This is a genomic window from Paenibacillus humicola, assembly GCF_028826105.1.
Lineage (GTDB): Bacteria > Bacillota > Bacilli > Paenibacillales > Paenibacillaceae > Paenibacillus_Z > Paenibacillus_Z humicola.
In genome coordinates this window covers 3307262-3364932 of the sequence record NZ_JAQGPL010000001.1, presented here as the reverse complement: position 1 = coordinate 3364932, position 57671 = coordinate 3307262, and the positions used below count along the sequence as shown (strand labels likewise).

The following is a 57671-nucleotide window of genomic DNA, read 5'->3' as shown; positions in this document are numbered from 1 at the left end:
GTCATCATGTGCTCGGCCATGGGCCAGCAGGCGATGGTTATCGATGCCATTCAGGCGGGGGCGAAAGATTTTATCGTCAAGCCGTTCCAGGCCGACCGCGTCATCGAAGCCATCAAGAAGACGCTTGGATAAACGGCCGCAAATGAGAACGTCGCGATTGGGGCTTGCGGGGCTCGCGGCTGCCGGATGGCTGCAGGCGGGAAAGGCTGCCGCCGCCGCCCCGGATAGCAGCGCGCCGTCCGAGCTTGGACCGGGTACGCTGGACGGCGGAATTACGGCGGGCTATCTGATCTGGGTCGTCGTCGCGCTGATGCTCGTGCTCGGTCTGATCGTCCTACTGCTGAAATTTCTGTCCTCCCGAAACCGGGGATGGAGCGTGAGCCGCTCGCTCCGTTTGCTGGGCGGCGTTCCGCTCGGTCCTAACAAATCGATGCAGGTCGTGGAGCTGGCCGGGCGCGTTTACGTTGTCGGCGTCGGAGACAGTATTGCGCTGCTGGACAAAATCGACGACGCGGAGGAAGCCGGGACGATTATCCGTCTGATGGACCAGCAGCTGGGCCGGACGTGGAATCCGCAGTCGATGGCCGCTTTTCTCGGCCGCTTCCGCAAACGGCAGGCGGACGCGGGCGCGGAGCGGGACGGAGAGCGGTGGCCGGAAGCCGCAAGCTTTCAGGAGCTGCTGAGCAGCAAGCTGAAAAGCCGGGCGGACCGCAAAGCTAAGCTCGAAGAGCTGCTGAACGAGCAAAATCAAAACGATCGGTTGTTGGATGAATGAATAAAAAAATCGCCATTGCGCTTTTCGCGCTTCAGCTGTTCGCTCTATCGATACATACCCGGACGTTCGCGGCCGACCCGCTGCCGAACGTCAGCGTTTCGATCGGCGGCGAAAGCGGCTCCCAGCCGGGAACGAGTGCTCTGTCCTTGCTGCTGCTCATCACCGTGCTGAGCGTTGCGCCGGCCATTCTGGTGCTGATGACCAGCTTTACCCGGATCGTCATCGTGCTCGGCTTCGTCCGGACGTCGCTCGGGACGCAGCAGTCCCCGCCGAACCAGGTGCTGATCGGACTTGCGATGTTCCTGACCTTTTTCATCATGGCTCCGACGTTCGGGCAGGTGAACGAGACGGCGCTGCAGCCTTATTTGAAAGGCGAAATCACGCAGTCCGAGGCGCTCAGCAAGGCCGCCGTGCCGATGAAAAAATTTATGTTCAACCAGACGCGTGAGAAGGATCTGCTACTCTTTATGAATTATACGAAGACGCCGAAGCCCAAAACGTATGAAGACATTCCGATTACGGTGATGGTTCCGGCTTACGCGCTGAGCGAAATCCGGACGGCGTTCCAGATGGGCTTCATGATTTTTATCCCGTTCCTGATCATCGATATGGTCGTCTCGAGCACGCTGATGGCAATGGGGATGATGATGCTGCCTCCGGTCATGATCTCGCTGCCGTTCAAAATCCTGCTCTTCGTTCTGGTCGACGGCTGGTATTTGATCGTCAAATCGCTGCTGCAAAGCTTCCATACGTGACGCCGCTTGGGGGAATAAACGGATGAATTCGGATTTTATTATCGCTTTGGCAGGGCAGGCGGTTTATACGGTATTGAAGGCAAGCGCACCGATGCTTGTGTTCGGTCTTGTCATCGGACTGATCGTCAGCATTTTTCAGGCGACGACGCACATTCAGGAGCAGACGCTCGCGTTCATTCCGAAAATCGTAGGCGTGCTGGTTGCGATCCTTCTGTTTGGCCCGTGGATCTTAAACACGCTGGTCGATTTCACGTACAATCTGCTGAATAACATGTACAAATACATCGGATAGGCTGTGTAAGTCGATGGAGCTGTTTGCAAAAGGATTCCCTATTTTTTTGTTGATTTTTTGTCGAATTACTTCGTTTTTCGTCGTCGCACCCGTCTTTTCGTCCCGGAATATTCCGGCAACGTTCAAAATCGGATTTTCGTTTATGGTCTCGCTGCTCGTTTTTATGACTTACGGCCTAAAACAAACGATCGTGCCGGACGCCGAATATGTGCTCGCCATCATCCGGGAAATTTTGGCCGGTCTGCTGCTCGGGTATACGGCTTACCTGTTTTTCTATGCCGTCCAGACCGCCGGTGCGTTTATGGATCTGCAGATGGGCTTCGGCATCGCCAATGTGCTTGACCCGATGACAGGCGCGTCGGCTCCGCTGCTCGGCAATTTAAAATTTATGGTTGCGACGCTGATCTTCCTGTCGATCGGCGGCCATCATTATTTGATGACTGCGCTGCTGCGCAGCTACGAATGGATCCCGATCGACAATTCCTTGTTCGGACGGATTTACGAAGGCAGCGTCTCGGGTTTCCTGACGAAAACGTTCGCCGACACATTTATGCTCGCCCTGCAAATGTCCGCACCGGTCGTCGCCGCCATGTTCCTGACGGACACGGCGCTCGGATTTCTTGCTCGCACCGCGCCGCAGTACAACGTGTTCGTGATCGGGATTCCGCTTAAAATCATCGTCGGTTTTCTGGTCCTGATGGTGATGATGCCCGGGCTGATCGCTTTATACGAGCATTTATTCGCCAAAATGTTCGACGCCCTGGAAACGTTGTTCGGCCTCGTGCAGGGGACCGTCAAATCCGGTTAGGAGGCTTCACGGATGAACCGTATGCGATTGCCGCTCGATCTGCAGCTGTTCGCCCAGGAGAAAACCGAACGCGCGACGCCGAAGAAGCGCCAGGAAGCGAGAAAGAAAGGGCAGGTGGCGTCCAGCCAGGAGCTGCCGGGCGCGGTCATCATGGTGCTCGTTTTTCTCAGCTTTATGATGCTCGGCGGGTATTACAAAACCCGGATCGTCCGGTTATTCGGCCTGATTTTCGAGCAGCGGCTGACGATGGAGGTGACGGCGGGCAATGTGATGGCGCTTTTTTCAAACCTGATGATTCAGTGCTTGCTGCTGCTCGCTCCGATTTTCGTAATTGCCGTCGCTTCCGCCGTCATCGCGAATTACATCCAGGTCGGTCTGCTGTTTACGGGCGAAGGGTTCAAGATCAATCTGAACAAAATAAATCCGCTGAACGGCTTCAAGCAAATCTTTTCGCTGCGCTCGCTGTTCGATTTGGCCAAAAGCATCGCCAAGCTGATCGTGATCGGAGCCGTCGTTTATTTTACCCTTTGGCGCGATCGGGCTACCATCATGAAGCTGGCGGAAGTGCCGGTGGACGGGATGCTGGCTTTCATTGCGAATCTCACGATCAGGATCGGTCTGGAAATCGGCGTCCTGCTCGTCGTGCTGGCGGTCGTCGACTATTTCTACCAGCGCTTTCAACACGAGAAGAGCCTCAGGATGTCCAAGCAGGATATTAAGGACGAATATAAGAAAACCGAAGGGGACCCGCTCATCAAAGGAAAAATCCGCGAGCGGCAAAGACGAATGGCGCTGCAGCGGATGATGCAGGAGGTGCCGAAGGCGGACGTCGTCATCACCAACCCGACCCATTTCGCCGTCGCCCTGCAGTACGACGGCTCGAGGATGGAGGCGCCGGTCGTCATTGCGAAAGGGATGGACTACGTCGCCCTCCGAATCAAGGAAATTGCCGGGGAGCACGGCGTTACGACGATGGAAAACAGGCCGCTCGCCAGAGCGCTGTACGACCGGACGGAAATCGGGGATGCGATCCCCTCCGATCTGTTTCAGGCGGTGGCGGAAGTACTGGCTTACGTATACAAGCTGAAACGTAAAACGAATTGACCGGCGCTGCGCCGGATGCGGCGGACAAAGGAGGGAACGTCATGAAGGCAAGGGATTTGACAATCTTGATCGGCATTATTTGCATCGTGCTGATGCTGGTCATCCCCGTTCCGGTCGGCTTAATGGACGTGCTCATCGTGCTCAATATTTCCGCAGCGCTCATGATCCTGCTGATCTCGATGAATACGCAGGACGCCCTTCAGTTTTCGATTTTTCCTTCGCTGCTGCTTATTACGACGCTGTTCAGGCTGGCGCTGAACGTATCGACGACCCGCAACATTTTATCGAAGGCGGAAGCGGGGGAAGTGGTCCAAACCTTCGGCAGCTGGGTGGCCGGAGGGGAGATCGCGATCGGCTTCGTCGTCTTTCTCATCCTGGTCGTCGTCCAGTTTATCGTCATTACGAAAGGCTCCGAACGGGTCGCGGAGGTAGCGGCAAGGTTTACGCTCGATGCGATGCCCGGCAAGCAAATGAGCATCGACGCCGACCTGAATGCGGGGCTGATCAACGAACAGCAGGCGCGCGAGCGGCGCAAAAAAATCGAACGGGAAGCCGATTTCTACGGCTCGATGGACGGCGCAAGCAAGTTCGTCAAGGGCGACGCGATCGCTTCGATCATCATTCTGATCATCAATTTGCTGGGCGGCTTTGTCATTGGCATGACCGTTCATCATTTTTCGTTTCAAGAATCGCTGTCGACCTTCTCCGTCCTGACGATCGGCGACGGGCTGGTCAGCCAAATTCCGGCGCTGCTCATTTCGACCGCGACGGGCCTGATCGTGACGCGCGCCGCTTCGGAAGGCAATTTGGCGCATGACGTCACTTCGCAAATTTTCCGGTATCCGAAGCTGCTCTATATCGTTGCGGGAACCGTTGCGCTGCTTGGCATCCTGACGCCGATCGGCCCGCTGGCCACGCTTCCGCTCGCCGGCCTGCTCGCTTTTGCCGGATACCGGATGCATCATGTGCAGCAGCAGCGCCAGCAGGAGGAAGAGCTGCTGGAGGAAGAGCAGCAGATCGAGGAAGTCCGAAGCCCGGAAAGCGTCATCAGCCTGCTGCAGGTCGATCCGATCGAATTCGAATTCGGCTACGGGCTCATCCCGCTTGCGGACACGCAGCAGGGCGGGGACCTGCTGGACCGGATTATCATGATCCGCCGCCAATGCGCCCTGGAGCTCGGTCTGGTCGTTCCGGTCATCCGAATCCGCGACAACATTCAGCTGAAACCGAACGAATACGTCATCAAAATCAAAGGCAGCGCCGTCGCGCGGGGCGAGCTGCTGCTGGGTCATTATTTGGCGATGAGCCCCGGCTTAGACGACGATTCGGTCGTCGGCATCGAGACGACGGAGCCGGCCTTTGGCCTTCCGGCGCTGTGGATCGACGAAGCGATGAAGGAACGCGCGGAGCTGGCCGGCTATACGGTCGTCGATCCTCCTTCGGTCGTCGCGACGCATTTGACGGAGCTGATCAAGCGCCACGCCCACGAGCTGATCGGCCGGCAGGAGACGAAGGCGCTTGTCGACAACCTGAAGGAATCGTATCCGGCGCTGGTCGAGGAGCTCATTCCGTCCATCCTTGCGGTCGGCGATGTGCAGAAGGTGCTTTCCAAGCTGCTGCGCGAGAAAATCTCGATCCGCGATATGGTGACCATTTTCGAAACGCTTGCGGATCATGGAAATTACACAAAGGACCCGGATATTTTAACGGAGTATGTGCGGCAGGCGCTTTCCCGGCAAATCACGCAGCAGTATACGCACCAGGGCGACACGCTTCGCGTCATTACGGTCGGCCCGTCGCTGGAAAAGAAAATCGCCGAGTCGGTGCAGAGCACCGAGCAGGGCAGCTACCTGGCGCTCGATCCGGTCGCGACGCAAACGATCTATCAGAAGCTGTCCGAACAGGTTCATAAACAAATTCAGTCGGGCCAGCAGCCGATCGTGCTCGCATCCCCGACCATCCGCATGTATCTGAGGCAAATTGTCGAGCGGACGATGCAGGATATTCCGGTACTGTCCTACAGCGAATTGGAGCCGAGCATTGAAGTGCAGAGCATTGGAGTGGTCAATTTATGAAGGTGAAGCGATTTGTCGTCACGGCGCTGCCCGAAGCGCTTCCGATGATCCGCGGCGAACTGGGTGCGGACGCCGTCATCCTGAATACGAAGGAAATACGCGTCGGCGGCTTTCTCGGCATGTTCGGCAAGCGAAAAATGGAAGTGATCGCCGCGGTCGAGACCGGGCCGGCGGCCAAGCCGCAGGCCATCCATCCGCAAGCGGCGCCTCGAGCTTCCGCTGCCGCAGGCGCCGCCGCCGGAACCGGATCGGCGGCGGGAGCGGCTTTGGCGATCGCCGCTCACGCCGCAGCCGTTCGGCAGCCGGAACAGGTGCGTGCCGGTGAGAAACGTGAGCATCCGCTTAGCGGCGTTGCAGCTGTCCCAGCCGGCGAAACGCCTCCGCCGTCCGGGCCGAAAACCGCGCCGGAGGAGGAGCTGCTGAGCGAAATCCGCGACATGAAGCTGTGGATCAGGCAGCTGTCCAGGCAGCGGCTGGCGGAAACGCGGCCCAAGGCCGTTCAGGCGCTGGCCGAGCGGCTTAGCGGGCAGGATGTCGCCGAGGATTGGATCGACAAGCTGCTTGCCGCCGTCACGGAGCAGGTGAACGAGGACGACCCGGACGGCGATACCGTCTGGCGTGCCGCCGGCCGGACGCTGCACGAATGGCTGTCCGGCACCCAGGGGGAAGGGATACGGCCGGATACCCGCATCGTCCATTTCGTCGGGCCGACCGGCGTCGGGAAGACGACGACGATCGCCAAGCTGGCGGCGGAGCAGACGCTGAAGGCGGGGCGCAGGGTCGGTTTGATTACCTCCGATACTTACCGGATCGCCGCCGTCGATCAGCTGCGGACTTACGCGACCATTTTGAACGTGCCGCTCGAGGTCGTATTTTCGCCTTCCGAAGTGGCCAGAGCCTATAAGCAGCTGAGCGACCGCGAGCTTATTTTTATGGATACGGCGGGGCGGAATTACCGTAACGAGCTGTTCGTGTCGGAGGTGAACAGCCTGCTGCAGTCGGGCGTCGCTGCGGAAACGTTTCTCGTGCTCAGCCTGACCGGCAAATACGCGGACATGGCGACGGTGGCCGGGCATTTTGCCAAATACGGCGTGCGGCGCGTCGTGTTCACGAAGCAGGACGAGACGAGCGCGGTCGGCGCCGTCCTGAATCTGGCGCTCGAATTCGGCTTTAGGACGGAATATATCGCCTGCGGCCAAACGGTTCCCGACGATATCGCCCCGTTCCGGGCCGATGCTTATATCCGGCAGCTGCTGGGGGGCGTGCCGTCATGAACGACCAAGCGGAGGCGCTGCGGCGCATGGTTCGGAGCCGCGACAGCGGAGCCGCCGGGAAAAATACGCGCATCGTGACGGTGACGAGCGGCAAGGGCGGGGTCGGCAAGTCGAATTTCACGCTCAACTTCTCGCTTGCTTTGCAGCAGCTGGGGCTCAGGACGCTGATCTTCGACGCCGATATCGGCATGGCGAACATCGACGTGCTGATGGGGATCCGGGCGCCGTACAGCCTGTACCACCTGGTGAAGCGGCAGAAAACGATCCGGGATATTATCCACGAAGGGCCGCAGGGCATTCATTTTATCGCGGGCGGTTCGGGATTGCTGGATTTGCTGGACTTGACGCCGGCTCAGCTGGACGATTTCGAGGAGCAGATCGGCATGCTGCAAGGAGAATACGACGTCATTTTATTCGATACGGGAGCCGGCTTGTCCAAGGAAACGGTCAAGTTTATCGCCGCCGCCGAGGAAACGCTTGTCGTGACGACGCCGGAGCCCACTTCGATTACGGATGCTTATGCCCTGATTAAAATGGTGCGTGCGGCGGAACGCGATATCCGGTTCAGGCTTGTCGTGAACCGTGCGGCCGACGACCGCGAAGGGAAGGCGGCGGCGGACAAAATCGGGCTGGTCGCGCAGCGGTTTCTGAATCTCGAGCTGCCGGTGCTCGGCATGCTGCCCGACGACCCGTGCGTGCCGAAGGCCGTCAAAAAGCAGGTGCCGTTCACGCTCGCTTTTCCCGGATCGAACGCTTCCCGGTCGATGATGGCGATTGCCCGAAGCTTTGCGGAGGTACCGGCTCAAGCGGTTTCCGGCACAGGCGGCGTCAAAGGATTTTTACATCACATGTTCAGGCGGTTGAAGTAATCCTGTGAGAGGAGGCGAATGCGAGCGCATGCAAGCTTACCGCGTACTTGTCGTAGACGATTCCGCGTTTATGCGCAAAGTATTTTGCGATCTGATTGCCAGGGATTCGGAATTCGTGGTTGCGGCGACCGCTGCGAACGGCAGCGAGGCCGTCGAAGCTGTCCGGCTCCACAAGCCGGACGTCATCACCATGGATCTCGAAATGCCGGAAATGAACGGCTTGGAAGCGATGAAGCAAATTATGCGCAGCTGCCCGACGCCCGTCATCATGGTTTCGGCCGTCAGCGACGACGGAGCCAGAGATACGATCAACGCGCTGCAAAGCGGAGCGTTCGATTTTATTCGCAAACCGGCGGGGGCGTCTTCGCCCGATATCGAAACCGTCGGCGAGCAGCTGCTGGAAAAGATGCGGATCGCCGTCCTGACGAGACGTACGGTCGTCCTGCGGCAGACGGACCCGGCAAAGACGGACGACTCACGTTCGGTGCTGGAACGGCCGGGAAAAGCCGCCGGCGGCAGAAGGCCGAAGCCGTCAGGCAAAGGAGGCAGGCGCGCGGGCGGCACGGACAACCTGCCGGACGGCCGGATCGGCGCCGCAGGGGACGGACCTTCGGCCATGCGCGGTTCGATTGCGCGACCGGCCGGCATTATAGCGCATAATCCGGCAGGCGAACAAGACCGCGAATCGTCGGCGCCGGTTGGATTGGCGCCGGCCGGAGACGCCGCAGCCGATCCGCCGAGGCGGTCCGGCAAAGCGAAGCCGTCCGGGACGTTCCGGGATCTGATTTTGATCGGCACGTCAACGGGCGGGCCGAGAGCGCTGCTCGAGGTCATGAGCTCGCTGCCCGGCCATTTGCCCGCTCCCGTGCTGATCGTCCAGCACATGCCCCCGAAATTTACCCGCTCGCTTGCGCAGCGGCTCGACGCATTCAGCGAGCTGACCGTCGTGGAAGCGGCCGACGGTCAGCGGGTTCACGCCGGCGTCGCCTATCTCGCGCCCGGAGGGTATCATATGAAGCTCGCCAAGGACGAGCGGGGCTACTTCATCCAATTGACTTTGGATCCGCCCGTAGGCGGCCACCGTCCGTCGGTCGACGTCCTGTTCGAGTCGTGTGTCCCTTATGCGGAGCTGCGCAGGCATTCGGTCATCATGACGGGAATGGGAAGCGACGGGGTAAAGGGGATGAAGGCGCTGAACGACAGCGGCGGGGCAAGCGCCATCGCCGAAGCGGAAGAAACGTGCGTCGTTTACGGGATGCCCCGTGCGGCCGTCGAAGCCGGCGCCGCGTTTCGAATCGTACCGCTTCCCCGCATCGCTTCGGCGCTTGCCGGAGCCATCACTTCGTAACGCAAGCCGTGCCGTTTGACCGGCCCGCGATTCATTCAACAGGAGGTGCATGTACTTGGATATGAACGCGTATTTGTCGATGTTTATCGACGAATCGAACGATCATCTGCAATCGCTGAACGAGAATCTGCTCCGGCTGGAAAGCAGCCCGGAGGATGTCGGCATCGTTCAGGTCATTTTTCGATCGGCGCATACCTTGAAGGGGATGTCGGCGACCATGGGGTTCGAGGATCTGGCTTCGCTGACGCATGAAATGGAAAACGTGCTCGATCTCGTTCGCAACCAGAAGCTCGCGATGGACGGTTTTATATTCGATACGCTGTTCAAAAGTCTGGACGCGCTCGAGTCGATGGTGCAGGACATCGTGAACGGCGGCTCGGGAAAGGCCGATGTTACGGCGATCGTAGCGAATTTGAAGGCTATCGTCAAAGGCGACTATGGCGCCTCCGGACAGGCTTCCCAGTCCGCCGGGGCCTCCGGCGTCCAAGGCGAATCCCGTACCGCGCTCGACGAATTCCAAACCTCGGTGCTGCTGCAATCCATCGAAGCCGGGCTTTCCGTATTCCATGCGGTCGTCACGATCCGGGAGGATTGCCTGCTGAAGGCGGCGCGGGCATACATGGTATTCGATTTTCTGGAGCGAAGCGGCGAAGTGGTGAAATCGCATCCGAGCGTGCAGGACATCGAGCAGGAAAAATTCGACCGCTCATTTACCGTTTTTACCATCTCGAGCATGGGAGAGGACGAGCTGCGAAAGGGTATCGAAACGGTTTCGGAAATCGAAAGCGCCGAGGTTTCGGTGCTGGACCGCGAGACGCTGCTGCAGGTAGGAGCGGCGCCGGCCGCCTCGCCGCCTCCCGCCGTCGCTGCCGTGCCGGCTGCGCCGGCTCCCGAAGTCCCGCAGGAGGCTTCTTCGGCGGCCGGCGCTTCCCGCGCGCAAACGGCGGCGGCGTCCGCGGCGCCGGCTGCAGCTGCGGGCAGCGTGCCGCGCACGATCCGCGTCGATATCGAGCGCCTGGACGCGCTCATGAACCTGTTCAGCGAGCTGCTGATCGACCGCGTCAGGCTGGAGCAGCTGGCGAGCGAAGTGCGCCGCAGCGATTTGACCGAAACCGTCGAGCATATGACCCGCGTGAGCGGCGATCTGCAAAATATCGTCCTGAAGCTCCGCATGGTGCCGGTCGAGTCGGTATTCAACCGGTTTCCGCGGATGGTGCGCGACCTGGCAAAATCGCTAAACAAGAAAGTGGAGCTCGTCATCACCGGAGCGGAAACCGAGCTGGACCGCACCGTCATCGACGAAATCGGCGATCCGCTCGTTCATCTGCTCCGCAATTCGCTCGACCACGGAGTCGAGCCGGCCCAGGACCGGGCGGCGGCGGGTAAACCGGAAACCGGCGTCGTGCATTTGCGGGCTTTTCACAGCGGGAATCACGTCTTTATCGAAATCGAAGACGACGGCCGCGGAATCAATCGCGAGAAGGTCAAACAGATTGCGGTCAAGAACGGTGTCGTCACCGAAAGCGAAGCCGCCAAATTGACCGTAGATGAAATCAATATGCTGCTGTTTGCACCGGGATTCAGCACGGCGGACAAAATATCCGACATTTCCGGGCGGGGCGTCGGGCTCGACGTCGTCAAGTCCAAAATTTCTTCGCTCGGGGGCCATATTAGCGTCGACTCGGTACCCGGCCAGGGCACGAAATTTTCCATTCAGCTGCCGCTGACATTGTCGATCATATCGGCGATGCTCATTAAACTGGGATCGGAAAAATACACCATTCCGCTGTCCTCGATCGTCGAGACCGGCATCCTGCAGCGAAGCCATATCCGCAAAATTCACGGCAACCGGATGATCGATTTCCGCGGATCCCTGATCCCGCTCCTGTCGCTCAAGCAGGTGCTGGACAACGATTCGTTTCAGGAAGAGCTCGAAACCGAAACCGAGATCGTCGTCATCCGCAAAGGGGACAAGCTCGGCGCTGTGACGGTGGACGAATTTATCGGCCAAAGCGATATCGTCCTCAAGACGCTCGGCGGCTATTTGACCAACATCCAGGCGATATCGGGCGCCGCGATTTTAGGCGACGGGCAGGTCGCCCTGATCGTCGATCCGAATGCGCTCATCAAATAAGGAGGGATAACGATGGGGGAAGAATTGAAAGTGATCGTGTTTGGACTGGCCGACGAAGAGTACGGGATCGAAGTGGACAAGGTTCGGACGATCGAGCGGATGTCGCCGATCACGCGCGTGCCGAAAACGCTCCCTTTCATTAAAGGAGTCATCAATTTGCGCGGCGTCGTCCTGCCGGTCATCGATTTGCGCGGACGCTTCGGTCTGCCCGAAAGCGAGCCGACGGACCATTCGCGGATTATCGTCGTGGCGGCAGGCGGCCTGGAGGTCGGCTTTATCGTCGACACCGCGAACGACGTCATCGATCTCGACAGCGACGCCATCGAGACGCCGCCCGAGGTCGTCGGAGGCGTGAAAGCCAAATATTTGCACGGCGTGGCCAGGCTTGCCGGCGACCGTCTTCTGATCATGCTCAATTTGTCCGAGGTGCTGAACAAGAACGAAATCATCCAGCTTGAACAGCAAGAGGTATAATCGTGAATCCGTTATCGAAGCTGGAAGCATTCAAGCTGGATGTACTGAAGGAAGTCGGCAATATCGGAGCGGGCAATGCCGCAACCGCCCTGTCGCTGCTGCTGGACAGACCGGTCGACATGAACGTGCCGACCGTCAGCCTCATTCCGTTCGAGCGGATCGCCGACCGGGTCGGCGGCCTCGAACAGGTCGTCACCGCCGTCTATCTCCGAGTGGAAGGCGAAGCGCCGGGTCACATGTTTTTTCTCATGGAAGGGGAAGCGACGAAAAAGCTGCTGAACCGCCTGCTGGCGATTGAAGGCAAGGGGGAGGACGGCTTTTCCGAGATGGAATATTCGGCGCTGGCCGAAATCGGGAATATCCTTGCCGGCTCGTATCTCTCGTCGCTGGCCGATTTTACGCAGCTGGCGATGTCGCCGACCGTGCCGGCGATCGCCGTCGATATGGCAGGCGCCATTTTGACTCATGGAATCGTGCAGTACGGCGAAATGGGCGATTCCGCATTACTGATCGAAACGGCGTTTCTGGAAGGGAAGGAAGAGCTCGCAGGCCATTTTTTTCTCATTCCCGATCCGGAATCGTTTGACCAAATATTCACCGCCCTGGGAGTGTCTTCGGAATGATCCGGCAGCATGTCGTAAAGGTCGGCATGGCCGATTTGAATATCGCGGCGGATGGCGCCGTGCTCCGGACGACCGGGCTCGGTTCCTGTGTCGGACTGACGCTTTACGACGGCCAGGCGAAAATTGCCGGGATGGTTCATGTGATGCTGCCAACCTCGCAGATTGCCAGAGAGGCCGAAGTCAAAAAAGCGAAATACGCCGATACCGCGATCCCGGCGCTCGTCGAGCTCATGCTGGTATCCGGCGCGGCGGCAGGAAGAATGACCGCCAAAATGGCCGGAGGCGCGCAGATGTTCGCGTTTGCCGCGCAGAACGATTCCATGCGGATCGGTCCGCGCAACGTGGAGTCGTGCCGGACGGTGCTGTCCAAATTTGCGATCCCGCTGCTGGCGGAGGATACGGGCGGCAGCAGCGGCCGCACGATTGAAATTGACAGCGCAAGCGGCGTTTTGACGATTCGAAGCGTTCAGCTGGGTATAAAGGAGATTTGACCGATGATCGGAACATGGCGCTGGAATGTAGTGCTCGGGCTGTGCGGAGCTCTGCTGACGCTGCCGTTCTCGCTTGGCGGCAACGGGCTCCACATTACAGGTTTTCGATGCTTGTACGCGTTTTTGGCTTTTTATGGTCTTGCCTATTTCATACGAGCGGCGTTATCGGCCATCCTGCGTCCTCGTCCGTTCGTACCGAGGCAGTCAAAGGAACCGTTTGACCAGGCGGGCGCTCATATCGATCTGGCAACGCCGGACGAAAGCGAGCAGCTTCGCGCGCTGCTGAAGGAACAGCCGCATGGCGGCCCGGATGTGGGCCCGGATGGGGGCACCGGGGACCCGGTCTTCACGCCGCTATCGCCGCCCAAGCTGGTATCCACGCAAAATAAAGACCCCGAGCAGTTAGCTCAAGCCATACGTCACCTGACAGGAGGGTGAAATCATGATCGAGCCGAAGGCGCCGCATTTGTCGAATATCGACACCTGGCGGAAATGGAAAGAAGACGGCGATTTGGAAGCAAAGAAACGGCTGATCGAGCATTACATCACGCTGGTGGATTACGTCAGCAGCCGGATGGCGATCGGCCTGCCGAAAAACGTATCCAAGGACGATTTGGCCAGCAACGGGGTCATGGGCCTCATCGACGCGATCGAAAAATTCGATTACAGGCGCGGCCTGCAGTTCGAAACGTACGCGTCCTGGCGGATCCGGGGAGCGATCATCGACGGGCTGCGGCAGGGCGACTGGGTGCCGCGGTCGGTCAGAGAGAAAGCGAAGCGCATCGAGGAGGCCTACCAGGTGCTCGAGCAGAAATATTTGCGCTCCGTTACCGACGCCGAAATGAGCGACTATTTGCAGGTGAGCCTGAAAGATTTTCAGCATATGATGCAGGATATCGCCGTTACGACCGTTTGCTCCCTGGAGGATCCGATCCGCGAAGAGGAAAGCGAAACGAGGCTTTCGCTGCTCATCGACGAGAAAGCGAAAAATCCGGATCACAAGGTGCACGAGTTTTTTTTGAAGGAATCGCTCGTTCGGGGGATCGAGCGGCTCACCGAGAAGGAGCGCATCGTCATCTCGCTGTTTTATTACGAAGAGCTGTCGCTGAGCGAAATTGCCGAGGTAATGGGGCTGTCGCCATCGCGCATCTCGCAGCTTCATTCCAAGGCAATCCTGCGGCTGCGGGGGGCGCTGGACAAGCAGAAGGAACAGCTTATGCGCCGCTAATTCGAAACAGAAAAAGAGGAGGGGACGGGCATTGTCAACTTCCGAAACGCTGCAGTCATTTATCGACATCCAGCTGTCCGCGGACAAGCTGTCGGCAAGTCTGCTGTTTCACGCGTCGGACCCGCAGTTTACCTGTACGAGCGCGCAGCTGGAGGAGCTCGCCAGAAGTCATGGCGTTTTGTTTGGGTTGAAAAAGGATGTGCTGGAAAAGATCGCAGATGAGCCCCGGGCGTTTTTTAGCGGGCAGACGGTCATTGCGCAGGGCGTCCCGGCCGTAAACGGGGAAGACGGCTTCATCCGCTTTGTCTGCGATATGGACGAAGACCGGCAGCGGCCGGCCGAGCTTGAAGACGGCAAGGTCGATTTCAAACAGATTTCCCGGCTCAAAAACATGAAGCGCGGTCAGCTGATCGCCGAGAAAATCGCCGCAACCGAAGGAAGACCGGGGAGAACGGTGACCGCAGAGACCATTCCGTGCAGAAGCGGCAAGGAAGCTTTTTTCAAAGTTGGAAAAAACGTCGTGCTCGGTCCGGGACAGAACGCGCTCTATGCCGCGATCGACGGACTTGTCACCTTAACGGATAAACACAAAATCAACGTCTTCCCCGTGTACGAAGTGAACGGGGACGTCGATTACAATACCGGCAACATCGACTTCGTCGGCACCGTCGTCATTCGCGGCAACGTGCTGACGGGCTTTCGCGTCAAGGCCGCGGGAGACATTCGCGTTATCGGCGGCGTCGAAGGCGCCGAGCTGGAATCGGAAGGCTCCGTCGAAATTACCGGGGGCATTTTAGCCGGCAATAAAGGCTGCGTCCGAGCAGGCCGAAACGTCAAAAGCTCGTTCATTCAGGACGGCAACGTGACGGCGGGCGAGGATGTCATCGTCTCGCAAAGCATCATGCATTCCCATGTCCGGGCCGGCCGAAACGTGCTGTGCGGCGGATCGAAAGGCTTGGTCGTCGGAGGCACGATTATGGCCGGCGAACGGGTAACGGCGCGGACGATCGGCAATACGATGTCGACCGCTACGGTGATTGAGGTCGGCGTGCGGCCGGAGCTGCGCGCGGAGCTGCAGGAGCTGCGGCAGCAGGTGAAGAGGCTCGGCGACAGCCTGGACAAAACCGAGAAGGCGCTTGGACTGCTCGATCAGCTCGCGGCGGTCGGACAGCTGCAGGGAGACAAGCTTGCCATGCGGATCAAGCTTGGCGCAACCAAACGGCTCACCACCGAAGAAATCGCGGCGCTGCGGGAGCGGGTTTTTGAAATCGAAAAATCGCTCGAAAATACCGATACCGCGCGTGTCGATGCGGTCCATACCCTTTACGGCGGGACGAAGATCGTGATCGGCCGCTCTACCCGTTTTGTCAAGGATCCGACTCCGCGCGTATCGTTCCGGTATGCAGAAGGCGATATTTCCATGGTGCCTTATTATTGAACGGATACGTCCGCCGTTAGAAGGGACTTCAGGTGGCTTACAATTCGATCGATATGCAAATATCGCTGCCGCGCGCGCCGGAAGGCTCGGCGCGGCAGTCCCACGAGGCGCAAAAGCCGATCGATCAGCAGACGCTGCTCGAGCAAGGAGCCGCCAAAGAAACGGAAGCGAAACGCAGTCAAAGCGGCGCGGTCGAGCAAAGCGGCATGAAGGGAGTCAAGGGCGAGCAGCGGCGGGAAAGCGGCAAATCCGCGAAACGGCGTCCGTTTAAGGAAGCGGATGGTCCCGAGCCGGATCGCGGCGGCGCTCCGCCGCAGCACCCGGGGCATCCGACCAAGGGGCGTCATATCGATATTTCACTTTAACCGGTAGACAGGAAAGAAGCGGGTGAGCGTATTGGACTCATGGCAATACATCGTATTATTGGGCGCGGTCGCAGCCGTCGGCGCGATGGCTCTGCCCGGAGGGAAAGCGCGCCCCTTTGCGCGATCCGCGGATCGGACCGTTCGCAACATGGAAACCGCTTTGGAACAATTCATGGAAAATATGGAAGCGGACAATCGCGAGCTGGCCGAGCTGGTAGCGAGAACGCATAAGGAAGCCGGGCAGGCGGCGGAGCGGAGGGATGCGAGAATCGCGGCGCTGGAGCGGCGCTGCGCCGAGCTGGAGCGGACGATTGCCGGCTCTCCGGCGGAGCGGCCTGCCGTTCCGGCCGGAACGGAGACTGCCGCAGGCGGATCGGAGCATCCGCAAAATCGGGTGGACAACGAGCAGGCAGCGTGCGCTTCGGCAGCCGGCCGGCTTCACGCTGCGGACGCCGGCCCGGCGTCCGGCGGCAGTGCAGTCCGGCTCCGGACGCCGGCTGATGCCGCTGCTGCGGCCGTATTATCGAATAAGCCGCTTTCGACAGAAGCCGAGACGTCTGCGGACAGCTCCGTAACGATCCGGGAACGTTATGCGGAGCTGTTCGGTCTGTACGATGCCGGCAAATCGGTTGAAGCGGTGGCGAAGAAGCTCGGCATGCCGAAAGGCGAAGTGCATCTGATCGTTCAGCTGTCGAAGCGGGAGGAAGAGACGTCATGCTGAAACGGCCTTTCCTGTTCGGTCTCGGTGTCGGTGTGATGGCGGGCGCCGCGCTTTTGCAGCTGTTGCTGATCGGCGAACATGCGCCGCAGCGCATGGAGCCGGCGGCCGGCCCGGCGGCGAAAACCCCATTGTATACGCAGGCCGAGCTGGACCTGCGGCTGGCCGAAGAACGAAGCCGCGTGCTTGAGGAGCTCAAGCGGCAGAATGCCGGCCAACAGGCCGCTGCGGACGCCAAGACGGAAGCGCAAGCGGAGACAGCCAAAGACGCTGCCGGCGCCCTTCAAAGCCAAGACGCAGACCAGGCCCGGTCGAACAGGGCGGGCGCTGCCGATCCGTCGAAGCGCGGGACCGGGCTTTCTCGGACGCCGCAGCAAACAGCTTCGAAGCGGGTGATCGTCCGCATTCCTCCTAACGCAAGCCTGGACGAAGCCGCCGGACTGCTTGCGGCAAAGCATGTCGTTTCCGACAAAAAGGCTTTTATAGACCGGATGCAGGATGGAAGCGGAAAAATCCGCGCCGGTTATTTTGCCTTCGAAGGCTCCCCGGGCATCGCCGAGGTCGTCAAAATCGTTACCGGCAAGCCGCTGCCGCCGGACGAGGCGCAAGCCGAGATGAACCGGGCGGAAGCGGGAAAGTAGGTTCGCAGCCGCGGGGAGCGCGAACATTGTTGCAACCCGCTGATAGAATATGGTATAGTAATTGTCGGTGTTAAAAACACACGCCGATTAATTTCGTCAACGGTGCTCCGGTCCGGCCGGAGTTTTGGCGAAAAATGAGATCGGCGGAGGATACCAAAACCAATCACAGGAGGTGTTGTGAAGATGGCGGTTATTTCCATGAAACAGCTTCTCGAAGCTGGGGTTCACTTCGGTCACCAGACTCGCCGCTGGAACCCTAAGATGGATCGTTATATCTTCACCGAACGTAACGGGATTTACATTATCGACCTGCAGAAAACGGTCAAGAAAGTCGAAGAGGCTTACAACTTCGTACGCTCCGTAGCGGAAGAAGGCGGCACGATCCTTTTCGTCGGCACGAAAAAGCAAGCTCAAGATTCCGTGAAGGAAGAGGCGGAGCGCTGCAGCAACTTCTACATCAACCAGCGCTGGCTCGGCGGAACGCTGACCAATTTCCAGACGATTCAGAAGCGGATCGAACGTCTTCGCCAGCTGGAAACCTGGGAAGAAGACGGCACGTTCAACGTGCTGCCGAAGAAAGAAGTCATCATTCTTCGCAAAGAGAAAGAGCGCCTCGAGAAATTCCTCGGCGGCATTAAAGGCATGAGAGGATTGCCTAGCGCATTGTTCATTATCGATCCGCGCAAAGAGCGCATCGCGGTTGCGGAAGCCCGCAAGCTCGGCATTCCGATCGTCGGCATCGTCGATACGAACTGCGATCCTGACGAAATCGACTATGTCATTCCGGGCAACGACGACGCAATTCGCGCCGTCAAGCTGCTGACGTCGAAAATGGCCGATGCCATCGTCGAAGCGAATCAAGGCGAACAAACGACGGCTTAATCGTCATACATGCAACGACACCGCAAAAGGGTGGTCAGAAGGTGAACAACCTCTCTCCGCCCTTTTTTGGAATGAAAAATCAACCGAGCTAACGAGCTTATTTTCAGGAGGTCACCCATAATGGCAGTAAATGCTGGATTAGTAAAAGAACTGCGCGAGAAAACGGGCGCGGGCATGCTCGATTGCAAGAAAGCGCTGGAGGAAGCGAACGGCGATCTGACGAAAGCGTCCGAGCTGCTCCGCGAGAAAGGTCTCGCCGCCGCTGCGAACAAAGCGGGCCGGATCGCGACGGAAGGCGTCGTGGAATCCTACATTCATGCCGGCGGCCGGATCGGCGTGCTGGTCGAAATCAACTGCGAGACCGACTTCGTTGCGAAGACGGATCAATTCCGCGAATTTGCCCGCGACATCGCGATGCAAATTGCGGCGTCTAGCCCGAAATTCGTGCGCCGCGAAGACGTTTCCCAGGAAGAGCTGGATAAGGAACGCGAAATTTTGAAAGCCCAGGCGCTTAACGAAGGCAAACCGGCCAACATCGTCGAGAAGATGGTGGAAGGCCGCCTCGGCAAATATTACGAAGAGTTCTGCCTGATGGAGCAGCCGTTCATTAAAGATCCGGACAAAACGATCGCAACGCTGCTGAAGGAAAAAATCAGCACGATCGGCGAGAACATTTCGATCCGCCGCTTCGTCCGGTACGAGCTGGGCGAAGGCCTGGAGAAAAAAACCGACAACTTCGTCGAGGAAGTTATGTCGCAAGCGAAGCTGTAATCCGAACGCGCTAGGCGGGGCGGGGCGTCCGCCCCGCCTTTTTTAGAACAGGAAGCATGTATGACGTCCGTTCCCCACTTTCAGTTTTGTCATTCGAAGGGATGAAACTTGCTTCACTCCCCGCTGGACGGCAGCAGCCGGTTCTTCTTGCCGATTGCAAGCAATGCCGCCGCCGCTTATATAAGATGACGCCCGCCGTCCGCATAAATACATGTTGCACATTCTCGAAGCTTTTCCTATTTCACAGCACCAGTGTGCGGCCTGCCAGCTCCGGGGCCATAGATGGAGGTAAGCTCAAGTTGCAAAGTCCCGTTTATAAACGTATCGTGTTGAAAGTCAGCGGCGAATCGCTTGCAGGCAATAACGGCTACGGTATCGACTCGGCCGTCATTTCCTCGATTGCGCAGCAGGTGAAGGAAGTCGTCGAATTGAACGTCGAGGTGGCGATCGTCGTCGGCGGAGGCAACATTTGGCGCGGAATTGCCGGTTCGGCCAAAGGCATCGACCGGGCGACCGCGGACTATATGGGCATGCTGGCGACCGTAATGAATTCGCTGGCGCTGCAGGATGCGCTGGAATCCATTGAGGTGCCGACCCGCGTACAGACGTCGATTGCGATGCAGCAAATCGCCGAGCCGTACATACGCCGCCGGGCGATTCGGCATCTGGAGAAAGGCCGGGTCGTTATTTTCGCCGCAGGTACGGGCAACCCGTTCTTCTCGACGGATACGACGGCCGCGCTTCGCGCCGCGGAAATCGAAGCGGAAGTGATCCTGATGGCGAAGAACAAAGTCGACGGCGTATACTCCGCCGATCCGTTTAAAGATGCGACAGCGGAAAAATTCGAAACGCTCACGTATCTCGACGTGCTCAACCGCAATCTGGGCGTAATGGATTCGACCTCGACGTCGCTCTGCATGGATAACAACATCCCGCTTGTCGTGTTCTCGATTACCGAACAAGGAAATATAAAACGCGTCGTCTTGGGCGAACGGATCGGAACCATTGTGAAAGGAAGTGCGAGCTAGTGCCACAGTCGATTAAAAAAAATGCGGAAGAACGAATGGATAAAGCGATCGGCGCTTTGAAACGCGATCTGGCCACTCTGCGCGCCGGACGCGCGACGCCGGCTCTGCTCGACCGGGTGCAGGTGGAGTATTACGGTACGATGACGCCCGTCAACCAGCTGGCCAATATCAATACGCCGGATACCCGGACGCTGCTGATCCAGCCTTGGGACAAAACATCGCTCGGCGCGATCGAGAAGGCGATTCAGAAATCCGATCTCGGACTTGCGCCTTCGAACGACGGCAGCACGATCCGGATCGGCATACCGGCGCTGACGGAAGAACGGCGCTCAGAGCTGGTGAAAATGACGAAGAAGTTCGGCGAAGAAGCGAAGGTGGCGATTCGCAACATTCGCCGCGACGCGAACGACGATATTAAGAAGCTGGAGAAAACCGAACTTTCCGAGGACGAATCCCGCCGTCATCAGGAAGAAATTCAGAAAACGACGGACCGGTTCATCGCCGAAGTCGACAAAGTCCTCGCTGCAAAAGAAAAAGAAATTATGGAAGTCTAATGTGCAAGCCTCACCGGCCCCTCCGAACAGGTGGGGTTTGTTGCATAAATCGGCGTTAGCGGTGGGAGGACGAATACGTGTTTCAGCGACTTAGAGCAAGGATGGGGAAAACGTCCGACAAGCAGCCGGAGGCGCTTGACCGCGACAATATACCGGAGCACATTGCGATCATTATGGACGGCAACGGCAGATGGGCGAAGAGCCGAGGACTGCCCCGCGTCGCCGGGCATCATTCGGGTATGAAGGCGGTAAAACGGATTACGATGGCCGCCGACCGTCTCGGGGTTAAATATTTGACGTTATACGCCTTCTCGACGGAAAACTGGAAGCGTCCCAAAGCGGAAGTCGAGTTTCTGATGAAGCTGCCGCAGGAATTTCTGGCCATCGAGCTGCAGGAGCTGATCGACAACAACGTTCAGGTCCGCATGATGGGCTACAAGCAGGATTTGCCCGAGCATACCTTGTCCGCCGTCGAGGAAGCGGTGAGGCAGACCGAGGACAATACCGGCCTCGTGCTTAATTTTGCCCTGAACTACGGCAGCCGCAAGGAAATGATCGAAGCCGTCCGCTTAATCGGCGAAGACATCCGGTCCGGACGTCTGGCGCCGGCGGATATACAGGAATCACATTTGGAGAAAAGCCTGCTGTCGTCCGGCCTGCCCGATCCGGATCTTTTGATCCGGACGAGCGGCGAGCTGAGGCTCAGCAATTTTATGCTATGGCAGCTTGCCTACAGCGAAATGTGGTTTACCGATGTTTATTGGCCGGAATTTAGCGAAGAACATTTCTATGAAGCCATTCGCGAATATCAGCGGCGGGCGCGCCGCTACGGCGGGCTGTAAGCCTGCCCTCCGAACTGGAGCGTGTCAAACAGTTGAAACAACGAATCGTAACAGGCTTAATCGGCGGCGCCGTATTTATCGGACTTACGCTGCTTGGCGGCTGGTATTTCTACGGACTGCTCTTATTGCTGGCCATAATCGGTTTTTCCGAATTTTTGCGGATGAACGGCTTCGGCCCGAACCATCCGGCTTCGCTGATCGGATATGCGGGAATGCTGGTCGTCTTGATTCCCTGGGATGAGCTCGGGCTAAGTTTCTCTTCGTCCTTGCCTATCGTTTGGCTGGTCATGTTTCTGCTGCTCGCCGTCACGGTCGTTACGAAAAACCGGATGACGATCGACGGCGCGGCGTTCGTCCTGCTTGGCATCCTGTACGTCGGCTACGGTTTTCATACGATGTATGTGGTTCGCAGTGCCGATTCGCATGGATTGCTGACGACGCTGATGGCGTTCGGTTCCATTTGGGCATCGGATGTCGGCGCTTATTTTGCGGGGCGGGCAATCGGCAGACATAAGCTGTGGCCTTCGATCAGCCCGAACAAAACGATTGAAGGGTCGCTCGGCGGCATCGTGCTAGCCGTGGCGGTCGCGGCGCTGTTCTCGCTTTCGGCTCCCGGCGTGATCGGGATAGGACGAGCGCTTCTGATCGGCCTGGCTGCGGCCGTTGCCGGTCAGTTCGGCGATTTGATTCAATCCGCGTACAAGCGGGTGCGCGGCATTAAGGATACCGGCGCGATCCTGCCCGGACACGGCGGCGTGCTGGACCGATGCGACAGCTGGCTGGCGGTATTTCCGCTGCTGGTCATGACCGGATTGCTGCCGCTTTAAGCCGGAAGGAAGGATAAACCATTGAAAAAGTTGACGATTCTCGGATCGACGGGGTCCATCGGCACGCAGACGCTGGATGTGATCGCGCACGAGCCGGAAGCTTACGAGGTATGCGGACTTTCGGCCGGAAGCAACGTGAAGCTGCTGATCGAGCAGGCGAAACGGTTCCGGCCGAAAGCCGTTTGTTTGGCGGATAAGACGCTTGCGGACGAAGCGAAGCTCCATGTGCCCTCCGGAACGAAGGTTTTATACGGCAAAGAAGGACTGGTCGAAATCGCCGCCGGGGGCGATGCCGATACCGTCGTAACGGCTATTGTCGGCAGCAGAGGCCTCGACGCCACCATGGCCGCCGTCGATGCGGGCAAGCATATCGCCTTGGCCAACAAGGAGACGCTCGTGACGGCCGGGCATCTGGTTATGGATCTGGCCGCCCGCAGAGGAGTGCGGATCCTGCCGGTCGATAGCGAGCATTCGGCGATATTTCAATGCTTGAACGGGGAGTCCGCCTCGGCCATCAAACGGATTACGCTCACCGCTTCCGGCGGTACGTTCCGCGACAGGACGCGCGGGGAATTGGCCGGCGTCACGGTGGCGGATGCGCTGAAACACCCGAACTGGTCGATGGGAGCCAAGGTGACGATCGATTCCGCGACAATGGCCAACAAGGGGCTGGAGGTCATTGAGGCGCACTGGCTGTTCGGGCTGGAGTACGAGCGGATCGGCGTGCTGATTCATCCGGAAAGCCTCGTGCACTCGTTCGTCGAATTCGTGGACAACAGCATTGTGGCCCAGCTCGGGCAGCCCGATATGCGTGTGCCGATCCAATATGCGCTGACGTATCCGGACCGGCGGCCGACGCCGACGAAGCCGCTCGATTTGGCGAAAGCTTCGTCGCTTCATTTTCGCGAGATGGATTTTGAGCGGTACCCCTGCCTGCGGATGGCGTACGAGAGCGGGAAAGCGGGCCGCTCGGCGCCAACGGTCTACAACGCCGCGAACGAAATCGCCGTTGCGCGCTTTTTGAAGGGCGAGATTGCGTTCCTTGATATCGAACGCGTCGTCGAACAGGTGCTGGAGCGCCACGTGCCTGCCGAACTGCCGGACGTGCAGGCGATCCTTGAAACGGACGCATGGGCGAGAAAGGAAGCGGAGGCGATTTAACGAGCCGGTTCTCTTGTTTCGGACGGGAGAATAATGATAATCTATGTACAGGCCGTTACGAACAGGAGGCTCGAAAACGATGCATACGCTACAAGTCGTCTTTTTGACGGTGATGGTCTTTTTCGTCATTGTGACGATTCACGAATGGGGACACTTTTTCTTCGCCAAGCGCGCCGGCATTCTCGTCCGGGAATTTGCCATCGGATTCGGCCCGAAGCTGTTTTCCGTCAAACGCGGCGAGACCCGTTACACGCTCCGTCTCGTTCCGGCCGGCGGTTTCGTCCGGATGGCGGGGGAGGATCCCGAGCTCGTTGAGGTGCAGCCCGGCCAGACGATCGCGGTTCGCCTGAACGGCGACAAAGTGACGCGCTTTTACCTGGACCGTCTTGACGAACGCTCGAACGTTCTGCGCGGCGAAGTGGAAACGATCGATATCGAGAACCGGCTGCGGCTGACGATGAATGTGGACGGCGTATCGGAAACGTACAGCGTCGACCCGAAGGCGCTGTTGATCGCCAAAGGCAAGGAAACGCAAATCGCCCCGCTCGACCGCCAGTTCGGCAGCAAAACGCTTGGGCAGCGGGCGATGGCAATCGTGGCCGGTCCGATGATGAACTTCGTGCTTGCTTTCGTCTTGTTTGCCGCTTATTACCAGATGGCGGGCGTACAGCTCGAGAATCCCGATCACCTGCTGATCGGCGACGTCCTTCCAGGCAAGCCGGCCGCGGAGGCACATCTGAAAAGCGGCGACGTGATCGATTCGATCAACGGCACGAAAATCGGAATCGACTACGATAAAATGATTGCGATGATCGGCAAATCGGCAGGCGTTCCGCTGACCATCGGCGTCATACGGGACGGGCAGCCGCTTTCGTTTAAAATAACGCCTCAGCTCGATCCGTCGAGCGGCGAAGGCAAGGTCGGCATTACGGCAGCCTTTCCGACCCGGCCGGCCAAATTGGGCGAAACGTTCACGCTCGCGGGCAAGGCGATGAAAACGATGACGGTCAGCATCATCCAGGGCTTTAAAAATTTGATTATCGGCAATTTCAAGCTGGACGATCTCGGCGGTCCGGTCCGAACGGCGCAGGTTACCAGCCAGATCGCGGAACAAGGAATCACGGAGCTGACGTCGTGGGCGGCGCTGCTCAGCCTGTATTTGGGCATTTTCAATCTGCTGCCGATTCCGGCGCTCGACGGAAGCCGCCTGCTGTTTATCGGGCTTGAGGCGGTGCGCGGCCGGCCGGTCGATCCGAACCGGGAAAGCATGGTGCATTTTATCGGCTTCGCGATGCTGATGCTGCTGATGCTGGCCGTAACGTACAACGATATATTGCGATTGGTTAGAGGGGAGCACTGAGTCGGTCATGTCGAAGGAGAAGCAGTTTGTAACGGAAATTACGCCGCAGAGCGAGGATTTCTCGCGCTGGTATATCGATGTCATCAAGAAAGCGGAGCTGATGGATTATTCGCCGGTCCGCGGCTGCATCGTATTCCGGCCGGAAGGCTTCGAGCTGTGGGAGAACATTCAGCGCGAGCTGGACCGCCGGTTTAAGGAAACCGGGCACCGCAACGCCTATTTCCCGCTTTTTATCCCGGAGAGCTTTTTTCAGAAGGAAAAGGAGCACGTCGAAGGCTTTAATCCGGAGCTCCCCTGGGTGACGGAAGCGGGAGGCGAGAAGCTCGAGGAGCGGCTGGCCGTCCGTCCGACGTCGGAAACGATTATCGGGCACATGTACGCCAAATGGATTCAATCCTACCGTGATTTACCGGTGCTGATTAACCAGTGGGCGAACGTGGTCCGCTGGGAGAAAAGGACGCTGCCGTTCCTCCGCACGACGGAGTTTCTGTGGCAGGAAGGCCATACCGCGCACGAAACCGAAGTGGAAGCGCGCGGCGAAACGAACCAGATGCTGGAGATTTACCGCGATTTTGCGGAAAACTTTTTGGCGATTCCGGTCATCGTCGGTCAGAAGACGCCGTCGGAGAAGTTCGCGGGAGCGGTCGATACATATTCCATCGAAGCGATGATGAAGGACGGCCGCGCCGTTCAGGCGGGCACGAGCCATTATTTGGGAACCAACTTCGCCGTCGCGTTCGACATCAAGTTTTTGGACCGCGAGAACAAGCAGCAGTTTGCGCATACGACGTCCTGGGGGATGACGACGCGGATGATCGGCGCCATCATCATGGTGCACGGCGACGACCGCGGGCTGGTTATGCCGCCGAAAGCGGCGCCGACGCAGGTAATCATGATCCCGATCGGGCCGCCGAAGACGCGTGAGCAGGTAATCGCCCGCGTGGACGAGCTGTTTGCGGAGCTGAAGAAAGCGGGCGTCCGCGTCCGCGTCGACGACCGCAGCGACATGAGCCCGGGCTGGAAATTCAACGAATACGAAATGCGCGGCGTGCCGCTCCGCCTGGAGCTGGGTCCGCGCGATATGGAGAACGGACAAGCCGTGCTCGTATCCCGTATATCCGGGGAGAAGCGCATCGTTGCGCAGGCCGACCTCGTGGCCGAAGTCGAGCGGATGCTGCAGGAAATTCATGATGAAATGCTGGCGCGGGCCAAGCAGTTCCGCGACGAGCATTCGTATTCGGTCGACACGCTGGACGAAATGAAGGCGCTGATGGAGGAGAAGCGGGGCTTCGCAACGGCGGGCTGGTGCGGCTCCGAAGCGTGTGAGCGTCAGGTGAAAGAAGAGACGGGCGCGACCAGCCGGAACATTCCGTTCGAGCCGTCGGAGCGCAAATCGACCTGTCTTGTATGCGGCGAGAAAGCGGCTCATACGGTCGTGTTTGCTAGAGCCTACTAATTTGGAGGCACGCGTTTGCGCATAGGTTGACACATGGGGATTCCCCCAAAAGGCGGCTTGCCGGAAGAAGCCGGGCCGGCGTACGATTCCGTTCGCCGGTTCCGGCTGCAGCGCTTCGGTGCGGCGCGGCATTTTGGGGGATTTTTGATTCGGGGGAGGTAAACCATGAGCCAAACCGGGGATAAACGGCAGCGTTTCGAGCTGCTCATGCAGCAGGCGGAGCTGCCGCAGCCGCTGATGGAGGAACATTTCGAAGACGGCTATATCGACAAGGTCCTGGTGAGCCGCAGCAACCGGGAGTGGACGTTTTGCATCCGCAAAACGTCTTTGGTGCCTTTATCGGCCTTCAGCGTCTTTTGCCGGACGATTCAGCGCAAATTCGCCCATATCGCCGTGGTTTCTTTCAAGTTCGATTACGCGGAAAGCGTACGGACAGGCGAAATGCTGAGCGAATATTGGCCCGCTTTCGTTGAGTGGGTGCAGCATCACAACGCATCGGTCAACGGCTGGCTCGGCAAGGCGGCAATCGAGACGGACGAATCGCTCGTAACGCTATCGCTGTTGGACGATATGGGACTGGAGCTGGCCCGCAAGAAAAAGATCGACGAGCTGGCCGTGAAATTTTTCGAGGAGCGCTTTTCGAGGGCGGTCCGGGTGAAGATGGCGGTCGGCAAAGCGAATCAGGAGCTGTACGAGCAGTTTGCGCAGAAGAGGGAGCAGGAGGAGCGCGAAGCGATTCAGCAAATGATGGCAAGCGCCGCCCTCGAGTCTCCGCCGCCGCCGGAGGAAGGCGAAGTCCGGCTCGTCGTAGGCTACGATATCCGCGAGGAAGCGGTTCCGATTTCGCGCATTATCGAGGAAGAGAAGAAAATAACCGTGCAAGGAACCGTTTTCGGGCTTGACGTAAAGGAGCTGCGAAACGGCAGTACGCTGTTCATCTTCAACGTGACCGATTTTTCCGATTCGCTCGCCGTGAAAATGTTCGCCAAAACGAAGGAAGACGTCAAGGTGCTCAGCCAGCTGGCGAACGGGAAATGGGTCAAGGCCCGCGGACGCGTCGAATACGACCGGTTTATGATGGAGCCGGAGCTCGTCATGATGCCTTCCGATCTGCACGAGGTTTTGCCTCCCAAAGAAGAGAAGGACGAGGCGGAGGAGAAACGTGTCGAGTTTCACCTGCATACGACGATGAGCACGATGGACGCGGTAACGCCGGTCGGCGATTACATCAAGCAGGCGGCGAAATGGGGCCATAAAGCGATCGCCATCACCGACCACAGCAACGTGCAGTGCTACCCGGACGCGGCGAAGGCCGGCAAAAAGCACGGAATCCAAGTGCTGTTCGGCCTCGAGGCGAACGTCGTGAACGATGCCGTGCCGATGGTGATGAACTCGCGGGAAGAGCCGCTGCAGACGGCCGAATACGTCGTGTTCGACATCGAGACGACCGGCTTGTCGGTCATCAACAGCAAAATCATCGAGCTGGCGGGCGTCAAAATGCGGGAGGGGAAGGAGATCGGCCGCTTCTCCACCTTTATCGATCCGCACGAAGAGATCCCTTATCACATTCAGCAGCTCACCAACATCACGAACGAGATGGTGAAGGGAGCGCCGGAGCTTGAGCCGAAGCTGCGCGAATTTGTCGAATTCGTCGGCGACGCCGTGCTCGTGGCGCACAATGCGCGGTTCGATATGGGCTTTATCCAGGCCGCCTGCAAAGCGCACGGCATGCCGGAGCTGCCGAATCCGGTGCTCGATACGCTCGAGCTGGCCCGTTTTCTGTTCCCGCAGCTGAAAAATCATCGTTTGAACACGCTCGCGGACAAATATAAAATCAGCCTGGAAAATCACCACCGCGCCATCGACGACTCGATCGCTCTCGGGGGCGTGCTGTTCGGCCTGATCGGCGACGCGGCGGCCCGAAATATTACCGGACTTCATATGCTGAACGATTACGTGGGGCTCGACCTGTCCAATTCCCGTCCGTTCCACTGCGGCATTTACGCCTTAAATGCGGCAGGCAAGAAAAACCTGTTCAAGCTCGTTTCGCTGTCGCATACCGAGCATTTCAAACGGGTCGCCTGCATCCCGAAGAGCAAGCTGACCGATATGCGCGAAGGGCTGCTCGTCATCTCGGGCTGCGAGAAAGGCGAGTTTTTCGAGACGGTGCTGAATAAGTCGGTCGAGGAAGCCGAAGAGGTTGCAAAATTTTACGATGTGCTCGAGATTCAGCCCGTCGGCTTCTACATGCATCTGGTGGAAAAAGGGCTGGTCGGAAGCCGAGCGGAAATCGAGCAGGCGATCCGCCGGGTGTGCGAAATCGGCGGCAAGCTCGGCAAGCCGGTGATCGCAACCGGCAACGTCCATTATTTGAAGCCGCGTGACAAGATTTTCCGCGACATCACGATTCACGGCATTACGGGCTTCAGTCCGCTGAAGGATATGAACAAGCCGGACGCTCACTTCCGGACGACGAAGGAAATGCTGGACGAATTCGCCTTCCTCGGCGAGGAGAAGGCTTATGAAGTCGTCGTTCGCAATACGAACGAGCTGGCGGACCGCTTCGAGCCGTTCGAGATGTTCCCGGACAAGCTGTTCACGCCGATCATCGAAGGCGCCGACGATGAAATTCGCACGAAATGCTACGATACCGCAAAGCGGCTGTACGGCGATCCGCTCCCCGACGTCGTCGTGCAGCGGCTGGAGAAGGAGCTCGTGCCGATCATCAAGTACGGCTTTTCGGCCAACTACCTGATATCCGAGCGGCTTGTCAAAAAATCGAACGAAGACGGCTATCTGGTCGGTTCCCGGGGCTCCGTCGGCTCGTCGATCGTCGCCACGTTCCTCGGCATCTCCGAGGTCAACCCGCTGCCTGCGCATTATACGTGCCTGAACGAGGCGTGCAAATACAGCGAATGGTTTCTCGACGGCAGCTATCCTTCCGGCTTCGACCTGCCGGACAAGGTTTGTCCGAACTGCGGAAGGCCGCTGAAGGGCGAGGGGCAGGACATTCCGTTCGAGACGTTCCTCGGCTTCAAGGGCGACAAAGTGCCGGATATCGACCTCAACTTCTCCGGCGAATACCAGCCGCACGCGCATAATTATACGAAGGTGCTGTTTGGTCCGAAAAGCGTGTTCCGGGCGGGAACGATCGGCACGGTCGCGGAGAAAACGGGATATGGTTTTGCCAAGAAATACGAGGAGGACCGCGGGAAGAAATGGCGCGGCGCGGAGCTTTCCCGCCTGGCCGGCGGCTGTACCGGCGTCAAACGGAGCACGGGCCAGCATCCCGGCGGCATCGTCGTCGTCCCGGATTATATCGAAGTCGAAGATATAACGCCGGTCCAATTCCCGGCGGACGATACGAGCTCCGAATGGAAGACGACCCATTTCGATTATCACGCCTTCGACGCGAATCTGCTCAAGCTCGATATTCTCGGGCACGACGATCCGACGATGATGCGGATGCTTCAGGATTTGACCGGCGTCGATCCGACGACGATTCCGATGAACGATCTGAAGGTGATGAGCTTGTTCAACTCGACGGAGGCGCTCGGCGTGACGCCCGAACAGATCCGGACGCCGGTCGCGACCTACGGGGTGCCGGAGATGGGAACCAAGTTCGTCCGGCAGATGCTTGAGGAGACGAAGCCGTCAACCTTCGCCGACCTGCTGCAAATATCCGGACTTTCGCACGGCACCGGCGTCTGGCTCGGCAACGCCCAAGAGCTGATCAAGAACCGGACGTGCACGATTAAGACGGTTATCGGCTGCCGCGACGACATTATGCTGTATCTGATCTATAGAGCCGGCATGGATGCATCGCTTGCGTTCAAAATTACCGAAAGCGTGCGGAAGGGCAAAGGGCTGACGCCGGAATGGATCGAGGAGATGAAGCGGTGCAAGGTGCCGCAGTGGTACATCGATTCGTGCCTCAAAATCGAATACATGTTTCCGAAGGCTCACGCCGCCGCTTACGTCATTTCCGCCGTGCGCACCGCATACTTCAAGCTGTATTATCCGATTGCTTATTATGCGACGTACTTCACGGTCCGCGCGGAAGACTTCGATCTGGAGCTCCTTTGCCAAGGTTATGACGCTATTTTACGTAAAATTATCGAGATCGAGGCAAAGGGCTTCAACGCGACGACGAAGGAAAAGAACAGTATTTCGCTTTTGGAAATGGCTCTCGAAATGACGGCTCGCGGTTTTTCGTTCAAGCCGATCGATTTGTATCGTTCGGATGCGACCCGTTTCACGATCGACGGCGATTCGCTCGTTCCGCCGTTTTCGGCGATCGCCGGGATCGGCGACAATGCCGCCCGCAACATTGCGGCCTCGAGGGAAGAGGGCGAATATCTCTCGGTCGAGGATTTCCAGCAGAAATCGAAAGCGTCGAAGACGATCGTCGAGGTGCTGAGCGGAATGGGCTGCTTCCGCGGCCTTCCCGAATCGAATCAGCTGTCCTTGTTCTGACCGTCGGCCGGCCGAAAGCTGCCAGCTTTTCGATTGATGAAAACGACTTGAAACAACGGTTGTCACCACTACATGGTTATGGTATAATCTTTCTGGTAATGCTGATGATACGACCTTTCGCAGAAGAGTGGGGAAACCCACTCTTCACGTTTTGTCCGCGACTTTTTCCCGTTATGTTTAAAACGAAGCGGCGCGCGAAATCATGCGAGCCGTTCGTTTTTGTTCAAATAACCGCGTATACGGGCGGAGCTGCGGCGGATGGTTCCGAACATAGAAGGCGTTTCTTCGAAAACGCCAAGAGCGCCGAGTTTAGGCTAGCGCAGTGTTTACGCTTGCTACGCGGTGTTTCTTTGAAAACACTGGCCTATGCTTACGAAGCGGTGTTTTCTTAGAAAACACCAAGCCTATGCTTACGAAGTCGCGCTTTTCTCCGAAAAGCGCAAAGTTTATGCTTACGAAGCGGAATTTTCTTCGAAAACACTAGCCTATGCTTACGAAGCGGTGTTTTCTTCGAAAACACTGACCTATGCTTACGAAGCGGTGTTTTCTTCGAAAACACTAGCCTATGCTTACGAAGTCGCGTTTTTCTCCGAAAAACGCAAAGTTTTTGCTTACGAAGTCGCGTTTTTCTCCGAAAAACGCTTAGGGGGTACACCATTTTTGAGCACACCGAAAATTAAAACCGCCGTCGAAGAGATGGTGCGTCCGTTTCTCGACGAGAACGGGTTTGAGCTTGTCGACGTGGAATACGTCAAAGAAGGCAGCAACTGGTTTTTGCGCGTTTTCGTCGACAAAGAGGGCGGCATCGATATTGACGAATGCGGCCGCATCAGCGAATATTTGAGCGATAAGCTGGATGAGAACGATCCGGTGCCGGACGCTTATTTTCTCGAAGTGTCCTCCCCCGGCGCGGAGCGTCCGCTGAAGAAAGCCGAGGATGTCCGCAAAGCGGTCGGCAAGCACGTGTTTCTGACCACGTACGAGCCGATTGGCGGCGCCAAGGAATTCGAAGGCCGGCTCATTTCGTTCGACGGCGAAACGGCGGTCGTGGAAATCGGCAAGAAAAAACAAGAGATTCCATATGCGAAAGTGGCAAGCGCCCGCTTGGCCGTCGTGTTTTGACGGGCGGTTCGGTATGGTCGCGCCGCCTGTGAAGTTTGGGACGATTTGAAAGGGGGAACTCATTTCCAATGAGCATGGATTTTATTGAAGCGCTGTCGGAGATCGAAAGGGAGAAAGGCATCACCAAGGACGTACTGCTGGAAGCGATCGAGGCCGCCCTCATTTCCAGCTACAAACGCAATTTCAACACCGCGCAAAACGTTCGGGTCGATATCAACCGCCACAACGGCATCATTAAAGTATACGCGCGCAAGACGGTCGTCGAAGAGGTGCTCGATCCCCGGCTGGAAATTTCGGTCGAGGCGGCGCGCGAAATCAATCCGCATTACCAGCTCGACGACATTGCCGAAATCGAAGTGACGCCTCGCGACTTCGGCCGAATCGCGGCACAGACGGCGAAGCAGGTCGTCACCCAGCGGATCCGCGAAGCGGAGCGCGGACTGATCTATAACGCGTATATCGATAAAGAAGAGGATATCGTAAACGGCATCGTGCAGCGGCAGGACATGCGCAACCTGTTTATCGACCTTGGCAAGGTCGAGGCGGTACTGCCGCTAACGGAGCTGATGCCGACCGACAAGTTTAAGCACGGCGACCGTGTTAAATCGTTTATTACCAAAGTGGAAAACACGACGAAAGGGCCGCAAATTTTTCTGTCGCGTACGCATCCCGGCCTGCTGAAACGGCTGTTCGAGCTGGAGGTGCCGGAAATTTACGACGGCGTCGTCGAAATTCGTTCGGTCGCCCGCGAAGCCGGCTTTCGTTCCAAAATCGCCGTTCATTCCCGCAGTCCCGAGGTCGATCCGGTCGGTTCATGCGTCGGTCAGAAAGGGATGCGCGTACAGACGATCGTCACCGAGCTGAAGGGCGAGAAAATCGACATCGTCCGCTGGTCGGAAATGATTGAGGAATATGTGGCCAACGCGCTCAGCCCGTCGAAGGTGCTGGAGGTCATCGTGTTCGAGCAGGAGAAAATGGCGCGCGTCATCGTGCCGGACTACCAGCTTTCGCTGGCGATCGGCATCAAGGGGCAAAATGCGCGGCTTGCGGCTAAGCTGACCGGCTGGAAAATTGACATCAAGAGCGAAACGCAGGCGGAGCAGGAATTCGGCCGCCCGAAAACGCAGATTGGCACGATGCATCAGGATTCCGTGTCCATCGATTAGCGTCTCCGCGCTTGACAGGCGACGGGGTGAGGGAGGAACAAGCGATGAGACCGAGAAAGATACCGCTGCGCAAATGCGTGGCCTGCCAGCAAATGATGCCGAAGAAAGAACTGATCCGCGTCGTCCGCACGCCGGCCGGGGAGATCCTGATCGACCTGACGGGCAAAAAGGCGGGCCGCGGCGCGTACCTTTGCGGCAAAGTGGAATGCTTCCGGTTGGCGAAAAAGACGAAGGCGCTCGACCGGGCGCTTAAACAGACGGTCGGCCCGGAAATTTACGACCAGCTCGAACGGGATTTTATCGCGGTCGAAGAGACGTTTATCGCCGGCAAGGAGCGGGCGGACGACGATGACGACGAAGAAGCATAAGGCACTGTCGCTGCTTGGCATGGCGATGCGGGCGGGCAAGGTCGTCACCGGGGACGACACGGTGCTGAAGGCGCTGCGGCAGGGGAAGGCGAGACTCGTGCTCGTCGCCGGAGACGCCTCGGACAATACGAAGAAGAAATACCGGGACAAATGCGCAACCTACGGCACGCGGCTGTTGGAGGCGTTCGACCGGACCGCGCTTGGCGAAGCGATCGGCAAGCCGGACCGGGTGATCGTCGCCGTCGCCGACGCCGGGTTTGCGTCCAGTATAGAACGAAGCTTTAGCGAATTTTCGGAGGTGGAGTATATTGAGTAAACAACAACAGGACAGCAAAGACAATAAAGATAAATTGCGCGTGTACGAATACGCGAAATCGTTGAACATGAGCAGCAAGGAAATCATTACGATTTTGAAGCGGATCGGGATGCCGGTCAACAATCATATGAGTGTCATGGAAAACGAAATGGTGTCCAAGGTGGAAGGCTTCTTCCGCGATATTAAGCAAAACGCCGCAGCCAAGCGGGCCAGCGAGAACGCCACGGTGTCCGCTTCGCCACAGGCGCCGAGCCGCCAGCAGCAGCAACAGCAGGTGGAGCGCAGGCAGCAGCAGGGTGGAGGCCAGCGTCCCCAAAGCGGCGGCCAGCAGGGTCAAGGCGGCAGACCGTCGAATCCGGAGAGGCAGGGAAATATGAACCCAGCAAGAACGAATCAGCAATCGGCGCCGGGCGGGCAGCGCCCGCAGCAGGGCGGCAGCCGCAACGAAGGCGGCCAGCGGGGCGGCCAGCAGCGCCAGGGCGGTCAAGGTCAAGGCGGCGGCCAGCGCTTCGGCCAAGGCCAGGGCGGCGGGCAGCAGGGCCAGCGCCAGGGCGGCGGCGGTCAAGGCGGCCAGCGCTTCGGCCAAGGTCAAGGCAGCGGCCAGCAGGGCCAGCGCTCGGAACAGGGCGGTAACCGCCAAGGTCAAGGCCAGGGACAGGGCGGATTCCGTCAAAATGCCCCGCGTCCAGGCGATCAGCAGAACCGCGGCCCGCAAAACCGTTCTTTCGAGAATCGCGCACAGCCGGCGGGCGACGATTCGCACAACCGCTCGCAGGGCGGAGGAAACCGGACTGCGAAGAAAACGAAGCCGAACGGCAAGCGGTTCGACGACGCCAAGGTCAGCAATTTCCGCGGCGGCAAAGGCGGCAGGAACCAGCGCGGCAGAGGCGGCCAGCAGCAGGAACGCCGCGAGAAAATCGACAATACGCCGAAGAAGATTATCGTCCGCGGCGAAATGACCGTCGGCGATTTGGCGAAGCTGCTTCACAAGGACGCCTCCGAGGTGATCAAGAAGCTGATTTTCCTCGGCGTCATGGCCACGATCAACCAGGAGGTCGATCTGGACACCGTTCAGCTGATCGCGAGCGAATACGGCATCGAAGTGGAAATCAAGATTCCGGTCGAAGAGGATGCTTTTGAAACAATCGAGGAGAAGGACGAGGAAGATGAACTCGAAGCTCGTCCGCCGGTCGTCACGATCATGGGTCACGTCGACCACGGCAAAACGACGCTTCTCGACGCCATTCGCCATACGAGCGTCACGAGCGGCGAAGCGGGCGGCATTACGCAGCATATCGGCGCATACCAGGTCGAGAACAACCATAAAAAAATTACGTTCCTGGATACGCCGGGTCACGAAGCGTTTACGCTCATGCGCGCGCGCGGCGCACAGGTCACCGATATTACGATTATTGTTGTCGCGGCCGACGACGGCGTCATGCCGCAGACGGTCGAGGCGATCAACCACGCAAAAGCGGCCGGCGTGCCGATCATTGTGGCGGTCAACAAGATCGATAAACCGGAAGCCAATCCGGATAAAATCAAGCAGGAGCTGACCGAATACGAGCTCGTTCCGGAGGAGTGGGGCGGCGATACGATTTTCGTGAGCGTCTCCGCGAAGCAGCGGACCGGCCTCGAAGAGCTCCTTGAAATGATTTTGCTCGTCGCCGAAGTCAACGACTACAAAGCGAACCCGAACAAACGGGCGCGCGGCACGGTCATCGAAGCCGAGCTCGACAAAGGCAAAGGCCCGGTCGCTCGGATTCTCGTTCAGCACGGCACGCTCAAGATCGGCGATGCCTTCGTCGCCGGGAACTGCTTCGGACGCGTCCGGGCAATGGTGAACGATAAGGGCCGCCGCCTCAAGGAAGCGGGCCCGAGCACGCCGGTCGAAATTACCGGCCTGACGGAAGTGCCGCTCGCCGGCGACCCGATGCTCGTGTTCGAGGACGAGCGCAAAGCGCGCGCCATCGCCGAGCGCCGCGCCATCAAGCACCGCCAGTCTGAGCTTGGCGCCAATGCGCGGGTTACGCTCGATGACTTGTATAAGCATATCCAAGAGGGCGAAATCAAGGATCTCAACGTTATTATCAAATCCGACGTGCAAGGCTCGGCCGAAGCGCTCAAAGGATCGCTTGCGAAGATCGACATTGAAGGCGTACGGGTGAAAATCATCCACAGCGGCGTGGGCGCCATCACGGAATCGGACATTAACCTCGCATCCGCTTCGAGTGCGATCGTTATCGGCTTCAACGTCCGTCCGGAGCCGCAGGCATTGGCGACGGCTGAGCAGGAGCAGGTGGATGTCCGCCTGCACAGCATCATCTATAATGTCATCGACGAGATCGAGCATGCGATGAAAGGGATGCTGGACCCGGTATTCAAAGAGGTCGTTATCGGTCAGGCAGAGATCCGCAACATTTTCAAAGTAAGCAAAGTAGGCACGATCGCAGGCTGTATGGTAACGTCCGGCAAAATAACCCGTTCCGCGAAAGCGCGCCTTATCCGCGGCGGCATCGTCGTGTTTGAGGGCGAGATTGAATCGCTGAAACGGTTCAAGGACGACGTCAGGGAAGTGGCGCAGGGCTACGAATGCGGCATTACGCTCGACCGGCATAACGACCTGAGAGAAGGCGACACGATCGAGGCATACGTCATGGAGAGCGTTGAGAGGTGATAGGCAATGGCGAAAATTCGCGTCGGCCGCGTCGGCGAACAGCTGAAGAAAGAACTCAGCCATATTATTCAAACCGAGCTTAAAGATCCCCGGATCGGTTTCATTACCGTGACGGGCGTCGAGGTGACGAGCGATCTTTCGCAGGCGCGCGTATACTTGAGCGTGCTCGGCAGCGACGATCAAAAGGAAGAGACGCTTAAAGCGCTGGCGCGCGGAACGGGCTTTATCCGCACCGAGCTCGGCAAACGGATGCGTCTGCGCCATACGCCGGAGCTGCTGTTCAAATTCGACAGCAGCATCGAGTACGGCAGCCGGATCGAATCGCTGCTGGGCGAAATCAACCGCGGCGGCGGTGATAACTGATGGCGGGGGCGGCAAGCGGAGCCGCAGCGGCTTACGAAAGGCAGCTTGAGGAAGCGCTGGCTTTCATGCGTGCGGGCGAACGTTTTCTGGTCGTGTCGCATGTCCAGCCGGACGGCGATGCGATCAGCTCGACGGTCGTCGCCGATTGGATGCTCCGCCGGCTGGGCAAGGAAACGGTGCTGCTGAGCGAAAGCGCGATTCCGGCAAAGCTCGGTTTTCTGCGGACGGCAAACACGATCGTCAATTACCGCCAGCAGCCGCCTGCGGAGAAATTCGACCGGATCGTGGCGGTCGATTGCGCCGATTTCCGGCGGATCGGCCTTCCGTCGGAGCTGTTCGCCGAAGGCGCGCAGCTGCTCAACATCGACCATCATCCGACCAACGACTCGTTCGGCGCCGTTAACGTGATCCGTACCGATGCGGCGGCAACGGTGGAAATTTTATACGATTTGATCGATCACGCCGGCCTTACGCCGGACCCGGAAGCGGCGGCCGCCATTTATACCGGACTCATTACCGATACCGGCGGCTTTCGTTATTCGAATACGTCTCCACGCGTCATGGAGGTAGCATCGCGGATGCTTGCATTAGGCGCGCCTGGGCATTGGATCGCCGACCATTTGCTGGAACGGATGACGAAGCCCCAGCTGCTGCTGCTGAAGAAAGGTCTCTCCCGGCTCGCATTTTCCGCCGATAACCGGGTCGCCTGGCTGCATATCGATCATGCCGATATGGCGGATACGGCTGCGGCGCCCGACGACTTGGAAGGACTCGTCAACTATGCGCGGAATGTGGAAGGCGTGGAGGTCGGCATTTTGTTCAAAGAAACGTCCGACGGCGAGGTCAAGGTGAGCATGCGTTCGGCCGGCAAGGCGGACGTTGCTGCCATAGCGCAAAGCTTCGGCGGCGGCGGGCATGTGCGGGCGGCCGGCTGCCGGCTGGAAGGGCCGATACCGGAAGCGATCGAGCGGGTCGTCGGCGCGGTAAGCGAGGCGCTCGGCCGATGATGGACGGGATTTTGGCGGTTTGGAAGCCAGCCGGCTGGACGTCTCATGATGTCGTAGCCCGGGTAAGGCGGCTGCTGCGCATCAAGCGGATCGGCCATGCCGGAACGCTGGATCCGGAGGTGACGGGCGTGCTTCCGCTCTGTATCGGGCGCGCAACCCGGGTCGTGGAATATGTGCAGGAGCTGCCGAAAGCTTACGAGGCCGTGCTGCAGCTGGGCATTGCGACGGACACCGAGGATTTGACCGGCCGGGTGCTGGAGGAATTGCCGAACGTCTCGGTCAGTGAGGCGGACGTTCGGCGGGCGCTGCGGTCGTTCGTCGGCGAAATCGAACAGGTGCCTCCGATGTATTCGGCCGTCAAGGTGGATGGGAAGCGGCTGTACGAGCTTGCCCGGAGCGGCCGTGTCGTGGAGCGCAAGCCGCGCCGCGTCACCATTTATCAGCTGGAGCTGCTCGGTCTTGAGCTCGACCTCCCGCATCCGGTCATCCGGCTGTCGGCCGTCTGCTCCAAAGGCACGTACATCCGGACGCTGTGCGCCGATATCGGCAGGGCGCTCGGCGTCCCGGCGGCGATGGCCGGGCTGACGCGGACGGTTTCCGGCGGAATCGCCGCGGAGCAATGTCTCACGCTGGAGCAAATCGAGGCGCTCCAGTCATCCGGGCAGCTGGCGGACAAGCTCATTCCGGCCGACCGGGCCATCGCTCACATGCCGGCCGCAACGGTCGGCATGGACGCGGCGAGAAGCGCGTTTCAGGGGAAGCGGATTCCGCTGCGGCTGGCGGACGGCCTTTCTCCCGAATCCTCATCCGAAGGGCGGCTGGTGCGGCTGTACGGGGAGGACGGGACGTTTCTCGGCATTTTCGAGTGCGGCGACGAGGCGCTGAAGCCGGTGAAGGTGTTTACCCCAACCGAAGAATTGGAACCCAGATAAAGCAGGTGTCAGAAGTGGAAATCATCACATTGCATTATCCGGTCGCGTCGTCCGAGGAAGCACGTTCGGCCGAGCCGAAAGCGATCGCGATCGGACATTTTGACGGCGTCCACAGAGGTCATCAGAACGTGATCCGGCGATGCGTGGACAGGGCGCGCTCTTTGGGCATCCAGGCGGCGGTTATGACCTTCCATCCGCATCCGAAGGAAGTGCTCGGCCAGGGCGGGCAGTACGCCTCCTGCCTCACGCCGCTGGCGGAGAAGGTCGAGCGGTTTCGCGGGCTCGGCGTCGATCTGGTCTATGTCGTCAGTTTCGACAAGGAGCTTGCGGGCGTCACTCCGCCGCAATTCGTCGCAGCGGTGCTGCGGCCGCTGCAAGTGCGGCATGCGGTGGTCGGCTTCGATTTTACGTTCGGCTCCAAAGGCTCCGGCACCGCGAGCATGCTGCGCGAGCTGTGCGAGCCGGAAATCGCCGTCGATATTATCGAACCGCTTATGCTCGAGGACGTCAAGGTGAGCAGCACGCTTGTGCGCGAATCGCTGGCGGAGGGCAAACCCGAGGAAGCGCGGGAGCTGCTTGGGCAGCCGTATGCGATATGCGGAACGGTCGTTCGGGGCGAAGGCCGCGGGAGGACGATCGGGTTCCCGACGGCCAACATTGAGCCGGATGACGCCTTTGTCATCCCCCGGCAGGGCGTGTATGCCGTCATCGCCGATTTCGAAGGCAGGTCGGTTCCCGGCGTGCTCAATATCGGCGTCAAACCGACCTTTCACGAGCATCTGCCCAAGCCGGTGCTGGAGGCGCACTTGTTTGATTTCAACGGCGACCTGTACGGGAAAACGATCCGCTTGCGGCTGATTTCGTTCCTGCGGCCGGAGAAGAAGTTCGGGTCGGCGGCCGAACTGGTCGAGCAGATTCATGCGGATGCTCATCAAGCCCGCTCCGTGTGCGCCGCCTACAATTAACCAGCTCTCCATTTACTTCTTATAGACGAGTGTGTTATACTCTAACTCGTTGCAGTCATGCAGCGTCTGTTTTCATCTGTAGGGAAGGCTGATTTCTTCATCCTTGTTCTACGGGGCTATGGGAAGATACTGCTGCTCCGCCAATGACGGCGGTGCCGGTTCTTCTTGCGTCCGGGCAACCGGATCAACCTTGGCTTGGCCGGCTCGATCTCACCGTCGGCGGCGAGGCTAACGGCGATTATAACGAAGGAGGTGAAGCAAGGATGGCACTTACGCAAGAACGCAAGCAGCAGCTCATCGACGAGCACAAAACGCACGCGAACGACACCGGTTCGCCGGAAGTTCAAATCGCTATCCTGACGCAAAACATCGTGAATTTGACGGATCATTTGCGGACGCACAAGAAGGATCATCATTCGCGCCGCGGTCTGCTCAAGATGGTCGGTCAGCGCCGCAAGCTGCTGGCATACCTGAAAAATAAAGATGTACGGCGTTACAGCGCATTGATCGAAAAACTCGGCCTTCGCCGATAAGAGATGCGAGCGAAAAAGCAACCTGGCTGATCCAGCCGCCCGGGTTTCGGGTTCGGCTGAACCGGGTTGCTTTTTGTAAATTCGAACTTGAAACCGATTGCTTCTGTGCAGGCCGGCGCAATGGGCCGAGGCCGAACAGAAGGTTAACGATATCGACAGGTCAAGCAGGAACTGCCGCGAAGTTGTCGAATGGGTTTCATCATCCATTACAAAACAGAAAACTGAATGCCGCGCGGGTTCATAGCTTTGCTTTGCTCCGCAAGGCATCAGCAAGGAGGGATTAAATGCTTCAACGTGTAGAAATGACGCTTGGCGGACGTTCGCTCTCGCTGGAAACGGGGCGGCTCGCCAAGCAGGCGAACGCGGCTGTGACGGTTCGTTACGGCGACACGGTCGTCCTCTGTACGGTTACGGCGTCGAACGAGCCGAAAAACCTGGATTTCTTCCCGCTTACGGTCAACTATGAAGAGCGACTGTACGCCGTAGGCAAAATTCCGGGAGGCTTCATCAAACGCGAAGGGCGTCCGAGCGAAAAAGCGATTCTCGCCAGCCGTCTGACGGACCGGCCGATCCGGCCGCTGTTCCCGGAAGGCTTTCGCAACGAGGTCCAAATCGCCAACATCGTGATGAGCGTCGACCAGGATTGCTCGCCCGAAATCGCGGCGATGATCGGCACCTCAGCGGCGCTGTCCGTTTCCGACGTGCCGTTTAACGGTCCTATCGGCGGCGTGATCGTCGGACGGATCGACGGCGAATTTCTGATTAACCCGACCGCCGAGCAGGAAGCGAAGAGCGATATTTATGTCGTCGTCGCCGGTACGAAAGACGCCATCATGATGGTCGAGGCGGAAGCGAACGAGGTGCCGGAAACGGTTATGCTCGAAGCGATCATGTTCGGCCATGAGGAAATTCGGAAAATCGTGGCGAAGATCGAAGAGCTTCAAGGGGCGGCTGGCAAGCCGAAAATGGAAGTCGTACTCCATGCGGTAGACGAGCAGGTTAACGCCGCGGTGCGCGATCATGCCGCCGAACGTCTCGTGGAAGCGGTGCGCATTCCCGAGAAGCACGCGCGTCAGGACGCAATCGATGCGATCAACGCGGATACCGTCGCTCATTTCGAGGCGGAATACGCGGAGACGCCTGAACTGCTCGGCGATGTCAAGGAAGTGCTGTACGATATCGTCAAGGAAGAAGTACGGCGCCTCATTACCCACGATAAAGTTCGTCCGGACGGACGGGGACTCTCCGAAATCCGCCCGATCGAATGCGACGTCGCGCTGCTGCCGCGGACGCACGGCTCCGGCCTGTTCACGCGCGGCCAAACGCAGGCGCTCAGCATATGCACGCTTGGCGCACTCGGCGACGTGCAAATATTGGATGGGCTCGATTTGGAGGAAACGACCAAACGGTTCATGCACCATTACAACTTCCCGCCGTTCAGCGTCGGCGAAGCGAGACCGCTCCGCGCCCCGGGACGCCGCGAGATCGGCCACGGCGCGCTCGGCGAACGTGCGCTTTCCAAGGTCATTCCGCCGGAATCGGAGTTCCCGTATACGATTCGTCTCGTTTCGGAGGTGCTCGAATCGAACGGTTCGACCAGCCAGGCAAGTATTTGCGCCAGTACGCTGGCGATGATGGATGCCGGCGTCCCGATCAAAGCGCCTGTAGCAGGCGTCGCGATGGGGCTGATTAAAGACGGCGATCACTTCTCGATTCTGACCGATATTCAAGGAATGGAAGACCACCTCGGCGACATGGACTTCAAGGTGGCGGGAACGGCCGAAGGCGTTACGGCGATCCAGATGGACATCAAGATCGACGGCATCGACCGGGCGATTCTGACCGAGGCGCTCGAGCAGGCACGGGAAGGGCGCATGTTCATTCTCGGCAAAATGCTCGAAGTGATGAAGCAGCCGCGCGGAAGCTTGTCACCGTATGCGCCAAAGATCTTCATCATGCACATCCACCCGGACAAAATCCGCGACGTAATCGGATCGGGCGGCAAAGTGATCAACAAAATCATCGACGAGACCGGCGTCAAAATCGACATCGAGCAGGACGGCACCGTCTTCATCGCCTCCTCCGATGCGGAAGCCAACGAACGCGCGAGACAAATCATCGAAGGCATCGTGCGCGAAGTGGTCGTCGGCGAGGTTTACCTCGGCACCGTCAAGCGGATCGAGAAATTCGGCGCATTCGTCGAAATTTTGCCGAACAAGGACGGTCTGGTCCACATTTCGCAGCTTTCGACCGAACGCGTGGGCAAAGTGGAGGACGTCGTGAAAATCGGCGATCAAATTACGGTGAAAGTGACCGAGATCGATCAGCAGGGCAGGATCAACCTGTCGCGCAAAGTGCTGCTGACGGCGGAAGCGCCGGCGAAATCCTGATAAGACGCCTCGACAGAAGCGTCTCGCCCGATAGGGATCAAGAGAAAGAGCCAGATTTTATCTGTCTCTTTTGTTTTGCCCGCAGAAAGCGTCGCCTCGGGAGCCAACCCGTCCTCATAAAACGGTCCTGCCCGTAATAGGATGTAGAGGGAAGGGTGGGACGAGGATGAAAGGGAAGAAAGCGATTGCGATGGCGGCGACGGCGGCGGCTTTGCTGCTGGCCGTTCAGCTGAACGGCGGCGGATTGTCCGACTATATTTCAGCCGCGAAGCGCGGAACGGCGGCGGTATCGGAGATCGCGTTCAAGCCGGCCGAGGAAGATCCGGCCCTCCTGCAGCGGATTGAAGCGGAAGCGGCGAAGCGCCGGACGCCGCCGGTTAACGCCATCGTAGACCGCGTATGGAAAGCGATTCCCGGCTACAACGGACTCGAGGTCGACATCGAGCGTACCTACCGGTTGAACCTCGGGAAGCCCGCGTCCGAGCCGATCCGGTTTATTTATAAGGAAGTGCCGCCGCAGGTCGGGCTCGACGATTTGGGGCCGCAGCCGATTTTCAAGGGAAACCCTCACAAGCCGATGGTCGCGCTCATGATTAACGTCGCCTGGGGCAACGAATATTTGGAGCCGATGCTGAAGACGCTGCAGAAGGAAAACGTCAAGGCGACCTTTTTCCTCGACGGCTCGTGGCTGAAGAAAAATCCCGATGCGGCGAAGCTTATCCAGTCCTACGGCCACGAAATATCCAATCATGCTTATTCGCACCCGGACATGAGCAAGCTGAGCCGGCAGGCCGCCTACGACCAGATCGCCAAAACCGAAGCGCTGCTGAAAACGACGCTCGGCGTGACGAACCAATGGTTTGCCCCGCCGTCGGGCGATTTCAACGACACCACGGTTCAAGTTGCTGCCGAGCAGGGGCTGGGGACGGTGCTTTGGACGCTGGATACGGTCGACTGGCGGCATCCGCCGGCATCCTCCATCGTCCAGAAAATCAAGTCTCGCGTTGCGCCTGGCTCGCTTATCCTCATGCATCCGACCGATTCTTCCAGCGCCGCGCTGGCCGGCATGATTGAAGCGATCAAAGGAAAAGGGCTTGCGCTCGGCACGGTCAGCGAGACGCTTTCGGAGAATCGGGCCGGTTCGGTTGAGGGGACGCCGTAATTTTGATATAGTGAGCTTATTGTGTTTTGAAGAAACTTTCAGGAGGATCCGCCTTTGAACAACTATACGTTAAGCAACGGCTTGCGCGTCGTCGTGGAGTACATCCCGACCTGCCGTTCGGTATCGTTCGGCATTTGGGTCAAAACGGGCTCGCGGAACGAAACGCCGGACAACAACGGCATTTCGCATTTCATCGAACATATGCTGTTTAAGGGGACCGGACGCCGCAGCGCGAAGGACATCGCCGATTTGTTCGACGGCATCGGCGGCAACGTCAACGCGTTTACGGCCAAGGAATATACGTGCTATTACGCCAAAGTGCTGGACCAGCACCTGCCGATGGCAGTCGATGCGCTGGCCGATATGTTTTTCGAATCCCGGCTTGACGGCGGCGAGCTTGCGAAAGAGAAAAACGTGATCCTGGAAGAGATCGCGATGTACGAGGACACGCCGGACGATAAAGTACACGACGAGGCTTCCCGCGCCGCATTCGGCGATCACCCGCTCGCGTATTCAATCCTCGGTCTCGAACAGCGGCTGTCGGCCATGGACGGCGATACGCTCCGCGGCTATATGGAATCGCACTATACGATCGGCAATACGGTCGTCAGCGTCGCCGGCAATGTGGAGGAGAAGGCGCTGCTTGAGCTGCTTGAGACCCATTTTGGCAAATTCGCGCGAAAAGGCGAGGATCAGGCGCTGTCGGCTCCGGCGTTTAACGGCACTTATTTGTTTCATAAAAAGAAGACGGAGCAAAATCATATCTGCCTCTCGTTTCCGGGGTGCTCGATTGCCGATCCGCAGCTGTATGCGATGATTCTGCTCAACAACGCGCTCGGCGGCGGCATGAGCTCCCGGCTGTTTCAGGAAATCCGCGAAAAGCGCGGGCTCGCGTATTCGGTCTATTCGTATCATACGTCGTATGCCGACAGCGGGCTGTTTACCGTCTATGCCGGAACGGCGCCGAAGCAGACGAAAGACGTGCTGGACCTGACGCTGGAGCAGCTGAGCGATTTGTCGGCCAAAGGGCTGACGGACGCCGAGCTGCATCGCGGCAAGGAGCAGCTGAAGGGCAGTCTCATTCTCAGCCTCGAGAGCACGAGCAGCCGGATGAACCGTCTCGGCAAAAACGAGCTGATGCTGGGCCGCCATTACACGCTGGACGAAATGCTGGAGCGGATCGACGCCGTTTCGATGAACGACGTCAAGGACGTGACCAAACGGATGCTGTCCGTTCCATTCGCGGTGGCGATGGTGGGCAGCAGCGATAAGGCGGCTGCGGCGTTGGGGAGGGATTCGCTTGTATCCGGTACTGTTTAAACGGCTTCCCGGCAACGAGGACCTGCCGCTTCCGCGTAAAATGTCCGAATGGGCGGCCGGCTTCGATCTCCATGCGGCGGTTTCCGGGCCGGTCACGCTGGCGCCCGGAGAGCGGGGGCTCATCCCTACCGGCTTTGCGATGGCGATGCCGCCGGAGCTGGAAGCGCAAATTCGCCCGCGCAGCGGGCTGGCGTTCAAGCACGGCGTAACCTGCCTCAATTCGCCCGGCACGATCGACGCCGATTACCGCGGCGAGGTGAAGGTGCTGCTCATCAATTTGGGGCAGCAGCCGTTCACGATCGAGCGCGGCGAGCGGGTCGCCCAAATGCTGTTCCAGACGGTGCCCCGGGTGGAGATCCGGGAAGTCGGCGAACTGCCGGACACCGTGCGGGGAGCCGGAGGCTTCGGGCATACGGGCGTCTAAATTTGAAAATCTGTAAGCGGCGCGTTCCGGTTCATCCGGGACGCGCTTTTTTGTCTCTCATCATGTCCTTTCACCCTTTCTGGGCGCATGCATAAGATGGTCTATATTCATCTTGCGCAGACCGCAATGCCGCCTATTCGGCGCTGGCCGGCCTGCGAGAGCACTCGGAAAGGAGTGAAGCCGAAATGCTGACAGGAGTTCAGGTCCTGCTTCTGGGAGGCGACGCCCGGCAGCTGGAAGTGATCCGGAAGCTGACGGAGCTGGATGCGGCCGTCACCGCCGCAGGCTTCGATCAGCTGCATACGCCGCTAGACGGCGCGGTTCAGGCGGATTACGCGGACGACTTGTTCGACGGCGTCGATGCGATTGTGCTGCCGCCGGTCGGAACCGACGACGACGGACGGATCACCGCGGTATTCAGCGACCGGGAGCTGGTGCTGTCGGGCATGCAGCTGGCGCGGGTGCCGAAGCATTGCGTCGTTTATGCCGGCATGGCCAAACCGTACTTACGCGAATTGTGCGAACAATACGGCATACGTTTGGTGGAGCTGTTCGACCGCGACGACGTGGCGATCTATAATTCGATTCCGACGGCTGAAGGCGCAGTCATGATGGCGATTCAAAATACGGACATTACGATACACGGCTCGAACTGTATGGTGCTCGGGATCGGCAGAACCGGCCTCACCTTGGCGCGGACGCTGCAGGGCTTGGGGGCGAAAGTGAAGACGGGAGTGCGCCGCGAGGAGCATTTTGCAAGGGCGCACGAGATGGGATTTGAGCCGTTTTACCTGTCGCAGCTGGTGCAGCATGCGGCCAATATTGACTTGCTTTTTAATACAATTCCGACTATGATAGTCACAGCGCAAATTATCGCAAATTTGCCGTCTCGGGCGGTTATTATCGACCTCGCTTCCAAGCCGGGCGGAACGGATTTCCGCTTCGCGGAGAAGCGGGGCATTAAAGCGTTGCTCGCCCCCGGACTCCCTGGTATCGTCGCACCCAAAACAGCTGGACGCATCATCGCGGATTGCTTAAGCCGGTTGATTATGGAAGATACCAACAAGCGGGGGAATGGGCAATGAAATGGCAGGGCAAAACGGTAGGCTACGCGCTTTCCGGTTCTCACTGTACCCTTGAGGAAGTGATGCCGATCGTAAAGCGCTTCGTGGACGAAGGCGCGAGCGTCGTTCCGATCGTCTCGCAGACGATCATGACGACGGATACCCGGTTCGGTACGTCGAACGAATGGCAGCGGCAGCTGAAAGCCATCACAGGTAACGAGCTGATCTCGACCGTCGTGGAGGCGGAGCCGCTCGGTCCATCGAAGCTGCTGGACGTTCTCGTCATCGCTCCCTGTACGGGCAACACGACCAGCAGGCTGGCGAACGCCATGACCGACGGTCCGGTGCTGATGGCGGCGAAAGCCCAAATGCGCAACCAGCGTCCGCTGGTGCTGGCGATTTCGACGAACGACGGTCTTGGGCTGAACGCGGCCAATATCGCCAAACTGCTCGTCTGCAAAAACATTTATTTCGTGCCTTTCGGTCAGGATAATCCGGTGCAGAAGCCCAATTCGCTCGTGGCGAGAATGGATCTCGTGCCGGAGACGTGCGAAGCCGCGCTGCAGGGCAAACAGCTGCAGCCGCTGCTGATCGAAAGGTTTCAATATACCTGACCGGTCCGAATCATCCCCGGGCTGACGGAGCAAACCTGAACATCAGTTTCTTTTCTCGGAGGGGATACGACACCATATGTCGACGCAGAAGTTGTTTAACGTCGCCGTCGTTGGGGCGACAGGAGCAGTAGGAGAACAAATCATCGGCCTGCTCGAAAAAAGAAACTTTCCGATCGCCGAGCTGAAGCTGCTGTCCTCGGCTCGTTCGGCCGGTTCATCCGTCATGTTCAAGGGCCGGGAGCTGATCGTTGAGGAGGCGGCGCCGGACAGCTTCAAAGGCGTCGAAATCGCGCTGTTCAGCGCGGGCGGCGAGGTCAGCAAAGCGCTTGCGCCGCATGCGGTATCGCACGGAGCGATCTGCATCGACAATACGAATGCGTTCCGGATGGATCCGGATACGCCGCTTGTCGTCCCCGAAGTGAACATCGACAAGATCAGCGGGCATAAAGGCATTATCGCCAACCCGAACTGCTCGACGATCCAGATGGTTGCCGCATTGAAGCCTCTGTACGACCGGTACGGAATATCCCGTATTATCGTATCCACTTATCAGGCGGTTTCGGGCGCCGGCAGCATGGCGATCGGGGAGCTGCTCCGCCAGACGGGCGATGTGCTCGCCGGCAAGGAGATCAAGCCCGACATTTTGCCGGTCGGCTCGCTTCCCGTCAAGCATCAAATCGCGTTTAATGCGATTCCGCAAATCGATAAATTCCAGGATAACGGCTACACGCTGGAAGAAATGAAAATGGTTCGCGAGACGAAGAAGATTCTGGGCGACGAGCAGATCGCCGTCACGGCCACCTGCGTTCGCGTCCCGGTCGTATACGGCCATTCGGAATCCGTTTACGCGGAGCTTAATCACGATTACGAGCTGGAAGACGTCAAAAGGCTCTTGTCGGATTCGCCAGGCGTCGTGCTTGCGGACGATCCCGCAAGCCAGCGGTACCCGCTCGCAACGGATGCCGCCGGCAAGCCGGATGTATTTGTCGGCCGGCTTCGCCGTGACCTTGGCTCTCCGCGCGGGCTGAATATGTGGATCGTTTCCGACAATCTGCTCAAAGGTGCAGCATGGAACGCGGTTCAAATCGCGGAATATATCGCGATCGGCAGTCAGGAATAATCGATATGGCATGAGCGGAAGGTCAAACGGATCGGTTCCGATACGCGTCTTGGGTTCGGATACGGAGGGTTTGACGATGGGCATCCTCGTTCAGAAGTTTGGAGGCACTTCGCTTTCCACCCCTGAAGCGCGGCAATACGTGCTCCGGCATATCGAAAGGGAGCGCGGGTGCGGGCATTCGCTGGTTGTAGTCGTTTCCGCAATGGGGCGAAAGGGCGATCCGTACGCGACGGATACGCTGCTTTCGCTTATTCGCGAGAACGGCGGCACGTGTACGGCTCAGGAGCGAGATCTGCTCATGGGCTGCGGGGAGCTCATTTCCGCCGTCCTGCTCAGTGCGCTGCTGCAGGCCGCATCCGTGCCGGCGACCGCATTATCCGGCGGCGGCGCCGGGATTATGACGGACCGGCAGTTCGGGAAAGCCCGCATTGTGGAAATTCGCACCGACGCTGTGCTGAAACAGCTGCATGCGGGCAAAGTCGTCGTCGTCACCGGCTTTCAGGGTATGACGGAGGACGGCGAGCTCACGACGCTCGGCAGGGGCGGCAGCGATACGTCGGCCACCGCGCTCGGAGCCGCATTAAAGGCCGAACGTGTCGATATTTATACCGACGTGAACGGCATTTTAACGGCAGACCCGCGCATTGTCGAAAACGCTCGTCCGTTGTCGGTGGTCGGCTATGCGGAAATTTGCAACATGGCCCGGCAGGGCGCGAAGGTCATCCATCCGAGAGCGGTGGAAATCGCGCAGCAGGCCCGCATACCGCTGCGCGTTCGTTCCACCTTTTCCGAGGATGAGGGAACGCTGGTTACGGACGTGCAGGAGCATGTGCTGACGACGGCGGTGCACGACCGCTATGTAACGGGCGTTACGCATGTCGCAGGCGTGACGCAAATTACGGTCCACGCCACGGATGGGCACTCCGACGTGCAGCTGCAAGTATTTCAAGCGATGGCGAAGCATCACATCAGTGTCGATTTCATCAATGTGACGCCCGGCGGAGCGGTTTACACCGTCTTCGACCAGGACGCCGGGCTGGCCGTTTCCGTCCTGCGGAAAGCCGGATTCGACCCGATTGCGATAAGCGGCTGCGCGAAGGTATCGGTGATCGGCGGCGGAATGAACGGCGTTCCCGGCATTATGGCCCGGATCGTCGAAGCGCTGACCGTGCGCGGAATCCCGATCCTCCAGTCCGCGGATTCCAATACGACCATTTGGGTGCTCGTCCGTGAGGAGGACATGGCGGAAGCGATTCGCGCGCTTCATCATAAATTTTCCTTGCATGAATAAGCCGAAACGCCTCGAAATTACGCTGTATACATTTATAGGCCATGCTTAATACATCTCGGAAATTGTAAAGTTCATAACGTGTTTTTCGCCATAGAAAATGCTTCGATGCCAGTTTGCTTCGCAAAACTTATGACGATGATTACGATGCCAGTTTTGCATCGCAAAACTTAAGACGATGATTACGATGCCAGTTTTGCTTCGCAAAACTTATAGGAGGAGTCGAAATGGATTTTGGAAGATTAGTGACCGCAATGGTGACGCCTTTCGATGAGAGCGGTGCCGTCGATTGGGAAGCCACGGGCCGGCTCATCGACTACTTGATTGAAGATCAGCAAAACGACAGTCTCGTCGTCTCGGGTACGACCGGGGAGTCGCCGACGCTCACCGACGAGGAGAAGGTCGAGCTGTTCAAGTATGCCGTCCGGCGCGCCGCCGGGCGCTGCAAAATCATTGCGGGCACGGGCAGCAACAATACGGCCCATTCCATCCATTTGACGAAAGCCGCGGAGCAAAGCGGCGTCGACGGCGTTTTGCTGGTGGTGCCTTATTACAATAAACCGAGCCAAGAGGGGCTGTACCAGCATTTCAAGGCAATTGCCGAAGCGACTTCCCTGCCGGTTATGCTGTACAACGTCCCGAGCCGAACGGTCGTTTCGATGTCGGTGGATACGACGCTCCGGCTGGCTGCGCTGCCGAATGTCGTCGCGACGAAGGAATGCGTTTCGCTGGACCAGGTAACGCAGCTCGTCGCTCAAGCTCCGGAAGGCTTCCGCGTGTACAGCGGGGATGACAGCTCCGGATTGCCGGCGCTTTCCGTAGGGGGTTACGGCATCGTCAGCGTCGCGAGTCATATTGTCGGTCAAGAGATGAAAACGATGATCGATGCATATCTCGGCGGGCGGACGGCCGAAGCGGCCGCGCTTCACGGCAAGCTGCATCCGATCTTCAAAGGTTTGTTCGAGCTGCCTCATCCGGTGCCGAATCCGGTGTTGGTCAAAGCGGCGCTCGCCTTCAAAGGCGTGCCGGTCGGAGGCGTCCGTCTCCCGCTTGTTCCGGCAACCGACGCCGAGCTGGCCGCGCTCAAGGAACTGCTCGCATAAACAAACCTCTTGGATCGTGCACATTAAGCGAAACAGCCGGACCGGCGCTCACAAGCGCCGGTTTTTTCTTTTGCCGCATGTAAACCGTTTACTTGTGTTTCTTATTTTCGATCATGTATAATGAAAGACAAGTGACGGTGTGCGGCAAATATTTCAAAATGTATGAAGCGCTTGGAGCGGCGAGGAAGCCGCGAAATGCGGTGTACGATTGGTGCTTTTGCGGGAAGCATAATCGTACCAACACCGAGCGGGCCGGGTACATGCGAAGGGCGCATGTAGCTCCCGCCGGTCGTGCGTTTTTTCCGGGCGGAATAATACAAATGCAAGGTTTGCTCAGCAAAGAAGCCTGCGCCCTGCGATCCGTTTATTGGCTTCAAGGCCGATTCGCGTGATCGCACGAATGTTGCACGTTCAATCTATTTGTTTATTCCGAATGGAAAATTATAGGAGGTATAGATAAAATTGACAAAGAAAAACAATCAGGAGAAACTGCTCGTTTTCGCGCTCGGCGGTGTCGGCGAAATCGGCAAAAACATGTATGTCGTACAATACGGCAATGATATCGTCGTCGTCGATTCGGGCTTGAAATTCCCGGAAGAGGATATGCTCGGCATCGATATCGTCATCCCGGATATCGCCTATTTGACTGAAAACCGCGATAAAGTCAGAGGCATTCTCATCACCCATGGACACGAGGATCATATCGGCGGCCTGCCGTACGTCCTGAAATATTTAAACGTGCCGGTGTACGGGACGAAGCTGACGCTTGGACTGATCGAAGGGAAATTGAAGGAAGCCGGCCTGCTCGGCGAAACGAAACGGATTCTGATCAACCCGGACTCTGAGGTGCAGCTCGGCTCGATTCGCGCATCCTTTTTCAAGGTTAATCACAGTATTCCGGATTCCGTCGGGGTCTGCCTCGATACGCCGGAAGGGATCATCGTTCATACCGGCGACTTTAAATTCGACCATACGCCCGTAAACAATCAATATGCGGATTTGCAGCGAATCGCAAATATCGGCAGCCGCGGCGTTCTGGCCCTGCTGTCGGACAGCACCAACGCCGAGCGCCCCGGATTTACGCCTTCGGAAAGCATGATCGGCGGCGAGCTGGAGGATATTTTCCGGAAGGCGACGCAGCGCGTGGTCGTGGCCACGTTCGCATCCAATGTGCACCGGATCCAGCAGGTGATCAACGCCGCGATCGCCACCCGGCGCAAAATCGCCGTCGTCGGCCGAAGCATGGTCAATATCGTGACGATCGCGTCCGAGCTCGGTTATTTGAACATTCCGGAAGGGATGATCATCGAGCCCGAAGAAGTGAATAAAATGGCGGCCGACCGCGTCGTCGTTCTGTCGACGGGAAGCCAAGGCGAGCCGATGTCCGCGCTGACGCGGATGGCCCGCTCGACGCACCGCAAGGTGGACATCCTGCCGGGCGATACGGTGATCATTTCCGCGACGCCGATTCCGGGCAACGAACGGTATGTCGGACGGACGGTGGACGAGCTGTTCCGTCTCGGCGCAAATGTCATCTACGGCCCGGGCTCGGTTTCCGGCGTTCACGTTTCCGGTCACGGCAGCCAGGAAGAGCTGAAGCTGATGCTGAACCTGATCCGCCCGAAATATTTCATTCCGATCCACGGCGAATACCGGATGCTGCGCCAGCATGCCCAGCTTGCCGAAGCGGTCGGCGTCGAGAAGGAAAATATTTTTATCATCGACAACGGCGATACGGTCGAATTCCAGGGCGGCACAGCGCGCAAAGGGAACAAGGTTCCGGCCGGCAATGTGCTGATCGACGGGCTCGGCGTCGGCGATGTCGGCAATATCGTGCTTCGCGACCGCAAGCTGCTGTCGCAGGACGGCATCCTGGTCGTCGTCGTCACGCTCAGCAAGCAGGACGGTACGATATTGTCGGGGCCGGACATTATTTCGCGCGGCTTCGTCTATGTGCGCGAATCCGAAGGCCTGCTTGAGGAAGCGAACCGGATCGTTACGACGACGCTTCACAAGCTGATGAACGACAAAGTGAACGAATGGGCGTCGCTCAAGACGAACGTCAAGGATGCGCTCGGCCGGTTCCTGTATGAACAAACCCGCCGCCGTCCGATGATTTTGCCGATTATTATGGAAGTTTAATCCGTCTGGACGGGAAACGGCTGCGTTCCGCGTGAGGCTCACGCGACGCAGCCGTTTTTTCATTTTCTTCACCAGGTATCCTTGCCGGCGGTATAATTCCAACCCGAAATTCAATACTATGCAGAGCCGGCATTGCGTGCGTATACGGCGGCGAATATGCTGAAAACCGCTAGGAGGGACAGGCATGTGGGAGGAAGGACAATATAAAACCATGGAACAGCCGGATCCGGGGGCACCGGAACGGAGGCCGGGCAATCCGGTCGTCGATACGATTCAGCAGCTCGGACAAACCGTCACCCCGGCGGCGGAATCGAACATCTTTTGCATGACGATTATCGGCCAGATCGAAGGACATATCGTACTACCGCCTCAAAATAAAACGACGAAGTACGAGCATATCATTCCGCAGCTCGTGGCCGCCGAACAGAACCCGAAAATTGAGGGCATTCTGATCGTCCTGAATACAGTAGGCGGCGACGTGGAAGCGGGGCTCGCCATTGCGGAAATGATTTCTTCATTGACCAAGCCGACCGTAACTCTGGTGCTTGGAGGCGGCCATTCGATCGGTGTGCCGATCGCAGTGGCGGGTCTGAAATCGTTTATCGCGGAGACGGCGACGATGACGATTCACCCGATCCGGCTGAACGGGCTCGTAATCGGCGTACCGCAAACGTTCGAATATCTCGATAAAATGCAGGAGCGCGTCACTCGTTTCGTCGTGTCGCACTCCAATGTTACCGAAGAGAAGTTTAGAGAGCTGATGTTTAAAACCGGCGAGCTGACCCGGGATATCGGCACGACGGTCATCGGCGTCGATGCGGTGAAGCATGGCCTGATCGACGCCGTAGGCGGCATCGGCGATGCGCTCCGCGAGCTGAATCAATATATCGAGGAAAGAAAGCGCGCGGTCGTCCCAGGGGCAGGGGTGATGCCGCAATGACCCTGTATACGTGTATGCCGCTGGAACTCGTGTATGACGGGATTAAGCAGCAGCCCGGCCCGTTCGTTGACGTCACGATCGGCAATGTGCGCATGCAGCTGGAGCCTCTGTCGCCCGGAATCGGCAAAATCGTCCGGCTGCTGGAATGCCCGCTCGATGCGTATCTGCGCCCGGAGCTGACGCCGGGCACCACGATCGCATACGGCGGCAGCGGGCAGCGATGAATAGACGTTAAGGCACCCCGATGCGGCGTGCGGATCCCGGTCCGCCCGCCGTTTTTCATGGGATGGAAGCGGCAGGACTGGATAAAGATAACACATTGGCACGTCCGGCTATGGTATAATGGCAGCACGAGGTGACTGAAATTGGCGAAACGCAAACGGAAAAAAAGCTCGCTTGGGACGAGCTTAAAATATGAAGTATACGGCATTCTGCTCATTTCCGTATCGATTATTGCGTTGTCCGGCGAGGCGACGGTAGGGCGATCGCTGTCCAAGCTGTTCGGGCTTATACTCGGCAAATTTTATTTTGTCATCGCGCTTGCAGGCGTTTACGTCGGACTGGCCGTTATGGTCAAGCGAGCGTGGCCGACGAGATGGACAAGCCGGAAGACAGGGCTCCTGCTGCTTATCCTTGCGCTTGCTCTTATGAGCTCGATCTCGGTCATGGACCAGAAAGTCGAACCGACGGGCGGATTGACGGCCGGTTATATTATGAGCCAGCTCGGCGACGATATCCGTTCGGCGCTGCTGAGCCCGCCTCTCGGTCAGCAGGACGCTCCGATGCTGCAGAAACCGATCAGCGGCGGCTATGCTGGCGCTGTTCAATATGCACTGCTGTATTGGCTGTTCGGCTATTTCGGCGCAAAATTCATCCTTATCGTCATGTTCATTATTTCGATTATGCTGATGACCGGCAGATCGTATGTCGACCTGATCAAAATGGTCCGCCAGCGGGGCGTCCGGCTCTATTCGCTGTTTCGCATGAAGCTTGCGTCCAGACGGCCGGCGGCGCTGGCCGTTTCCTCGCAGGGCAATGCCGCGAGAAATCAGGACCCGGTCATCGACGACGATGATTTTGACGACGATGACGAAGATGAGCTTCCGCCCGTTCAGCCGGCCGGCCGGAAAAAGAAATCGTTATTTTTTTCCTGGTTTAACGAGACGCAGCCCAAAGAAGACGATACGCAGGCGGCGAACGACCAGGAATGGATGATGGACGATGAGCACTCCTCTGTGCTTGAGCGGTCCAAAGGTCGAAGCCCGGCTGCGGAATGGGATGACGAACAGGAGGAGGAACCTTGGACCGCCACGGGCGGCACCCCGTCGAGCCCGGTGCTCGAGCAGCCGTCCGCCGATCGTCCTCCTTGGGAAGACGGCAATGAAGCAGAAATGATTTCGGTCGGTCCCGGGAGCGGCGGAGGCGTTCTGCCGAATGGGCAGCGTGTCGTACAGCCCGTACTGTTCGAGGATGAGCTGGGCGGCGCCGGTAAACCGGCTCTGCCGGAAAGCGAAGCGCTCGTGAGCGGGGAGGAAGGCTGGCCGCCGGCCGCCCCGCCGCGACCGGCGGCAAAGCCGTACCAGCTGCCTTCCTTGTCCCTGCTCTCCAAGCCTCCCGCCGGCTCCAGGTCGACCGATATGTCCGACGCGCACGAAGCCCGGCGCAAGCTGGAGGCGACCCTCGAAAGCTTCGGCGTCCGGGCGAAGGTGCTGGACGTCGTCCGCGGACCCGCCGTCACGCGATATGAGGTGCAGCCGGCGACCGGGGTGAAGGTGAGCCGGATCGTCGGGCTTACCGACGATATCGCACTGGCATTGGCGGCAAAGGATATCCGGATGGAAGCTCCGATACCCGGCAAATCCGCAATCGGCATCGAGGTGCCGAATATGGAGGTGTCGGTCGTCACGATGCGCGAGGTTATGGAAACGCCCGCATTCCAGAACGCATCTTCCAAGCTGTCGATCGCTTTCGGCCGGGACATATCCGGGCAGCCGATCGTCGGCAACCTGGCGAAAATGCCTCACCTGCTAGTGGCAGGCGCTACCGGCTCGGGGAAATCGGTCTGCATTAACGGGATCATTACCAGCATTTTGTATAAGGCTCGTCCGGACGAAGTGAAATTTATGATGATCGATCCGAAGATGGTCGAACTGAACGTCTATAACGGCATACCGCACCTGCTCGCCCCGGTCGTCACCGACCCGCGGCGAGCCTCGCTGGCTTTGAAAAAAATCGTGGTCGAAATGGAAAAACGCTACGAGCTGTTTTCCAAGTCCGGCACCCGTAATATCGAAGGTTACAACACGTTAATGGTCGACAATCCGTCCGCAGTGCTTCCGTATATCGTCGTCATTGTCGATGAGCTTGCCGATCTGATGATGGTTGCCGCGAGCGATGTGGAGGATGCGATTACCCGCCTTGCGCAAATGGCGCGAGCAGCGGGCATCCATCTCATCATTGCGACGCAGCGGCCGTCGGTCGACGTCATCACCGGCGTGATTAAGGCGAATATCCCATCGCGTATCGCCTTCGGCGTTTCCTCGCAGGTCGATTCGCGAACGATTCTTGACATGGCCGGTGCGGAGAAGCTGCTCGGACGAGGGGATATGCTGTTTCTCCCGGTCGGGATGTCGAAGCCGATTCGCGTACAGGGAGCGTTTTTGTCCGATCAGGAGGTAGAGGCGGTCGTCGGCTATACCCGCCCGCAGGCGGAGGCGGAATATAAGGAGGATCTTGTGCCGGAAATCGAAGAGGTCTCGCCCGAAAACGACGAGATGCTTGACGAGCTGTTCGATCAAGCCGCCCGTATTGTGCTGGAAGCGAAGCAGGCATCCGTTTCGCTGCTGCAGCGGCGGATGCGGATCGGCTATACGCGCGCGGCGCGGCTCGTCGACCAGATGGAGGCCCGGGGTATCGTAGGCCCGTATGAAGGGAGCAAACCGCGCGAAGTGCTTATGACGATCGACCAGTTCGACGCCGGAAAGATTAGCTCCTGATACAAAATCGTGCATAGAAGCCATTCCCCTTTCTCATACTAGGTATATGCTTCGCTTGCTTTGCGAAATCCACTTGCAAGAGAAAGGCAGATACCGATGATGAGAAATCGTCTAGTTGCGGTGACTGTAGTCATCGTCCTTCTGTTGCTCGGCGCATTTACGCTGCGGCATGCGGAAAACGGCAAAACGGCCGAAACGTTCAGCAGCGCCACGCTGCAGACCGGATCCTCGGGCAAAGACGTGTACGAGCTGCAGGGCCGTCTTAAATATCTCGGGTTTTACGATGGGAAGGTCGACGGCCAATTCGGCACGAAAACGAAAAATTCGGTCACTTGGTTTCAATGGAAATTCGGCTTGAAATCGGACGGCGTCGTAGCGGCAAAGACGAAGCTCAAGCTGTGGGAAGCGACGAGAAACTGGCGGCCGACCGCCGCCGACTTACCTTCTTCGGGCGGTCAGGGCGGCTCCGCGGGCGGAACGAATTTATCCAAATCGAGCAGGCTCGGATTGTCGGACAACGATTTGAAGCTAATGGCCAATGCGGTTTACGGCGAATCGCGCGGCGAGCCTTACGTCGGCCAGGTCGCGGTTGCGGCCGTAATTCTGAACCGTCTGAGTTCGCCGAGCTTCCCGAATTCGATCTCGGGCGTCATCTTCCAGCCCGGCGCGTTTACCGCTGTGGCCGACGGCCAAATTTGGCTGACGCCGAACGCGACGGCAAAGAAAGCGGTGCAGGACGCCATCAACGGTTGGGATCCGACTGGCGGATGCATCTATTACTTCAATCCGGTAACGGCGACGTCGAAATGGATTTGGTCGCGTCCGCAGGTCAAAACGATCGGCAAACATATTTTTTGCATGTAACGAAGAAGAAGCAGCCCGCTTGCCGG

Annotated in this window: 54 protein-coding genes (1 of these 54 cut by a window edge); all 54 read left to right on the top strand. The window is 58.4% G+C overall.

Features of this window, described 5'->3' with window-relative positions; genetic code table 11:
- A protein-coding gene (locus tag PD282_RS15385; protein ID WP_090637619.1) for a response regulator crosses the window boundary here: on the top strand, window positions 1–132 show its end. It extends 231 nt beyond the left edge of the window; 132 of the gene's 363 nt are visible here — the last part of the coding sequence; the start codon falls outside the window, past its left edge; the stop codon is at window positions 130–132.
- Between the two features lie 10 nt (window positions 133–142).
- Complete coding sequence (locus tag PD282_RS15380) at window positions 143–775, top strand: flagellar biosynthetic protein FliO (RefSeq protein ID WP_274651535.1); 633 nt, start codon at window positions 143–145, stop codon at window positions 773–775.
- Entirely contained in the window at window positions 772–1530 is a 759-nt protein-coding gene (gene fliP / locus PD282_RS15375; protein ID WP_274651534.1) for a flagellar type III secretion system pore protein FliP, read from the top strand. The genes PD282_RS15380 and fliP overlap by 4 nt, the downstream gene beginning before the upstream one ends.
- 22 nt (window positions 1531–1552) lie before the next feature.
- On the top strand, window positions 1553–1822 hold the full coding sequence (gene fliQ, locus PD282_RS15370; protein WP_274651533.1) for a flagellar biosynthesis protein FliQ: 270 nt from the start codon (window positions 1553–1555) through the stop codon (window positions 1820–1822).
- Window positions 1823–1868: 46 nt separating this feature from the next.
- Entirely contained in the window at window positions 1869–2630 is a 762-nt protein-coding gene (gene fliR / locus PD282_RS15365) for a flagellar biosynthetic protein FliR (RefSeq protein WP_420832301.1), read from the top strand.
- A gap of 12 nt (window positions 2631–2642) precedes the next feature.
- Window positions 2643–3734 carry a flagellar biosynthesis protein FlhB gene (gene flhB, locus PD282_RS15360; RefSeq protein WP_274651531.1) on the top strand — a complete coding sequence of 364 codons (1092 nt, stop codon included), beginning with the start codon at window positions 2643–2645 and terminating at the stop codon, window positions 3732–3734.
- Between the two features lie 41 nt (window positions 3735–3775).
- Window positions 3776–5809 (top strand): flagellar biosynthesis protein FlhA, encoded by a 2034-nt coding sequence (gene flhA / locus PD282_RS15355; protein WP_274651530.1) that lies wholly within the window; start codon window positions 3776–3778, stop codon window positions 5807–5809.
- Complete coding sequence (gene flhF / locus PD282_RS15350) at window positions 5806–7083, top strand: flagellar biosynthesis GTPase FlhF (protein ID WP_274651529.1); 1278 nt, start codon at window positions 5806–5808, stop codon at window positions 7081–7083. Before flhA ends, flhF begins: the two co-directional genes overlap by 4 nt.
- A complete protein-coding gene (locus tag PD282_RS15345; protein ID WP_274651528.1) occupies window positions 7080–7952 on the top strand; it encodes a MinD/ParA family protein in 873 nt (290 codons plus the stop codon). The genes flhF and PD282_RS15345 overlap by 4 nt, the downstream gene beginning before the upstream one ends.
- A gap of 28 nt (window positions 7953–7980) precedes the next feature.
- Window positions 7981–9300 (top strand): protein-glutamate methylesterase/protein-glutamine glutaminase, encoded by a 1320-nt coding sequence (locus PD282_RS15340; RefSeq protein WP_274651527.1) that lies wholly within the window; start codon window positions 7981–7983, stop codon window positions 9298–9300.
- A gap of 55 nt (window positions 9301–9355) precedes the next feature.
- A complete protein-coding gene (locus tag PD282_RS15335; RefSeq protein ID WP_274651526.1) occupies window positions 9356–11434 on the top strand; it encodes a chemotaxis protein CheA in 2079 nt (692 codons plus the stop codon).
- 12 nt (window positions 11435–11446) lie between these two features.
- Window positions 11447–11908, top strand: a complete 462-nt coding sequence (locus tag PD282_RS15330) for a chemotaxis protein CheW (protein ID WP_274651525.1) — start codon at window positions 11447–11449, stop codon at window positions 11906–11908.
- A gap of 2 nt (window positions 11909–11910) precedes the next feature.
- A complete protein-coding gene (locus PD282_RS15325) occupies window positions 11911–12531 on the top strand; it encodes a chemotaxis protein CheC (RefSeq protein ID WP_274651524.1) in 621 nt (206 codons plus the stop codon).
- Entirely contained in the window at window positions 12528–13022 is a 495-nt protein-coding gene (locus PD282_RS15320; protein ID WP_274651523.1) for a chemotaxis protein CheD, read from the top strand. Before PD282_RS15325 ends, PD282_RS15320 begins: the two co-directional genes overlap by 4 nt.
- Window positions 13023–13025: 3 nt before the next feature.
- On the top strand, window positions 13026–13460 hold the full coding sequence (locus tag PD282_RS15315) for a hypothetical protein (RefSeq protein ID WP_274651522.1): 435 nt from the start codon (window positions 13026–13028) through the stop codon (window positions 13458–13460).
- A gap of 4 nt (window positions 13461–13464) precedes the next feature.
- Window positions 13465–14250 carry a FliA/WhiG family RNA polymerase sigma factor gene (locus PD282_RS15310; RefSeq protein ID WP_274651521.1) on the top strand — a complete coding sequence of 262 codons (786 nt, stop codon included), beginning with the start codon at window positions 13465–13467 and terminating at the stop codon, window positions 14248–14250.
- A 31-nt stretch (window positions 14251–14281) separates the two neighbouring features.
- Window positions 14282–15688, top strand: coding sequence for a DUF342 domain-containing protein (locus tag PD282_RS15305; protein WP_274651520.1), 1407 nt, complete (start codon window positions 14282–14284; stop codon window positions 15686–15688).
- Window positions 15689–15720: 32 nt separating this feature from the next.
- Window positions 15721–16053, top strand: coding sequence for a hypothetical protein (locus tag PD282_RS15300; RefSeq protein WP_274651519.1), 333 nt, complete (start codon window positions 15721–15723; stop codon window positions 16051–16053).
- Window positions 16054–16075: 22 nt separating this feature from the next.
- Window positions 16076–16774, top strand: coding sequence for a hypothetical protein (locus PD282_RS15295; RefSeq protein ID WP_274651518.1), 699 nt, complete (start codon window positions 16076–16078; stop codon window positions 16772–16774).
- A complete protein-coding gene (locus PD282_RS15290; protein ID WP_274651517.1) occupies window positions 16768–17412 on the top strand; it encodes a hypothetical protein in 645 nt (214 codons plus the stop codon). Before PD282_RS15295 ends, PD282_RS15290 begins: the two co-directional genes overlap by 7 nt.
- Before the next feature lie 183 nt (window positions 17413–17595).
- Window positions 17596–18294 (top strand): 30S ribosomal protein S2, encoded by a 699-nt coding sequence (rpsB, locus tag PD282_RS15285; RefSeq protein ID WP_274651516.1) that lies wholly within the window; start codon window positions 17596–17598, stop codon window positions 18292–18294.
- A gap of 120 nt (window positions 18295–18414) precedes the next feature.
- Complete coding sequence (tsf, locus tag PD282_RS15280; RefSeq protein ID WP_274651515.1) at window positions 18415–19065, top strand: translation elongation factor Ts; 651 nt, start codon at window positions 18415–18417, stop codon at window positions 19063–19065.
- Between the two features lie 299 nt (window positions 19066–19364).
- Window positions 19365–20093, top strand: a complete 729-nt coding sequence (gene pyrH, locus PD282_RS15275) for a UMP kinase (protein ID WP_274651514.1) — start codon at window positions 19365–19367, stop codon at window positions 20091–20093.
- Entirely contained in the window at window positions 20093–20647 is a 555-nt protein-coding gene (frr, locus tag PD282_RS15270; protein WP_274651513.1) for a ribosome recycling factor, read from the top strand. Before pyrH ends, frr begins: the two co-directional genes overlap by 1 nt.
- A 77-nt stretch (window positions 20648–20724) precedes the next feature.
- Window positions 20725–21489: an isoprenyl transferase gene (locus tag PD282_RS15265; protein ID WP_420832300.1), complete on the top strand. Its 765-nt coding sequence runs from the start codon at window positions 20725–20727 to the stop codon at window positions 21487–21489.
- A 32-nt stretch (window positions 21490–21521) separates the two neighbouring features.
- A complete protein-coding gene (locus PD282_RS15260; protein WP_274651512.1) occupies window positions 21522–22316 on the top strand; it encodes a phosphatidate cytidylyltransferase in 795 nt (264 codons plus the stop codon).
- A 21-nt stretch (window positions 22317–22337) separates the two neighbouring features.
- Entirely contained in the window at window positions 22338–23477 is a 1140-nt protein-coding gene (locus PD282_RS15255) for a 1-deoxy-D-xylulose-5-phosphate reductoisomerase (protein ID WP_274651511.1), read from the top strand.
- A 79-nt stretch (window positions 23478–23556) separates the two neighbouring features.
- The gene (gene rseP / locus PD282_RS15250) at window positions 23557–24837 is read left to right on the top strand and encodes an RIP metalloprotease RseP (RefSeq protein ID WP_274651510.1); all 1281 of its coding nucleotides are present in this window, start codon (window positions 23557–23559) and stop codon (window positions 24835–24837) included.
- Between the two features lie 7 nt (window positions 24838–24844).
- Window positions 24845–26293: a proline--tRNA ligase gene (gene proS, locus PD282_RS15245; protein WP_274651509.1), complete on the top strand. Its 1449-nt coding sequence runs from the start codon at window positions 24845–24847 to the stop codon at window positions 26291–26293.
- 165 nt (window positions 26294–26458) lie between these two features.
- Entirely contained in the window at window positions 26459–30769 is a 4311-nt protein-coding gene (locus PD282_RS15240; RefSeq protein WP_274651508.1) for a PolC-type DNA polymerase III, read from the top strand.
- Between the two features lie 660 nt (window positions 30770–31429).
- Window positions 31430–31891, top strand: a complete 462-nt coding sequence (gene rimP / locus PD282_RS15235) for a ribosome maturation factor RimP (protein WP_274651507.1) — start codon at window positions 31430–31432, stop codon at window positions 31889–31891.
- A 68-nt stretch (window positions 31892–31959) separates the two neighbouring features.
- On the top strand, window positions 31960–33057 hold the full coding sequence (nusA, locus tag PD282_RS15230) for a transcription termination factor NusA (RefSeq protein WP_274651506.1): 1098 nt from the start codon (window positions 31960–31962) through the stop codon (window positions 33055–33057).
- 44 nt (window positions 33058–33101) lie between these two features.
- Window positions 33102–33425: an RNase P modulator RnpM gene (gene rnpM, locus PD282_RS15225; RefSeq protein ID WP_274651505.1), complete on the top strand. Its 324-nt coding sequence runs from the start codon at window positions 33102–33104 to the stop codon at window positions 33423–33425.
- Complete coding sequence (locus PD282_RS15220) at window positions 33406–33741, top strand: L7Ae/L30e/S12e/Gadd45 family ribosomal protein (RefSeq protein ID WP_274651504.1); 336 nt, start codon at window positions 33406–33408, stop codon at window positions 33739–33741. Before rnpM ends, PD282_RS15220 begins: the two co-directional genes overlap by 20 nt.
- 67 nt (window positions 33742–33808) lie before the next feature.
- A complete protein-coding gene (gene infB, locus PD282_RS15215; RefSeq protein WP_420832359.1) occupies window positions 33809–36418 on the top strand; it encodes a translation initiation factor IF-2 in 2610 nt (869 codons plus the stop codon).
- Window positions 36419–36424: 6 nt separating this feature from the next.
- Entirely contained in the window at window positions 36425–36781 is a 357-nt protein-coding gene (gene rbfA, locus PD282_RS15210) for a 30S ribosome-binding factor RbfA (protein WP_274651502.1), read from the top strand.
- On the top strand, window positions 36781–37788 hold the full coding sequence (locus tag PD282_RS15205) for a DHH family phosphoesterase (RefSeq protein WP_274651501.1): 1008 nt from the start codon (window positions 36781–36783) through the stop codon (window positions 37786–37788). The genes rbfA and PD282_RS15205 overlap by 1 nt, the downstream gene beginning before the upstream one ends.
- Window positions 37788–38720 carry a tRNA pseudouridine(55) synthase TruB gene (truB, locus tag PD282_RS15200; protein WP_274655251.1) on the top strand — a complete coding sequence of 311 codons (933 nt, stop codon included), beginning with the start codon at window positions 37788–37790 and terminating at the stop codon, window positions 38718–38720. Before PD282_RS15205 ends, truB begins: the two co-directional genes overlap by 1 nt.
- A gap of 14 nt (window positions 38721–38734) precedes the next feature.
- Entirely contained in the window at window positions 38735–39685 is a 951-nt protein-coding gene (locus PD282_RS15195) for a bifunctional riboflavin kinase/FAD synthetase (RefSeq protein WP_338045195.1), read from the top strand.
- 263 nt (window positions 39686–39948) lie between these two features.
- Window positions 39949–40218: a 30S ribosomal protein S15 gene (gene rpsO, locus PD282_RS15190; protein WP_274655247.1), complete on the top strand. Its 270-nt coding sequence runs from the start codon at window positions 39949–39951 to the stop codon at window positions 40216–40218.
- Between the two features lie 284 nt (window positions 40219–40502).
- Window positions 40503–42608: a polyribonucleotide nucleotidyltransferase gene (gene pnp, locus PD282_RS15185; RefSeq protein ID WP_274651500.1), complete on the top strand. Its 2106-nt coding sequence runs from the start codon at window positions 40503–40505 to the stop codon at window positions 42606–42608.
- A 166-nt stretch (window positions 42609–42774) separates the two neighbouring features.
- The gene (locus PD282_RS15180; protein WP_274651499.1) at window positions 42775–43770 is read left to right on the top strand and encodes a polysaccharide deacetylase family protein; all 996 of its coding nucleotides are present in this window, start codon (window positions 42775–42777) and stop codon (window positions 43768–43770) included.
- 54 nt (window positions 43771–43824) lie between these two features.
- Complete coding sequence (locus tag PD282_RS15175) at window positions 43825–45090, top strand: M16 family metallopeptidase (protein WP_274651498.1); 1266 nt, start codon at window positions 43825–43827, stop codon at window positions 45088–45090.
- Window positions 45071–45514 (top strand): dUTP diphosphatase, encoded by a 444-nt coding sequence (gene dut / locus PD282_RS15170; protein ID WP_274651497.1) that lies wholly within the window; start codon window positions 45071–45073, stop codon window positions 45512–45514. The genes PD282_RS15175 and dut overlap by 20 nt, the downstream gene beginning before the upstream one ends.
- 185 nt (window positions 45515–45699) lie before the next feature.
- Window positions 45700–46599 (top strand): dipicolinate synthase subunit DpsA, encoded by a 900-nt coding sequence (dpsA, locus tag PD282_RS15165; RefSeq protein ID WP_274651496.1) that lies wholly within the window; start codon window positions 45700–45702, stop codon window positions 46597–46599.
- Complete coding sequence (locus PD282_RS15160) at window positions 46596–47192, top strand: dipicolinate synthase subunit B (RefSeq protein WP_274651495.1); 597 nt, start codon at window positions 46596–46598, stop codon at window positions 47190–47192. The genes dpsA and PD282_RS15160 overlap by 4 nt, the downstream gene beginning before the upstream one ends.
- Before the next feature lie 76 nt (window positions 47193–47268).
- Complete coding sequence (locus PD282_RS15155) at window positions 47269–48312, top strand: aspartate-semialdehyde dehydrogenase (RefSeq protein WP_274651494.1); 1044 nt, start codon at window positions 47269–47271, stop codon at window positions 48310–48312.
- A 76-nt stretch (window positions 48313–48388) separates the two neighbouring features.
- A complete protein-coding gene (gene dapG, locus PD282_RS15150) occupies window positions 48389–49603 on the top strand; it encodes an aspartate kinase (protein WP_274651493.1) in 1215 nt (404 codons plus the stop codon).
- 224 nt (window positions 49604–49827) lie between these two features.
- Entirely contained in the window at window positions 49828–50703 is an 876-nt protein-coding gene (dapA, locus tag PD282_RS15145) for a 4-hydroxy-tetrahydrodipicolinate synthase (protein WP_274651492.1), read from the top strand.
- Window positions 50704–51165: 462 nt separating this feature from the next.
- On the top strand, window positions 51166–52845 hold the full coding sequence (locus tag PD282_RS15140; RefSeq protein WP_274651491.1) for a ribonuclease J: 1680 nt from the start codon (window positions 51166–51168) through the stop codon (window positions 52843–52845).
- Between the two features lie 211 nt (window positions 52846–53056).
- Window positions 53057–53785 (top strand): ClpP family protease, encoded by a 729-nt coding sequence (locus PD282_RS15135; protein ID WP_274655245.1) that lies wholly within the window; start codon window positions 53057–53059, stop codon window positions 53783–53785.
- The gene (locus PD282_RS15130) at window positions 53782–54009 is read left to right on the top strand and encodes a YlzJ-like family protein (protein ID WP_274651490.1); all 228 of its coding nucleotides are present in this window, start codon (window positions 53782–53784) and stop codon (window positions 54007–54009) included. The genes PD282_RS15135 and PD282_RS15130 overlap by 4 nt, the downstream gene beginning before the upstream one ends.
- 141 nt (window positions 54010–54150) lie before the next feature.
- Entirely contained in the window at window positions 54151–56781 is a 2631-nt protein-coding gene (locus PD282_RS15125) for an FtsK/SpoIIIE family DNA translocase (RefSeq protein WP_274651489.1), read from the top strand.
- Between the two features lie 99 nt (window positions 56782–56880).
- Entirely contained in the window at window positions 56881–57645 is a 765-nt protein-coding gene (gene sleB, locus PD282_RS15120) for a spore cortex-lytic enzyme (RefSeq protein ID WP_274655243.1), read from the top strand.
- Window positions 57646–57671 lie beyond the last annotated feature (26 nt).

What these genes read in the sequence shown, in the direction of transcription:
- PD282_RS15380 (WP_274651535.1), top strand. Translation starts at nt 143, where the DNA reads ATGAGAACGTCGCGATTGGGGCTTGCGGGGCTCGCGGCTGCCGGATGG.
- fliP (WP_274651534.1), top strand. Translation starts at nt 772, where the DNA reads ATGAATAAAAAAATCGCCATTGCGCTTTTCGCGCTTCAGCTGTTCGCT.
- fliQ (WP_274651533.1), top strand. Translation starts at nt 1,553, where the DNA reads ATGAATTCGGATTTTATTATCGCTTTGGCAGGGCAGGCGGTTTATACG.
- flhB (WP_274651531.1), top strand. Translation starts at nt 2,643, where the DNA reads ATGAACCGTATGCGATTGCCGCTCGATCTGCAGCTGTTCGCCCAGGAG.
- flhA (WP_274651530.1), top strand. Translation starts at nt 3,776, where the DNA reads ATGAAGGCAAGGGATTTGACAATCTTGATCGGCATTATTTGCATCGTG.
- flhF (WP_274651529.1), top strand. Translation starts at nt 5,806, where the DNA reads ATGAAGGTGAAGCGATTTGTCGTCACGGCGCTGCCCGAAGCGCTTCCG.
- PD282_RS15345 (WP_274651528.1), top strand. Translation starts at nt 7,080, where the DNA reads ATGAACGACCAAGCGGAGGCGCTGCGGCGCATGGTTCGGAGCCGCGAC.
- PD282_RS15340 (WP_274651527.1), top strand. Translation starts at nt 7,981, where the DNA reads ATGCAAGCTTACCGCGTACTTGTCGTAGACGATTCCGCGTTTATGCGC.
- PD282_RS15330 (WP_274651525.1), top strand. Translation starts at nt 11,447, where the DNA reads ATGGGGGAAGAATTGAAAGTGATCGTGTTTGGACTGGCCGACGAAGAG.
- PD282_RS15320 (WP_274651523.1), top strand. Translation starts at nt 12,528, where the DNA reads ATGATCCGGCAGCATGTCGTAAAGGTCGGCATGGCCGATTTGAATATC.
- PD282_RS15315 (WP_274651522.1), top strand. Translation starts at nt 13,026, where the DNA reads ATGATCGGAACATGGCGCTGGAATGTAGTGCTCGGGCTGTGCGGAGCT.
- PD282_RS15310 (WP_274651521.1), top strand. Translation starts at nt 13,465, where the DNA reads ATGATCGAGCCGAAGGCGCCGCATTTGTCGAATATCGACACCTGGCGG.
- PD282_RS15290 (WP_274651517.1), top strand. Translation starts at nt 16,768, where the DNA reads ATGCTGAAACGGCCTTTCCTGTTCGGTCTCGGTGTCGGTGTGATGGCG.
- rpsB (WP_274651516.1), top strand. Translation starts at nt 17,596, where the DNA reads ATGGCGGTTATTTCCATGAAACAGCTTCTCGAAGCTGGGGTTCACTTC.
- tsf (WP_274651515.1), top strand. Translation starts at nt 18,415, where the DNA reads ATGGCAGTAAATGCTGGATTAGTAAAAGAACTGCGCGAGAAAACGGGC.
- rseP (WP_274651510.1), top strand. Translation starts at nt 23,557, where the DNA reads ATGCATACGCTACAAGTCGTCTTTTTGACGGTGATGGTCTTTTTCGTC.
- proS (WP_274651509.1), top strand. Translation starts at nt 24,845, where the DNA reads ATGTCGAAGGAGAAGCAGTTTGTAACGGAAATTACGCCGCAGAGCGAG.
- PD282_RS15240 (WP_274651508.1), top strand. Translation starts at nt 26,459, where the DNA reads ATGAGCCAAACCGGGGATAAACGGCAGCGTTTCGAGCTGCTCATGCAG.
- nusA (WP_274651506.1), top strand. Translation starts at nt 31,960, where the DNA reads ATGAGCATGGATTTTATTGAAGCGCTGTCGGAGATCGAAAGGGAGAAA.
- rnpM (WP_274651505.1), top strand. Translation starts at nt 33,102, where the DNA reads ATGAGACCGAGAAAGATACCGCTGCGCAAATGCGTGGCCTGCCAGCAA.
- PD282_RS15220 (WP_274651504.1), top strand. Translation starts at nt 33,406, where the DNA reads ATGACGACGAAGAAGCATAAGGCACTGTCGCTGCTTGGCATGGCGATG.
- infB (WP_420832359.1), top strand. Translation starts at nt 33,809, where the DNA reads ATGAGCAGCAAGGAAATCATTACGATTTTGAAGCGGATCGGGATGCCG.
- rbfA (WP_274651502.1), top strand. Translation starts at nt 36,425, where the DNA reads ATGGCGAAAATTCGCGTCGGCCGCGTCGGCGAACAGCTGAAGAAAGAA.
- PD282_RS15205 (WP_274651501.1), top strand. Translation starts at nt 36,781, where the DNA reads ATGGCGGGGGCGGCAAGCGGAGCCGCAGCGGCTTACGAAAGGCAGCTT.
- truB (WP_274655251.1), top strand. Translation starts at nt 37,788, where the DNA reads ATGGACGGGATTTTGGCGGTTTGGAAGCCAGCCGGCTGGACGTCTCAT.
- rpsO (WP_274655247.1), top strand. Translation starts at nt 39,949, where the DNA reads ATGGCACTTACGCAAGAACGCAAGCAGCAGCTCATCGACGAGCACAAA.
- pnp (WP_274651500.1), top strand. Translation starts at nt 40,503, where the DNA reads ATGCTTCAACGTGTAGAAATGACGCTTGGCGGACGTTCGCTCTCGCTG.
- PD282_RS15180 (WP_274651499.1), top strand. Translation starts at nt 42,775, where the DNA reads ATGAAAGGGAAGAAAGCGATTGCGATGGCGGCGACGGCGGCGGCTTTG.
- dpsA (WP_274651496.1), top strand. Translation starts at nt 45,700, where the DNA reads ATGCTGACAGGAGTTCAGGTCCTGCTTCTGGGAGGCGACGCCCGGCAG.
- PD282_RS15160 (WP_274651495.1), top strand. Translation starts at nt 46,596, where the DNA reads ATGAAATGGCAGGGCAAAACGGTAGGCTACGCGCTTTCCGGTTCTCAC.
- PD282_RS15155 (WP_274651494.1), top strand. Translation starts at nt 47,269, where the DNA reads ATGTCGACGCAGAAGTTGTTTAACGTCGCCGTCGTTGGGGCGACAGGA.
- dapG (WP_274651493.1), top strand. Translation starts at nt 48,389, where the DNA reads ATGGGCATCCTCGTTCAGAAGTTTGGAGGCACTTCGCTTTCCACCCCT.
- dapA (WP_274651492.1), top strand. Translation starts at nt 49,828, where the DNA reads ATGGATTTTGGAAGATTAGTGACCGCAATGGTGACGCCTTTCGATGAG.
- PD282_RS15135 (WP_274655245.1), top strand. Translation starts at nt 53,057, where the DNA reads ATGGAACAGCCGGATCCGGGGGCACCGGAACGGAGGCCGGGCAATCCG.
- PD282_RS15130 (WP_274651490.1), top strand. Translation starts at nt 53,782, where the DNA reads ATGACCCTGTATACGTGTATGCCGCTGGAACTCGTGTATGACGGGATT.
- sleB (WP_274655243.1), top strand. Translation starts at nt 56,881, where the DNA reads ATGAGAAATCGTCTAGTTGCGGTGACTGTAGTCATCGTCCTTCTGTTG.